The following is a 57,671-nucleotide window of genomic DNA, read 5'->3' on the forward strand; positions in this document are numbered from 1 at the left end:
AACTCCCACCGTTTACTCACACACCAAGAGAAACCCAGTATACCGAACAGGCCAAAGCGATTTCTCTTGTTGAGAATGTCGTGAATGGGCACCGCAAACGACCGCTCGTACTAACGGCCGATCGTGGGCGAGGAAAAAGCAGTGCATTAGGAATGGCTTGTGCGCGACTGCTTCAGCAGAAACCGTTGAAAATTTTACTTACAGCGCCTTCGATTAAAGCGGTCGAACCCGTCTATCAACATGCATTGCGTTTGCTTGAGAGCGCACAACGCATAAAGAAAGACAGATTAGAAATTGGCTTGGGTTACATTCAATTTGTCGCGCCAGATGATTTATTATCTTCATTGCCGGATTGCGATCTACTTTTGATTGATGAAGCCGCTGCTATTCCTGTGCCGTTGCTCAAACAAATTACCGTTCACTATCATCGTTTAGTGTTTTCTAGCACGATACATGGTTATGAAGGTTGTGGAAGAGGATTCTCACTTAAGTTTGTTGAGTGGTTAAACACGCAAAGACCAGGGATGAAAACCTGCCATCTGCAACAACCGATCCGTTGGTCTGCAAACGACAAACTAGAGTCGTGGTTGTATCAGGCGTTTTTGTTGAACGCTGAGTTGACAGATATCGACGCGGTTAAAAACGATGACATCTTATTGTCCAAAGTCGGCAAATCCGAGTTGGTTTCTAATCCTTCCGTTTTGAATGCGTGTTTTGCTCTACTGGTTAATGCCCACTATCAGACATCCCCAAATGATTTAATTCACCTGCTGCAAGACGAAAGTTGCGAGGTTCATATTGCAAAAAAACAAGAGCACATTATTGGTGTCGTGCTCACGGTAGAAGAAGGTAATCTTGATGATGAACTGATTCGTGATGTTCAGCTTGGAAAGCGTCGGCCAAAAGGGCATTTAGCGCCAATTACGATTGTTAACCAACTGGGCTACCCGCAAGTTGGGAAGCTTTCAACTCAGCGTATTATGCGTATTGCGGTTCATCCCAAATTGCAAGGTAATGGTATTGGCCAGTCTATTTTGAAACAATTCGAACAGTCGCTTGCCCCACACATTTCTTATCTCTCCACTAGTTTTGGTGCGACTGAGGAGTTAATCCACTTCTGGCAGAAGTCGGGTTATCAAGCGATTCGTTTGGGTACAATGCGTGATGCGGCGAGTGGGTGCTATTCGTTGTTAATGGTCAGGTCGTGTGGTCCATCAACCCAACCTTGGATTCAACAAGCGGAGATGTTGTACAAGGAGCTTCTCTCTTCGACCACGAATCAGGTTTATCCAAAATTAGAACCTGCACTATTTCGCGCTCTATTTTGGTATCCCTTTGGTGGCATTCAATTGCATCCTATCAAGCTTAATTTGATTTCTTGCTATACCCAAGGTGGGAACAGTTATGAATCTGTTTCAGTTTGGATTCAGCAATGGTTACTTCTGAATGGGCTTGAGGCGGTATCTGATTTTGTTATTGCTAAAGTATTTTTTGCTCAAGATTGGAGTGAATGCGCGAAACAGTTTGGGTATTCTGGCCGTAAACAAGCTGAGCAGAAATTTCGCCAAGAATTAAAAAATTGCTTTCAAAATTTACAGTGTAAATACGATTAAGTGTAAATTTACACTGTAAAGGTAAACGAAAGAAGGAGAGGGTTTACACTGTAAATCCTCTTTTTTTATATTACGGTAACTCCGTCCCAAGAGATTGACTGCTGGTGAAGTTTACATTGTAAATGACCTTGTTATAAAACAGACGGTGAGTGCTTTCTTACGAAAAGAAAATTGCGCCTCTCGCAAAACGGTAAGAAGAAAAGCAAGATTTCGTCTTTAGTGATGTGAGCCTGATTATGAACAAGCGGCTGTTTGTGGGCAATGAGAATTTGGTTAGACTGAAGCTGTGGATGAAACGCGAATGGTTTGGGTATGTGGAAGCTGTGTCTTGAGTGGTCAGAAGACAAAACAAAAATTTTTGCCCGTCTTCCGGGAGATGTTGATCTTGGAAGTGAGCTAAACCTTAAAGAGTTACCGGAACAACTTCTATCGATGTCAGCAACGAATGTGTTTGTTGATGAGGAAGCAGTTATTAGGTTTATTAATTGTGCGCGAGAACGTAAGTCTGAGGCGTACGATGGAATGTTGATTGCAGCAATGAAGAACGCTCGTGTGGATGTCGAGCTTACCAACAATGACATGTTAGCTTGTATGATAGTGACTGGTGCGTATGGCGGACGAGGATTACGTGGCGCGGAAATAGTGCAAGCGTTAACAAACGCGAGAGTCAAGAAAGGCATCAACAAGCTAGCCTTAAAGAAAGTGATGGTGGTCAGCAACCAACTTAAGCCAGGGGAGACATTTTCTCAGCCTGTCGCTATCGGTAAACAAGCGATTAAAGGTAAGGACGCGTGTTTCACTCCACTTGTCAAAGATATCGCCAAACGGATTCTAAAACCCAAACAAGGCCAAGCCGCTAGCGAAAAAATGGATTTGCGAAACTTAGGCGAAACCATCGCTGTGGATATTGGTGATGAGGTTATGCGTCGTACGCCAGCTACTAAGGGTACACCCGGTTATACGGTTCAAGGTCGTATCATTCCACCACAAGCTGGAAAAGACAGCCCAATGAAGGCCGGTAAGGGGACTCAAATTTGTAAAGATGATCCCAACTTACTCGTTGCGACCGTTTCGGGAACCCCGCTCATTAAGGATAAAACGATAGAAGTGGACAATGCACTTTGCCTGAATAGTGTGGGCGTAAATACCGGACACGTGAATTTTAAAGGCAATGTGATCATCGGCGGTAATATTGAATCAGGTATGATAGTACAAGCGACGGGCTCGATTACTGTCGGTGGGTTTATTGAATCGGCGAGTGTCCAAGCGCAGGGTGATATTCAAGTAGGAAAAGGCATTATCGGACACACGGTGAGTGACGGACAGCCAAAGAGTTGCAAGATTCAAAGCAAAGGTTCAATTCGTGCGAATTACGCTCAGTATTGTGACTTGCATGCATTTAAAGATATTGATTTAGCCGTACACAGCATGAACAATACCATTCATTGCGGGCGTAATCTCACCGTTTTGGATGCCCGTGGCGCCCACGGTACATTGAGTGGTGGCGAGGCAAAGGTCGGTGCAAAAGTGTTGTGTTCTCAACTTGGTGTAGAAGGCGATACGGCAACGAAAGTAGAAGCGTTTGCTAGTTATTTTGGGTTCAAAGAACGTATTGCTCATTTGAAAGAGACATACAAGCAGGCGCAAGAGGGAACGATGGATGTGATTCGAAAAGAGCTCGAATTTAAAAAACGTCCTAAATTGGAGCGGTCTGAGAACGAACTACATCAAATTGAACAGGCGAAAGTGGCGAACAATGCGCGCCTTGATGAAGTACGACAAAAGCTGGAACACACTGAGACCGAATTTGAGTTGGCGCTTGAAGACTGTATCGTGGAGGCAAAAGATAAGGTCTTTACCCGCGTAACGGTGAAGTTTGGTGACGAGCACGTGATAACTAAACGTGCGTACGGTGGTTGCACCTTTAGCTTCAATCAATACGAAATTAGAGTTTCAGCGACGTTTGATGAAGAAGATATAGCGGTTTGATCCATTCATTTAGCACTCTTCGGTAAAAGAGCGTATTAACATCGGCACTGCAAATAACCTTCATCGCTTTCTTGATATGGTCTAGTGGCCAGTTCCACCATTGTATTTCTAGTCGCTTAATGATAGTCGCTTCATCGACGCGTTGTCGTACTACGTGGTTATTTCCGACCACGATTGACTAAGGTGGCACATTTTTGGTGATAACCGCACGCGCCCCAATGACGCACCCATGCCCAATATTTACGCCTGGCATGATCATCGCATCTGTACCAAACCAGACATCATTGCCGATAATTGTATAACCTGTTCGTTCGAAGCCACTTTGAACATCGTCTCCAAACTCATCTGGTGAGAAGGTGAATGTTGAAATTCAATCAACGCGATGACCTGATTGCCTGCTATCAAAACCGTTGCTTCGAAAGCGAATGAGTAAAACTTACCAATGATAAGTTTATCGATCTCTCCGAATATATCACTTTGCCATACTTCTTGCGTGACGTTATCAGCGAGTAAATTACGGTTGGCATGATCTCTGAATGACTTTCCGTGTTAAAAGTCAGACCAATTGCTATATTCGCCGACGATAATATTGGGATTAGAAATATTATCTTTGATCACTTACCTTACTAACCAAGAATAAAAAACTCATTTACTTTTTCTCGACACTTTTCGACACTTTTCGATGGTTCGATTTTAGTGCTTCTATGTCCTTTATTATATAAACCCAAATCAAGCACTCGAGCTTATCGACATGGTGTGGTTAGTGAAGCAATCTTATAGTTGATAGAAGGGTATGAGTTAGAGTGTCATGAATTACGTTGGTACGCTCTGTGTTCGCTTACAGCGGACTTTAACCATGACGAAGGCGTATACATCCAATGTTCCTTATTCCGTGGTGACTGATAAAGAACGGAGTGAAGGGATAAATTTACACTGTAAACTATACACAAATAATGCTCACTGAACTAAACACCTTGCAATCTAACGTTTAGTCTTCATTTCGTTTGTCGTTGTGGTGGGTTAAACGGAAAACGCCAATAACCTATTGAGAAGCCATAGATATTCTTATTTACTATCGCTGCTATAATCAAACCGTTATGAATACCACGTTTTAGCGGCTTGCGAGGCTAGCAGAATAAATGGTTTGATTGGCACTGGTTCACAATTGAAAACCGTCAACAGAGGCCAAGATCTATTTAAGTACGTTCAGGAGAACAAAAAAATATGGATGTAAAAAACGATTCTAAAGAAAGTTCATTGTATGCCTTGTCGCTTCTTTTTTGTCAGTCGGCGTAAATGCAGGAACCATGGTGGAGGGAAGCGCTCTTGCTGCCGAACAACATTGAGTTCGTGCGAATGATGCGTAAGACGCAACTTAAGATCCCGCTAAGGCAAAAGGCCTGCCAGAAATGCACGTAATACGTGACTTGTTTGAAGGGCTTGTGATTTAAGATCGTGATGGCAACCTCGTTCCAGGAGTTGCGAACCGTGGGAAACAAAAGACAACCAAACGTGTGTTTTTCACCTAAGTAAAGATGCAAAATGGTCTAACGGTGATGCCTGTTACATCCGACGATTTTGTTTATGCCTTGAGGCGAGCGCTTGATCCAAAATTAGCCTCACACAATGTTTGGTACTTAAAACTGACCAAAATTAAAAATACTGCTGATGTGGCGGAAGGGAAAAAGCCTTTGGAAGCGCTTGGTATCACCGCGGTCGACAAGCATACTGTCTGCTTTGAGTTAGAGGGTAAGGTGCCATATTTTATCGTGATGTCATTACTAACGGCGTGACACAAGTTGGTCACTTACCGGCGTACACTTTTGCTCATCAATATACGGCTGGATTTGACGCGACCACGCCTGAGTACAGTCGATGGACACAATCAGAACGAGATGAAAAGGCGCGTCAATTATTGAGTAATACAGGCTACGGTGACGATAATCCGCTCGACTTTACGTTATTGTACAACACCAGTGAAGCAAACAAATTGATTGCCATTGCTTCAATGCTGAAGAAAATTTTAGGTGCGAGTGTCAACTTAGAGAATCAAGAATGGAATTCGTATCTAGTGGCGCGCAAGCCGGGCGATTTTGATGTGATGCGAGCGTGGTGATTACAATGAAGCATCAACGTTCTTGAGTTTGTTGAGTTCTGGATCGTCGGGCAACTTTGCACGTTATTGTAGTGATAAATACGACGAGATAATGAATGCTGCTCTCGCGGCGGCCGATGAAAAAAGCCCCAATCGGATAACCGTTGGGGCTTTTGTAATTATTAGCGGATATTTTGTTTTCTTCGAGTATAAATTCGAGAGGTCGATTTTTGTGTATCTGGCTTGGGGGCAGTCAGTTTTAGTACGGCTTTTTGTAGCATTAAATTATTTGGATAAGTAATCAGGTTGCCGTTGTCGTGCTTTATTAACACGTGGAACATACTGATTTCTTGGATCTCGCCACAAATATCTTCGTCTTTATCCACGACTTTGATTCGATCTCCAACACGGTAAGGAAACACAAAGAAGATAAGGAAACTGGCCGTTATATTGCTAAGAATCGACCATTGTGCGATGAATGCTACCCCTAAGACCGCAAAGATCGAAGATAGAAATAGGGATACATCACCGTATCCGATGCCGGCCACTATCGCAAAAAGTGATGCGAACAGGAACAAAAAGGTCACATTGAAGCAGCGTTGGATAAAGCTAAGTCGGGCTTTATTTACGCCTTTCGACTTGGCCAAATTAAGGATTGCGCGATTCGCGATCTTTTTCAGTACCTGGTAAGCAATTAAAATAATGATGGCCATCAATACCTTATAACCGACAGATCCTGCGGTAAAGTACTGGCCAATTTGTTCTAGGTGGATCCAATGATTCATTTAATTAGATGAAAGAAAATTATAAAGTCACGTTTTATAGCCTATTTTTGCTTCCAAGTAACCACAAATTTATGGCGTCAGCCAATAGCCGTCACGTAGTAGCTTGCAGTACAAGGTTTGATATTCAACCCACTGAATGTTAACGTAATGTTGTGTTTGTTGTGTTTGTTGTGTTTGTTGAGTTTATTATGCGAAGGTTTCTGAAGGCGCTAGTGTTATTCATATTGGTTGCGTGGCCCATTGTCGTATCCGCTTATAACGATAGTCAGCGACTGGCACAGCATGTTGGTTTGGACGCAAATAACATTTCCACAATCATGTTTGATCACAAAGGTTTTATGTGGATTGGTACGCAACATGGGCTATACGTTTATGATGGCTATCAACTTCAGGATTTTAAGCCAAACTTTAATGATCCGGGTTCAATAAATGCGATTGATATTCGTAACTTATACCAAAGTAAAGACAACAAGATCTGGGTCTCTACCAATAGTGGTGGCTTAAGTTGCTTTAATCTAGCGACGAATACCTTTACAAATTTTAGGCACGACTCTAACGACAGTAATTCGATCAGTAATGATAGCGTTTATGACGTTATTGACGGTCCGGATGGTCATCTTTGGGTCGCGACACAGATAGGTTTAAACAGACTAAACAGAAGTACGGGAAAAATCACTCGTTTTTATAAGCAGCAAAGTAATGTTCACTCACTTCCTAGTGACTATGTCTATAAATTATTTGCAGATAGCAAAGAACGACTTTGGGTCGGCACGTTAGGCGGAGGGTTGGCTTATTGGCAAGAGGAGAGTCAGAGCTTTGTCTCGTTTGATCTCGGTGATGGGGTTGATGACGTTTTTTCTATCGAAGAGGATGATTCCGAAAATTTGTGGATAGGCACAAGGGAAGGATTATTCAAAGTTGACTTAAATAATATGCAGTCAAATGAGATAGAACTCACCTCGTTAATGAAAAATAAGTTAGCGATTATCTCATTGCATTATGCGGGAAATCACAAGCTTCTTCTTGGAACGTATAAAAATGGGTTGCTGGCTTATGACGTAAGAAATCATAGGTTATCGAGCAAACATGTCAGGCAATCGATTGAGTCTGATGCCGTCACAAGTATTATTGAAAACGAGCAAGGTGAGTTGTTTTTCTCAACATGGGGCAATGGCCTGCACCTTTTAAATGGTCAATTGGCAGAGGTTTTCTTTAACAAAGAGATAGATGACCATTGGTTCTCAATGCGAGATGTCAGTGCAGTACTGGCGGATCCGCAAGAGAATATCGTTTGGTTAGGGTCAATAACGCAAGGTTTGCACAAGATTGAAAAACATTCAGGTGAATGGATTAAAACTCACGCCGATTTGCCTAACGTTGATGTAAACAGCATTTTTAGTATCGAAAAAGCGGCAAATAATGATCTGTTTGTTGGTACTTCAAGTGGTCTTTGGCATTTATCTGCCCAAGGTGAAACACTCCACTTCTTTCAACATGACGCGAGTGAACAAAAATCGATAGGCAAAGGGTTTATCAGAGCGGTTAAGCAAAGTTCTGATGGTAACGTTTGGGTTGGTATTGGTGGTAGTGGCTTATATAAATATCACATTGATACTAAATCGTTCTCTTCTTATAAGCATGACGCAGAAAATCATCACTCTCTTAGTGGTAACTATATCACCGCATTAATGGTTGAGGACGATTATCTTTGGGTTGGTACAAGATCAAATGGCTTAAATCGCTGCCGTGTTATCGGTTGGTACTGTGAAAGGTTTCTTGTCGATAATAATTATCTAAGTCATTACTATATTTCAGATATTGAAAAGGATGTTAATGGTAATATTTGGATTGGCACCGATGGCGGTGGATTGCACAAGGTCGTCTACAGAAGTAAGAATGATATTTCCGGGCTTGAAAATATACCCGGCGTGACCTCACCAGGAGAATCGATTAAATCAATATTAAGTCAGGATGATGGATCTATTTGGATTGCTACAAATAAAGGGGTCTCAATCTACAGACCGCAACAGCATAGTTTAAAGTTAACCAATAATATATTATCCAATATAGGCTCATTTATTATAGGTTCGAAAGCAAAGGATCGGACACATAACTTGTTAGGGGCTCAGAATGGCTTGGCGATTTTAAAAAGAGACAATAACTATTTACCTTCCACCTCTTTTCCATTACGTATTACTCGGATCAATCACGATACCTTTTCGAGATCTATTGCTCACTTATCGATCCAAGATGGACAGCAAATATCCATTCCATGGGGAGGTATGCTAACGGTTGACTTCGCATTGTTGGATTTTAGTGCCACCAAGCATGAATATGAATATAGGTTAACGCCTTCTAGCCATTGGCAAGCCTTAGAAAACAGAAATCAAATTAATTTTTTTAATGTAGAGCCCGGATCGTATCAACTTGAGGTTAGAGGAAAAGGCAGCAATGGCCGTTGGAGTGAGCCTGCAAACTTAAGTATTGATATTGTTCCTCCATGGTGGCGAAATATAAACTATATAGGCCCTCTAGCTTTATTGATTATATTCATCGCGATAAGTTATCACCGGTATCATATGGCCAAATGGTTAGCTCACTCTACACGTCTCAATCTTATAAAAGTGCAGAAAGAGTTGGCGATTGATGAGCTTAAGAGTAGGGAAGCAACACTAAAGGATGCCTATCGAGGAATAAGAGACCTGACAGCAAAAATTCAAAATGCCAAGGAAGAAGAGAGAAAGTCCATTTCAAGAGAGCTGCATGATCAATTTGGTCAATCTTTGACCGCGACTCAAATCAATTTACAACTATATAAAAAGGAACACCCGGAAAACAGCATCAGAATTGATGATTCGATAAAAATTGTTCAAGCGATGATAAAGCAGGTACGTAGTATCTCTTTCGATTTAAGACCGAGCATTTTAGATGATGTCGGCTTGATCGCGGCACTAAATAATTTACTCCACAAGATGTCATTATCTTTGGAACACCCAATAAAATTTGATGCACAAGTTAACTTTCCGATGATTCACTCTCAGCTTGCAACGACGCTGTTTAGAATCATACAAGAGTCAGTGAATAACGCGATACGTCATTCAAAAGCAACAGAGATTGTGGTTCGTCTCAGCTTTAGCGAAAGCCTTATTACAGCTGAAGTTAAAGATAATGGAATGGGTTTTAACGTGAATGAAATTAAAGAGAAGGTGATAAAAGGCAAACACTTAGGGCTATTGGGAATCGAAGAAAGGGTATTAACGCATAACGGAAAGTTAACGCTAAACTCTCAACTCGATAGTGGGACTTCTGTTTTAGTTGAGTTTGAATATGAAGAATAACAGCACAGTGGTACTTGTAGACGATCATGAGTTAGTCAGAGCAGGTATAAGAACGTTATTAGGTGCAATAGAGAGTATTGAGGTGGTGGGTGAGTGTGGGGAAGGATTGGATGCTCTTCCTATATTAAAACAGTTGACTCCTGATCTTGTCGTTCTGGATATTTCTTTAAAAGGTCTGAATGGCATAGAGTTAGTCAGTCTGATAAGAAAGCAAAATACGAATATAAAAATTCTCATGCTATCAATGCATAATAATGTTGAATATGTAGCAAAGTGTTTAAGAAATGGTGCCCAAGGTTATTTATTGAAAGACTCTGCAGTCGATGAGCTAGAGCCTGCTGTGATGAATGTTTTAAGTGGTGATTCATACATTAGTCGAGAAGTCGATGAGAGTATGCTAGACAAGCTGTTGTTGGATGAAAATACACCCACGTCACTTTTGGAATTATTAACCAGTCGACAACGACAAATCCTTCAGTTGATTGCAGAAGGATATTCTACCAAGCAGATAGCCGATAGCATTCACGTGAGTATTAAAACGGTTGAAACGCATAGAACGCATATCATGAAACGTTTGAATATCTTCGATATAGCGGGCCTCGTTAGATTTGCCATGGAAAAAAGATTAATCCAATAACAAACCACCTAAGCTTAAGCCAGTCGATAGACCGGAGAATAGACCCTCACCCTCATAGTGCTCACTACAATGCTTTATTCAAATGTGTTGCGTGTGTTATCCGATTTCTTAACTCTGTGGTAGAGCAAACCTATGATTATAGTCCAGCAAATAGGTTGTGGGTGGTTATTAATTAAAAATGTGATCATTGTATTTATTTAGTCAAGATCTTCAATAAATTAAAACCAAAAATCAGGGATTCCCTGATATCGCGATGAATAGCTATTCGTTATGTTGATTTGTGGTAGTGCATCTACCTAATAAATAAAACATTAACAAGGATAGCTAATGAAATTTAAACCACAGATGGTAGCGCTGTTGTCAGTGCTCATGCTGCTTGCTCCAATATCACAAGCCGCCAAACTTATCCCCCAAAACCTCAAGCAACTTATTTCTGAATCAGAGAGCATTTTATCAGGACAAATACAAACCGTATCTGATGGCATTTCTGATCAAGGCATCCCTTATACCGAGGTGACTATTAAGGTCAGCTCCGCCGCGAAGGGGGCGCATGCTAAGGGATCAAACTACACATTTCGTCAGTTTGGCCTAACAAAGCCTCGCACACTTCCGAATGGCACACAAATGTTAGCGGTATCCCCAGAGGGCTTCCCTCGCTGGAATCAGGACGAAGCCGTTATCGTATTTATGTATAAAGCCGCGAAGCTCACAGGATTGCGCACTACGGCAGGTATGGCACATGGCAAGTTCAATGTTCGCGGCAACAAGGTCGTTAATGAGTTTAATAACTACGGAATCTTTGAAAATCTCGAGTTTGCCGATGGCGTTCTTTCTCCATCAGAACAAGCGATGTTGCAAAACCCAGGCGCTTATAACGCAGCAGACTTTATGGGGCTAGTTGGCAAAGCCGTGTCAGAGCAATGGATCAGCAATGGGAAGATGAAATAATGAATATTAATAAATTAGCGATCGCAATCACCACCTTGCTCACAGCAAACCATGTGATGGCCGCAGGCCCGTTACTGACAACCGATGATGGCGCTCCCACCCCTTACGTATGGGATACGTCAAAAGGCTCAATTCCTGTCTATGTCGATGGAGGAGAAGCGTTTACCTATGACTATGATGGCAGTGTGTTTTTATCTATTGAACGCGCGAATGAAATTACCCAGTTTGCTTTCGACGAGTGGAATAATGTAGAGACATCCACCTTTAAAGCTGACATTGTTGGGACGATCGAAAGCCAAACTGGGCTTGCTGATGTAACCGGAGCCAACGCCGCTCAGATCTATACTCAGCAAAATGGTTATGGTTTTTGGGTGCTCTACGATACTGACGGCAGTATCTTAGAGAACTTCTTTGGCGTACCGAAAACCGCTGTTTTGGGGATCGCCTTCCCGGAAATTGCCGATGAGAACAATGTCATTATCGAAGCGACAGCGGTAATGAATGGTTGGAACGTGTATGTCACTGATACCGAAGGCAACCAAGTAGCAGGTGTGTTTACTCACGAATTTGGCCACGCCATCAACCTCTCTCACTCGCAAACCAATGGCCATTTGGGCTACATGAGTCATCCGCTAAACCCACACTTCCCTGGCGTTGAAGGGTGTGAGGTGGCTCCTATTCATGCTCATGACGCACCCGATGGGTATGGTCCTGTGAACAATGCCGATCCGGATATTATCGAAACTATGTTTCCATTCATTAGCCACAATGGTGCGGGTGGCGTTAGCCAGAGCACCATCAATGTGTTGGATGACAAAGTCTCGATTTCTAACCTCTATCCAACCGCAGGTTATAAAGCCAACTACGGCTCAATTGAAGGGACGCTTCGTCTAAAAGATGGCTCTACTGAGTATAGTGGCGTCAACATTATTGCTCGCAATGTTGATGATCCATTATTTGATGCGGTGTCGGCTCAATCGGGCTATTTGACGCAAGGCAAAGTTGGCCCAGATGGTTACTTTAAAATTAACGGACTTACCCCAGGTCAGCGTTATGTGCTGTATACCGAAGAAATCACCCAAGGTGGTTACCCAACACAGCAAACACCAATCATTTCTGTTGCGGAATATTGGAACGAGGGCGAAGGAAGTAACCCAGTGTCAGATAACCCATGTGACGCGACTCCGATTGTAGCGCAAGCGGGAGAAACGAAGCAGGCAGATTTAACCTTCAATGGCTATACCGACGGTATCCATTTTAGGCCGATTGTGAACGCGCACCTTACTGATCTTGCGAAAAATGGTAAGTCCTCGATGGGCACCATCATGGGGGTTGGTTTTACGTGGGTTGAAAACAAAGGATTTGAACTATTACCGGACTATATCTCCGTCAATTCTGGTCAAATGAACCGCAATGGGACAAAGCTACTGGTTAACTCCGATCATGACAGAAATGGCATCAGTGAGCCGGCTATCTGGACTGATGCACACGGTCCAACACCTCTCGGTGACTTAACGGGTAACGCTTGTGGCGGCGGTGGCATGTTTGGAGCTCAATCGGCTTCTGCGTGGGGCATAGACGATGCAGGTAATACTGTTGTTGGCTTGGCGTATAAAGACGCGAATGGTAATGGGAGCTGTACGGAATACTCAAAAGGCGAGCTAGTCCCATTTGTCTGGACGCCTAACAAGGGCATGCGAGAGCTAGATACGCGCAATGTTGACTGGAATCGCTATAGCTGGGCTCGTGCACATGGTATTTCGGGTAACGGTGATGTAGCTGTAGGTTCGCTTGATGGCTGGGAAGCCATCGCTTGGGTTAATGAAGGGGAAATGATCAATCTTTATGACGAAATAGGCGCAATTTCGGCTAACGCAGTATCCCAAGATGGCAAACAGGTTGCATTGGCAACCGAGCAAGGTACCGTTCAACTGTGGGATCACACCAAGAAAGGTCACGCTGCCTTTACGGATATTGGTGGCCTGAAATGGTGTGAAGATGTGCCGTTTGGATTTTGGGGCAGCAATGCTTGTGAAGAGATGGGCGTCGATTGGGTTCACGATTGGGTTGGTGAATACGCACCGTTAACCCCATTTGATATGAGTGACAAAGGCGATGTGATTATTGGTCGTTCTGGCGATTTCTGGGCGGGCTTCACGGGCGCGATTTATATCAAAGGATTAGGTTGGATGACACTTGATGACTTCTACAGCAAGCAAGGTGTACTAGAAGCACAAAATGCTGCGATGGATAACCCTCTCTCGCTTAACGGCTCGGGATCAAAAATGGTTGGCGGTGTCGCTGGTGCCATGATTTCTTACCATGTTGATATGTCGCAAGTTTATGTGTGTGAAAATGGCTCGTCAGTGAAAACAGGTTTCCCGAATGGATTGATTCAGAAAGTGAAATCCGGGGCGGAGTTTGGACGCTGTGAGCATCTGAACTAGCGGCTGCATTTTCATCTTCATTAAGGTGGTGGGTGTTAGCCCACCACACCTTTGCTCACGTCAATTTCAGAGGCGAGGGCATACGAAAAACGCATTGATTTTCTGGGAGTGGATGTTTCCAGAAGCACTTACCTAAGTGAGCCATCAAGATGGTTGAAGTGACAGACGGTAAGTAACCATATTTAGGGACAATTATGAAACTGATCAATAAAACGCTGATTGCAGCAAGTATTTGCTTATCCTTTAATGCTTACGCGGCGGATGACCGTTATATCATTCAGGTCGACAGTGCAAATAAAGGTGTGGTTAAAAACTTAGCCAAAAAGCTAGGTGCGAACATCAACGTTGAAGGGGAGGCATTTTTCTCCGCCACGTTTGCGGGTAAAGACCTTGCCACGGTAAAAGGGCTACTGAACAACCCACACATCAAGCTGATTGAAGAAGATGCGAAACGTGAATTGTTTAGCTATAGCGATGATATTGGTGATGCGCGTGAAACACAAATCACCCCTTATGCTATTTATCAATCGCAGGCTCAAGCACTGACGCTGCAAGCTAATACAGGAATGAAAGTGTGTGTGATCGACTCCGGTTTGGATCGCTCCAATGCCGATTTTGAATGGCAGTACATTACGGGTGATGATGATGCTGGGACAGGCAGTTGGGATCAGCATGGCGGGCCTCATGGTACTCACGTAGCGGGAACCGTTGGTGCTGCCGATAACGGATTTGGTGTGATAGGTATGGCTCCTGGTGTACCGATGCATATCATCAAAGTGTTTAATGCCGAAGGTTGGGGATACTCTTCTGATCTCGCGTATGCGGCAGAAAAATGTCAAGCCGCAGGGGCAAATATCATCAATATGAGCTTGGGTGGTGGGCGTCCGAATAGTACAGAGGAGAACGCCTTCAAAGACTTTACCGCAGCAGGTGGCTTAGTTCTTGCCGCGGCGGGTAACTCTGGTAATGATGTTCGCAGTTATCCAGCGGGCTATGAATCGGTGATGATGGTGGGGGCGAATGATGCCAATGATGACATCGCGGTGTTCTCTCAATTTCCGCCTTGTACAACGGTTTACACCGGGAAACGAGGTAAAGACAAAGAGCAAATCATTGATAGCACGTGTGTTGAGGTGACCGCTGGTGGTGTGAATACCTTTTCAGCTTACCCTGCGGATATGGCCGTTACTTCCGTGCTGAATGCTGATGAGCAAACCGTCTCGTCCACTGGTCTAGATAATTCAAGCCAAGGTTACGTATCTGGTGATGTTCACTTTATGGGCATTGCGGACGCTATTGATAGCAATGCAGCCGGTAAAATCTGTCTTATTGATCGCGGTGTTATCTCCTTTAACGACAAAGTGATGAACTGTGAGGCTTCGGGCGGTATTGGTGCGGTTGTGGTCAATAACGTAGAGGGGATGCTTTATGGCACATTGGGTGAAGAGACAACCTCAACCATTCCTGCGGTAGGCACCGATTTGAAAGACAGAGATGTGTTGCATGCCGCGACTAACTTGAGTGTTGACATCAGTAACTCTGATTATGGTTTCATGAGCGGCACATCGATGGCAACGCCTGCGGTTTCTGGCCTTGCAGCGCTGCTATGGTCAAATCATGCTGAGTGTACCGGTAATGATATTCGTGATGCGCTTAAGCAAACTGCATTTGATGCGGGTGCCTCTGGTCGAGACGATTACTTTGGTTACGGCATCGTAAAAATTGCGGATGCACACCAGTACTTATTAACAAATGGGTGTAATGCAGCGCCAGTGGTTGATATTCAATTATCAACAGAGACCTACACGTCTAAGCGAGGTGAAAAGGTGGATTTGACATGGTCAGGCGCAACCACGAGCAAAGTGAATGTTTATCGTAACGGTGCTGTTATCTCAACAACCGGAAATGATGGTACGTTTACCGATACGTTGGGCGATGCCTATGGCATGTACACCTATCAAGTTTGTGAGCAATCGAGCAGTAACTGTTCAGATTTATCAAGCGTGTCATTTGATTAAAGAGTATCGTTAAACAGTAAAAAAACGAGCGCCCGTTTGTGGCGCTCGTTTTGTCTATGCCTTTTATGTGGCTGCTCACCACTTGCAACCGTCGCTTTCGTCTCAAACCTGTACATCAGTAAGACTATCCGATAAAAATATTTGCTGTTATCGAGTAAGCTATGGAATACAGGGCCAAAATGGATTGGCATAAACCTGAGCTCAGAATCAAAAGTGACTATGGTTAAGCTAAGTGGATGTTGTCAGGAGAATTTCATGGAAGAAGATGAAAAGGCAATTCTGGGGTTAGTGGCGATTGTCGGTGTGGTGTTGCTGTGGGTCTTTCTGGAAGAGTTCCGCTATTTTGGCTTACCTTTTACCCCGTAAAACACAGCGCTTTACGGGGCGTTAAATGAAACTTAGCTTGCTTGGTTAACCTTCTTTACTCGTTTACTGCTCGTACTTTGCCTTGCTTTAAGTCATACAAGACTTTTGCTTTCGGACCATCAGCAATGATGCTACCTTTTTCCATCACAATGACGCGATCGACAATGTCTAGCATCGAAGTCTTGTGCGTGATCAGTATCAGCGTTTCACTTGGCTTAAGGTACGCCAACTGGTGCTTAATATGCATTTCTGAGCGATTATCCATTGCGCTGGTTGGCTCATCCATTAATAAGATTGGGGGGCGACCGAGGAATGCTCGCGCAATATTGACGGCTTGACGCTGGCCACCAGATAACATCGCACCGCCTTCGCCTACTTGGCGCTCGAGTCCGGCTGGGTCCGATTGTGTAAACGTTGTCACACCTGCGCGGTTGGCGGCATCAAGCACATCACGGTCGTCAGTTAACGGTCGGCCTAAAGTAATGTTATCTCGAATCGAGCCAAAGAACAGGTTAGAATCTTGCGATACACAGCCGATATTGCGGCGAATGTCCACATGATGGAGCTGTTCTATGTCGGTGTCATCAATACGAACATGCCCTTCTGTTGGCTTATATAGGCCCATAATCAAGCGCTCAAGGGTGGTTTTACCTGAGCCGATACGGCCAATGATCGCCACTTTCTCTCCCGGGTTGATGGTCAGACTCAAATTACGAATAGAAGCAATGGGTGCTCCTGGGTAGTGAAAGGTGACGCGGTCAATGTCAATCTTACCTTGCACGATAGGACGATGAATGTAGCGTTTACCTTCTTCTTGTTCGTCAGGCATTTCCATCACTTGGTTAATGATAGTCATGGATGACTTTGCTTGGTTGTAGCGAGTAGAAAGTAATGAAAGTTGCACGAGAGGCCCAATCGCGCGACCGCTTAACATGGTTGCAGCAATAAGGCCGCCCATGGTTAGGTTGCCCTCGGCTATTAAGTAAACACCGAGAATGATCATTCCAACATTACTACTTTGTTGCACGAAACCTGCTGCGTTTTGAATACTATCGGTGATTCGACGGCTTTTGATGTTCCAGTTCGCCATGTGCGCGACGGCCTCTTCCCAACGGTATTGGAATTGACTTTGTGCACTGAGCATTTTCACGGTTTCTAATCCTGCTAAGCTCTCAATCAAGTTGGCGTATTTCTGTGAAGCAAGACGAGAACCTTCTTCAATTGAACGACGCAGTGGCCCTTGAATCAAGAGTGAGTGAATCACCAGTATCACGACACCAATCATTGGCACATACACCAAATCGCCCGCCATCAACCAAATGATGACTAAGAACAGAATGGCAAATGGAAGATCGATAAGCGCACTCACGGTTGCGGAGGTGAAGAACTCCCGGATGGATTCAAACTCTTGTAGATGACGAGCAAACGCACCGACAGAAGGGGGTTTGGACTCCATCCGAATGCCCATCACTTTGCTAAATAGCTTAGAGGAAATCAGAATATCGGACTTTTTACCCGCTACATCGATGAAATAGTTTCGTAGTGACTTGAGTAAGAAGTCAAACAAGAAGACCAAGAAGATGCCGCTTGCCAGCACCCACAAGGTCTCAAACGCGAGGTTTGGTACCACTTTGTCATACACCAAGCGAGTGAACATTGGTGCCGCAATAGCGAAGATGTTGATGAGCAGGGAAGCGATGAGCACATCGCGATAAATGCGTTTTGATTGCCACAAGGTTGACCAGAACCAGTGACCTTCATTCGTTTTGAGCACTTCAGGAGAGCGCTCGTCATAACGAAATTGCTTTTTAACTAAAAAATAGCGACCAGTGTACAGCTCAAGTAGGTCTTCTAATGGAATGGATATCGGAACCATTCCGCTCTCAAGGGTGGTGACTTCGGCTTCTTGCTTCTCTAGATCGATACTGTTGAGAACACAAGAGTCACCCCCTTTAAGAAGTAAGATAGCCGGTAGGATTAAGCTGGAGATATTCGCCAGCTCGGCACGGTTCTCCTTGGCAACCAATCCGGCCCTTTCCGCCGCTCTTGGTAGCAGGAAGGGGGTTAGTTTGCCCTCAGAGAGCGGAAGCCCATTAATAAGCGCTTCTGGAGAGTTGGCTAATCCGAAATAACGGCTAACGTAAATGAGCGAGTTCAGTAAAGGGTCTTTCATCCTTGGTAAACCTTTTAATCCTTATCAACGATGAAACCTTGGAATACCTCAACAAAGTGTTCGGTGAGGAAGTCCAACTGAATTTGTGTCTCAACACGCGATGCAATGGTCGTGATGCCCAAGTTGTGAGCAGTACGAGAGATCGAGGTTAAGGTGAATTTCTGTTTTTCGTCGTGCAGATTGTGGGTGAATAGGTAGTCCAGTTTGACGTAATTCGGACGGAACTCCTGAATGTACTCAAGCGACTGGAAGTTACGGCCATAGTTGTCGACACCAAACTCTGCCCCCGATTGACGAAGGGCATTACATAGTAGCGCCGTGTGGTGAGGATGCTCAATGTAACACTCTTCTGGGATTTCAAAGTGGAGCATTGGTGCCACTTTCGCATGTTTATAGAGCGTGCTAGTAACCCAGCGGATAAAGGATGGTTGAGATAAACTACTTTGTGCGATATTGAGCGCAACGGGTTCGGTCAGTTCACCACTTTCCAGCATGTTAATCATCGATTCAATCACGTATTGATCGAAGATATCGGTCGCTTCAAGTTGCTCTAGAGCAAACAGGTATTGGTTGGCACGATAGGACTCACCATCTTTCTCAATACTAGAGAACACTTCTTTATGGAATACTTTGCCCCAGGTGTTCTTTGCTGACTGAAAGCGGAACTTAATCCAACCGCTGTGGATTGCCTCTTCCACCAGTGCTTTCCATTGCTGTTTTCCCATCAAGCTCGATGGGCTATCGCTGCCAATAAAACCGTACGCTTTGTCTGGCTGTGCTTTTGCTTTGGAGAGCGCATTATCCACAAGAGAGAGCACTTCTGAACGTGACTTCAGGTCTTTACTGTGTGCCACCCCCAGAGCGACTTTAGGTTTTGCCAAGCCCGTTGGATCAGTATTGAGACCATTGACACAGTTGATGATGGTGTCGGCGATAATTCTTAGTTCGCTCTCGTCCATGTGTGGGAAAAGCAAACCAAATTCGTCGCTAGATAGACGAGCGATGGTGACTCCAGGTACATCGATGGTGTTTTTCAGACGTTGAGATAGCTCTTTCACGTGGGCATCAGCGCGTTGGTAGTCTTTCGTCTCGTAGATGTCACCAATATATTCTGCATGGAGTAGCGCGATACCCCCCTGAGTTTGTTCTGCTAACCATTGATCAACTTGGGTGATGTAGAAAGAACGATTACCAAGACTAGAGATAGGATCTAGGTACGCTTGTGCTCGCAATCGCTGCGCTTCTTTGGCCTGTTCTTTAAACGACAACTCAATTTGTGCAGACATCATGTTGATGCCATCGACGACTGCGATCAAATCTTTGGTTTTTGGACGAGTGAGTGGGTCGCCAAACTGGTTGTTGGCAATCTCATGCATTTTTTTCACGATCGCCGCTAACGGTTTGAGCGAACGACGCAGGATGTAGGAGATAGAGATTAAACCCGCTACGAAGATGATACCAAAGGCGGTCAGCAAGCGAATAAAGCCTTTCCATAGCTGTTCGTATGCAGCGCCTGGATGGCTAATGATCTCAACTTCTGCAAGTTGCATCCAACCGCTGGTGACCACTCGCTTATCGTGGATAGGCTTAAAGAGGTTAAGGTTGATAAACCATTGCGGCACCGTGCTTGGTTTGACTGGGTAAGAGCGCACAACTTGGTAGTCAGAATCAAGTGCAGTCAGGCGAACCACAGAATAGGTACTGCCGTCGAACAGTGCATTAATGACCGACTCAACCGCTACCTTGTCTTTGTCTTTTAGATAAGGAGCTAGTGCTAAACCCACGGTATTAATGGTGTTGTTGACCTCTGAACGTTGCTGTTGCTCCAAGCTGTCCCGAGTAGTATTGAATTCGATTACGAATACTGATGCCATCAAGAGTATAAAGACCGTAACCATTCCCACTACAAGCTTTTTATATAGGGTCATGTTTTTCACTCGTCATAGTTAATTATAGGTTTATTTAACTGCAACTTACGTTCGCGCGAGCGTAAGTCATTCCAAAGGCTCAAACGTGATGATTCTCCTGCTAGTTCTCCCGTACTAGCTGCAGATTTCATTAACCACAGGTCTTTACCGTTAAAACTGTATATCGGTAGCAAATTGCTACGCTTGGAGGCTCGAACTATCTTTGGATTGAGGTTATCAAGGATGAGCGGCTCTGAGTTGGCTGTTGGGTAGTAGGCTAACACCATATGAAACTGATTAAGTTCAATGGCCTTAACGTAGACTAAACGCATCTTTGAATCAGGGATGCCTAGCTCTAACAACGAGAAGTACTTTGCAATGGTAAAATCTTCACAGTCGCCCGCATTGCTGCCCAAAAATTCAAGGGGGGTTGCCCAATAGTCATTTTTCCCCCACAGTTTAATATCGTCAACGAAATACAGTTGATTGAAAAAGTCGTTGACGGCATTTAGCTTCTCCCGTGGTTCAAGTGCTTGGTAGACATCGAGGTTGCTGCGCCATGTTTTGACGCGCATCCCCGCTCGTTCTCCATAAATAGAGGTGACCGTATCCACCCAACTCTGCTCTTTGCTGTTTAGCGCTCCAATTTGAAACGAGAAACAACTTAGACAGGCTATCAATGTTACTTTACGCTTCAAATTAGGGGGCATACTCGACTCGTAACACAACTGTTCTCTTCCATTAGATTCGTCTATGAGAAATAATCGCTTTTTTGTTAAGCCGCTACCTATAATGCAGTGAGAGAGCATTGATACTACTCACTCTTTTAGTGCATTGGTTTTTGCGTTTAAAATTGGTTTAAGCAGGTACTCTAAAACGGTTCGCTTGCCAGTGATAATGTCGACCGAAGCGGTCATTCCTGGAATGATAGGCAAATCTTCGTTTTGACCGAAATTCGTCTTATCTGTTCGTACCCGGACAATATAAAAGCTGTTACCTTCTTCATCTTGTGTCGTATCGGCACTGATGTGTTCCAACTCGCCTGCTAAGCTGCCATATTTAGTAAAGTCATAGGCGGTTAATTTTACTATCGCATGTAAGTCAGGGCGTAGAAAGGCGATGTCTTTCGGCGCGATTTTGGCTTCAATTAATAACGTATCTTCTGTTGGCACGATCTCAACGATATCCATGCCAGGTTGGATCACGCCACCAACAGTATTGACGTTTAAGGTATTAATTTTACCCGTTACTGGCGAGACTACAACGGTTCGATTTACTCTGTCTGCTAAGCCCACGGCAGATTCTACTAGCGCAGACAACTGGTCTTGGGTGTGATTGAGTTTCTCTTGTTGCTCTGAGCGGAACTTGAGCGCCACATCAATGCGATTAAGCATCGACTCTTTGATCGACGATCTGATCATGGGTACTTTGAGTTCACTAGATGTCATTTCGCGACGCGTATCGTTCACTTGACGCTGTAACTTCAGCAATTCGATGCGTGGCACGACGCCTTCATCCGCAAGTGGCTTCGTGATATCGAGTTCTTTTTTTGCAAACTGGTAACTTTGACGCAGGTTGTTTACTCGAGCTTGAATTTCAACCAAGTCTTGTTGTTTCTGTTTTACTTGCTGATCAATGACGGACAACTGGTTTCTTAGGTTGTCTAAGTCTTGTCGGTATTCGGCTTTTTGACGGTGAGTCAGTTTCGGTTGGGTTTCTTCCAACATCGGTGGAAAAATGAGCTTGCCGTAGTCAATAATGACGCTGTCTTCCCAGTCTGCTACTTCAAAGTCACGGTTAACCCTCACACTAGTGATGGAAGCTGAAAGTTGTAACACGGAAGCGGTCAAGTTGGCGACTTGCTGCTCGCGCTCGCGAAAGTCAGAGCGGAATCGTGTATCATCAATGAGTAGTAGCTGTTGGCCTTTTTCAACGAGTTGGCCCTCTTTGACCAAAATTTCTTTAACCAAGCCTCCTTCTAGGTTTTGCACGACTTGGATTTGTGAAGAAGGGATCACTTTGCCTTTGCCGACAGTGACTTGATCGATTTGCGCCCAAGATGCCCAGCCAATTGCCGCAACAAAAAATAGCACCATAACCCAAAGCATCACGCGAGCGCTGTTTGGGGTGTTGAGGAGTAAAGCGGCGGTTTTGTCATCGACAAAATCCAGCTCCTCTTCACTGAGTTTGTTGTAATTGTCTCGGCTCATCACGTTCCTTGGATTACAAATACGAATTATCTTCTTGATCTTATTATTATTAACTGTGTATGTCAGCATGTATTTGTTAATAAAAGTGTGTGGAAAACTTGCGGATTGCGCGGCTAGAACATTTTGAACTCTGACTTATCCAATTGATGCTTTTTTAGTTTGTCGTATAAGGTTTTTCGAGATATTTGTAGCTCGAGCTGCACCTCTTTAAGCCTCCCTCCATGTCGCTGCAGGGCATCAAACAATAGGCAATACTCAAAGTGCTCCGTGCGTTGAGCCATGCTTTGAATTTCAATACTCTTTTCACTGTTCCATTCTTCGATGCGAAAGGTATCTGGCTTGAGTGCGCGTAACTCGGCAAACTGGCGTAATTGTTTAATATTCTCAGGCCAGTTAAGCTCAGTGAGCTGGGCGATCTCTTCGGCTGTTATGTGCGGTGGCTGTAATTGATATCGGCTAGCGGCATGGCGGACGAAGTGCTTATATAGCGGGCCAATGTCTTCTTTTCTTTGGTCTAAACTCGGTAAATATATCAAAGTGGCCAGTGTCTCCATATCTGCACTGACGTTGGTGGCTGCACCAAACACGCGTTGCAATCTAGGGTCGTTAAATAGGCATTGCCACTGTTCCATTGAAATATTTTCCGCATTGTGTAGGTATAAACTGCAATGGTCTTTTCCTTCGGTGAGCAGATGAAGGGCGCTATCGAAGGCATCAGATGATAAGTCGCATAAGTCGTCTCCTAATGCGGCGATCAATTCGCTATCAGCTAAAGCGTGTATGTCATGTGAAAACTGGGCGGCTAGCCTTCGACCTGTACCATTTTGTCCAACAAAGATAAGCGGTTGATGAGGAGCTGTGCTGATCAAGGTGCGACGGATGTTGACCATGGCTTGACTGTGGCCAATCATCTTGGGGCCAACATGGGTCTGCATGTCGAGCTCCTTTTTCAACCATACGTTTTCACGCAATAGGGTAAGCTTGTCGCTTGCGTTGTTGAGAGACTTTAATAGTTGCTCGGTAGAAAAAGGTTTTTCTAAAAAGTCGTACGCACCACTTTTCATCGCTTTTACCGCTGTTTTCACATCACCATGACCGGTCAATACGATGAATTGAAACTGGTGGTTTTTACCGAGCAACGCATCCATAAACTCCAAACCGTCCATTACAGGCATATGGATATCGGTAATGATGATGCTGGGAGAGTGCGGATCTATTACACGTAGCGCTTCAACTGCATTGGGGAAGGTGTTGACATCAATTCCCTCAATAAGCAGAGCTTGAGTGACCGCATCGCGGATATGCGGATCGTCATCCACAAAGAAAACCGGGTCACGCATGCGCACCTTCCTTTTGTTTATTCTGCTGTTGCTTATTAAAAGCGTTTACGATTGGCACCGAGATGACAAAAGTCATACCGGCAATGCGTTGTGCGTTGCTATCAAAATGATGATGGACACTCAGTGAGCCTTGATAACTTTCTAGAATACGTTTTGATATCGTCAAACCGAGTCCAAGCCCCTCAGGCTTGGTGGTAAAGAATGGATCGAATACTTTTTCCAACGCCTGTTCTGACATGCCAGGCCCATTATCAGAAACTAAGATGTCACAATGTAATTGATGATGTTGAATGGCAATGGAGATCTGTGGATCGATACCATGTCCTTCCATTGCTTGAGCTGCATTATGAAAAAGGTTAATCAGCACTTGTTCTAACTCGACATGGTGAATCGCTAACTGTAAGTCGTGTGCAATGCTAGGCACTTTGAGTGTCACGCCTTGCTTGATCAGTTTATTGCTCAGAATGCTGGTGGCGTTGTGCACGGCATCATGCAGTATCGAAATTTCGTTCTGCGGACCATTATCGGCTTTGCGAGTGAAAATTTTGAGCCGTGCGATGACTTCAGCAATGGTGTCATTGAGGGTAAGCATCTTGTCTAAATTGCTCTCAACCATTTGGTAGCGCTCCATGGTCATCAAGCGTTGTGAATTTTCCGTATAGGTTTTTAGTGCGGCGAGCGGTTGGTTGATTTCATGATTGATGCTAGCGGAGAGCTCACCTAATAGCGCTAGTTTCGCTGCTTGAGTCAGTTCTTGTTGGGTCTGTTTGAGTTCTTGTTGGCTTTGTTCATATTGACGTACGGTTTGTTGTAGTTTGCGATTGGCGTCGCTAAGCACTAAGGTTCGTTGTGTCACTTTTTCTTCTAAGCTGATGTTCATTTGAGCTAAATGTGCTTTGTTGATCATCATTTGTCCCCATGCTAGAGCAATTAATGCCAGCAGTGCGAACAAAATGAGAAAGATCACATCTGCTTGCAAAACGGCGTTTAAAACTTGCTGCTGGCTAACGAGTGCGATAACACGAAAACGCTTATCAAACAGTGGCGTCACGTAAGCGAAGTAGTCAGGTGACCTCAACAGCTGATTGTCGGTGAATTCAGTGTCACCACTTTGCGCCGTTAAGTCACCACGATACAGCGGTAATGTGTCGCCGTATTGACGAGTTTGATTTAGCTCCGTGCGAGCTGACTCCGATAGTGGGAAGAGGGCTCTATAACGCCAATTGGGTAAATTTGTCATAAAGACGACATCGTGCACGCCCGTAACCAGCACGCCTCCCTCATGCTGAATAAGACGTTGCTCGAGCTGTTCTAAATTGACCTTTATGGTAATAACACCTGCTACTTGATTATTGATCCAAAGTGGCGAGGAGGAGAAGTAGCCTCGCTTATTAGAGCGTAAACCAAGCGCCACATACTGCGCTTTTTCACCTTTGAGTGCATTTTGGAAGTAAGGACGAAAACTAAAATTGGCGCCGATAAAGCTGTCAGCTTGTTGATAGTTACTTGAAGCAATGACTAACCCGGTACGGTCGTGAACGTAAATCGTATCGGCCAAGCTTTGTTTCAACCAATCAGACAGCAATAGGTTGAGGCCTCGAGATGGCTGGCCTAATTCAACCGCTGTTAATAAGCGAGGATCGTGGCTAAGAAGACTGGGGATCTGCTCAAATTTTGCTAACTCGTAACTAATTTCTTGCGCGGTTTGAGAGGCTTGTTTTTCGAGTTTATTTTGCCATTGTTCATATTGGTATTGAGTTGCGTATTGATGAGTCAGAACAAGGCCGATCGTTCCAATGGTAAGCAATAACGGTAAAAAAAAATAGCGTAGGTTTTTTGAGTGGGATAAATTCACGTTCGGCTCACTTGTTTTTAACGTTATGTTATCAAAAGGTATTTAGCGATGCTGTGAGCCGCAGCGAGAATGAGAGATAACATTTGTTGAATTCGCTTGATGAGTGATGCGATGGAGCGTGAGATTGACGATTGCGTGGCTTAAGAACGGAGTCGGGTCGGTTTGCTGTCCTTGAATTTCATCATCATCAAGCGCACAATCAACAAAAACGAGTCAAGGAGTGAAGATGGAACTTGCTGATATTCGTCGTGAGTACACAAAAGGTGGCCTGCGTCGGAAAGATTTAAAAGCAGATCCGATTGATCAATTTAACCTGTGGTTATCGCAAGCGGTAGAAGCTGGATTGACCGATCCAACCGCAATGACGGTCGCAACCGTGGATGCGAACGGCATGCCGTATCAACGCATTGTTCTGCTGAAAAACGTCGATAAAGATGGCTTTGTGTTCTATACCAATTTAGGCAGCCGTAAAGCGCAGCAGCTTGAGCACAATAGCCGTATCAGCTTGCATTTCCCTTGGCACCCACTTGAGCGTCAGGTTCACATTACGGGTGTTGCAGAAAAGCTGACTGCGATGGAGAATATGAAGTACTTCACTTCTCGCCCGAAAGATAGCCAATTAGCAGCGATTGCCAGTAAGCAAAGTAGCCGCATTTCTGCTCGTGGGGTACTGGAAGGTAAGTTTTTAGAGTTAAAACAGAAATTTGCTAAAGGTGAAATCCCAGTCCCCACCTTCTGGGGTGGTTTTCGCGTTAAACCGCAAAGCATCGAGTTTTGGCAAGGCGGTGAGCATCGTTTACATGATCGCTTTTTATTCGAGCACCATGAAGGCCGATGGGACATCGAGCGTCTTGCGCCATAAGTTTTGTGATTTAACTAGATAGATAAACACCGCTCATTTTGGCGGTGTTTTTGTTTGTGGATTGAGTGACGGTATTGGAGTCTATCTATCACCATTGATCACGATCGACAGTTGATATTGCGCACATTCAATGATCGGGCTGGCCATTTCAAAGTCGGTTTTACCAATACAGGCTTCAGGCGAAACGTGCCCTATCAATTCTGCATATTCTTGATTCACATAGCGGAATACTGAATCTTTATCCTTGCATCCCCAACACCCCGGTAGTTGCCGAAGAAGCGGCTGTTATATGGTATTGATTGGAATATTCACCAGAGGACTCACTTTGACCTTATCGCCAGTGTTATTGCTGGTCTTTGTGCTCACGTCATTGACTATTCATGGTTCGACACACCTCCATGCCTTGATCATGCTTTCGATCGTCAAACCAGGCTAAGCCGAGTGGAGAGAAATATGCTCAAAAAAACTCAGCGTGATGACTAACATCAGATTACAGTGAGGTATGCCATATGGTATCAGGTTATGCTTTTGTTTTTATTTGAATAAGATAAAAAAGCCCACCTGATACGGGCTGGCAACACATGATAATCTTGTCGACGTGTAGAAGCGGTTCTAAATTACCAGGCGAGGGTCTGTCAAGTAAGTTCGGGGTATCAATTAGATACCGTGAGCTTAGGCTTGTATGCAGCCTAGAGCTTCAGTTCTAATGTATTGAATCTGGGGCATATTAGTAAGGGGGAAATGCCTCTATGCCCCTGTTTTAGTGATTTTTGTGTGCTTTAGAGCGTAATTTTTATCTTGGCTCTTACATTGGTGTGCATTTTAACGGTAAAGATCTTTGATAAGTGTTTATCGCACCTTCGGTCATTTTTGCTATCTGGCGGTTTTTGTTAAGAAAATTGATTGCACATTGACCGTAGGTTATATTCACATGATCATTGTTCCGGAACGATGATCATGCAGGGCGCTATGATCACATTGATTTGATCTTGGATGATTGGTCTAGGGAAGATTTGCAAGCTAGCAGAGAAGGTATATGATGCCAATGTGTAAGCCGACCGTGTAAAGACGACTGTTCGAAATGAGTGATTCAGATAACCCGAAAGCCCCGAGATATAAAGAGATCATGTTGCCAAAACCAGCAGAATTGATCACACTTCCGTCTTATATGGATTGCCATGATCATGCTTACACGCAGATCGTGATCGGTTTGAAAGGTCAAGCGGAATTTGAAGTGCGTGGACAAGGCAATTTGGTTGGCCCTGGTCAAGGTTGTATCGTAACGGCGTGCTCTGATCATGCTTTCGGAGGGGTGATTCATCAGTCAGATATTTTGGTGCTTAACATGCCAAAACCGACTAACGATGATCCAGAAATGCTTCAGAAAATCAATAATCTAGAGCGGTCTCATCTTTATTTCCAACTGGATGGCCAAATTCAAAAGCTGATTCAGATGTTGGTGCAAGAGATGCGCAATCATCCTAATGATTTGTTACTCAGTCGTGCGTGCAACGACACTGTGATTGCTCTGATGCAGCGTCATATCTCGGCATTTGAAACCTCGAAAAAAGAATCCCGTTTTGATTTGGATGCCATCGATCGTTACATCGAGCTGCATCTGAGCCATAAAATTAGTGTCGCTCAATTAGCCGGCAGCGTGTTCTTGGGTGAGAGTCAATTCCACAACCTTTTCAAAGAGCAAATGGGTATTACGCCGCATCAGTATGTTCTAGGCAAACGTATTGACATGGCGCGTGACTTGATTGAGCAAGGCCACTTAACGCTAGGGCAGATCGCCGAGTTTACGGGCTTTTCTAGCCAAAGTACGTTTACTCATACCTTCACTCGTTTACAAGGCTTATCACCGTCTCAGTATAAGAAACAAATTGGGTAATATTGCTCAATCTATAGCTTATTTAATGACAGCTGCGCATCTGCCGCGGTTTGTTGTACCTGAATTTTGTTCGGAAAAGTCGAATTTTTTGAGTCATTTTCAGCAAACTTGTTGTGTTTTTATCCATTTCTTGCCAAAGCGCAATCTAAATCGTTCTTATTCAAACAAAGTCTGGTGAAAATTAACCCGAGTTTGTTGTAAATAACGCGTAAAAATGAACTTTTACAACACAATATATTATCTATTTATGTGTGACTATGTAGATGTTTTGTTATAAAAGCGAGTATTTAGCAAAAAACTCGGAGTTTTTGACAAGTATTCTTTATGCCCTCAAAATACACTGCCAGCCATTGATGAGCCTCGAAGCGGTTTTCGAGGAGAGAGATTGAGGAAAACGCATGTTTACAGCAACGAACGTGTTAGCACCGGAATTTATCGAGCAGTCGCTTGATAACTTGTGGTCACTGATCTCGCCATTGTATATGGTGGACGAGTCTCAATGGCTAGAGCAACTATTGCCACTAGCAACGCCGACAGCGGAAGAAAAATCGGCAATCACGACCCAAACAACCCAACTTATTGAAGCCATTCGGGCCGATAAGAAATCAATCCAAATGATTGATGCATTGCTGCTGGAGTACAGTTTAGATACCCAAGAAGGTATCTTGCTGATGTGTCTTGCAGAAGCGTTGATGCGTATTCCAGATTCAGCAACGGCTGATGCACTGATTAAAGACAAGTTAAGCGTGGCTGATTGGAAATCTCACCTTAAGAGTTCTGATTCGGTGTTCGTTAACGCATCAACTTGGGGCCTAATGCTCACGGGTAAAGTGATTGGCCTTGGTGAGCAAGAAACCCAGAGCCCAGGTCAGGCTGTAAACCGTCTGGTGAACAAATTCTCAGAACCGGTGATTCGTAAAGCCATGTATCAGGCAATGAAGATCATGGGTCATCAGTTTGTACGTGGTCGTACGATTGAAGAAGCGCAAAAGAATGGCCGTCCAATGCGCGACAAAGGTTTCACTTATTCATTTGATATGTTGGGTGAAGCAGCGCTAACTACGGCAGATGCAAGCAAGTACTTCAAAGATTATCTAATGGCGATCGAAGCTGTTGGTCGTGAAACGTATGGCAGTGACACGAGTCCTGCGCCTTCTGTCTCTATCAAGCTGTCTGCACTTCATCCACGTTACGAAGTGGCGAATGAAGAGCGCGTGATGACTGAGCTTTACGACACGCTAACGCAACTGCTCAAGCGTGCGATTGAAGTGGACGTTGCTATCACGATTGACGCAGAAGAAGCTGATCGCCTAGAGCTGTCATTAAAACTGTTTGAAAAGCTATACCGCAGTGACCTAGTGAAAGGTTGGGGCAAGTTTGGGTTGGTGGTACAAGCCTACTCAAAACGCGCACTACCGGTCCTGGTGTGGTTGAACGGTCTAGCGAAAGAGCAGGGCGATCTTATCCCACTACGTCTAGTAAAAGGCGCGTACTGGGACAGCGAAATTAAATGGTCGCAGCAAGCGGGTTACACCAACTACCCAGTTTACACTCGTAAAGAAGCCACTGATGTCTCTTATCTCGCGTGTGCACGTTTCCTACTAAGTGAAGGCGTGCGTGGCAATATCTTCCCGCAGTTTGCGAGTCACAATGCACACACCGTGACTGCGATTGCCGTGATGGCCGCGCACAAAGATTACGAATTCCAACGTCTGCATGGTATGGGTGATTCGCTTTATAATCATGTGATGGACACTTACGGTCAGCCTGTGCGTATTTACGCGCCAGTTGGTAGCCATGCGGACCTGCTGCCTTACTTGGTTCGTCGCTTGCTAGAAAACGGCGCGAACAGCTCGTTTGTGCATCGTTTGGTGGATGCGCGTTGCCCGATTTCAGAGCTGACGCAGCATCCAGTGGATATGCTAACCCGCTTCGACACGCTGAATAACGGTCAAATTCCATTGCCAACGGATATCTTCCCAGAGCGTAAAAACTCATACGGTGTGAACGTTGATATCGACAGCGAAGCGAACCCATTTGAAGCGCAAGTTGAAAGCTTCCTAACTCAGCAATGGATGGCGGGTCCGATCATCAATGGCGAGAAGCATGCCGAAAGCATGATCAAGGAAAGTTCAGCAGAGATCATTACCGCACCTTACGATCGTCGTATCGAAGTGGGTCAGGTGGCTTTCGCAAACCTTGATCATGTTTCCGCTGCGATCGAAGCCGCTGATGCTGCATTTCCTGATTGGAAAGGTACGGTGATTGAACAAAAAGCCGCATGTTTAGACAAGCTTGCGGATCTGATGGAAGAAAACCTCGCGGAGCTGGTGGCGATTTGTCATCAAGAAGCAGGTAAGACGATTCACGATAGCATTGATGAAGTGCGTGAAGCGGTCGATTTCTGTCGTTACTACGCCAAACAAGCGCAAAACCTTCAACCATTCGAGTTGGAAGGCTTTGATGGCGTGAAGCGCATTTCTAGCCGCGAAGGTTTAGGCGTATTCGTTTGTATCAGTCCATGGAACTTCCCTCTGGCGATTTTCCTTGGTCAAGTGACAGCGGCACTTGTCGCAGGTAACACGGTTGTGGCCAAGCCAGCTGAGCAAACCAGCTTAATTGCCGCTCGTGCGATTGAATTGATGCTAGAAGCAGGTTTCCCTGCGGGTGTGATTCAGCTATTGCCGGGTCGTGGTGGTGAAATTGGTCATGCACTTACATCTCACGATGCTATCGCAGGTGTGGCATTTACTGGTTCGACAGCAACGGCGCAGCGCATCAACGTGACGCTTGCCGAACGCAGCGCGAAGCCAGTGCCGTTTATCGCTGAAACTGGCGGTCAAAACGCTATGATTGTTGATAGTACTGCACTGCCAGAGCAGGTTGTGCGTGACGTGATTCGTTCTGCTTTCGCTTCTGCAGGTCAACGTTGTTCTGCTCTGCGAGTGCTGTTTGTTCAAGAAGACGTAGCGGATCACATCATCAACCTGATCCAAGGTGCGATGAATGAACTGCATGTTGGTATCCCTTATCTACATAAAACCGATGTGGGTCCGGTTATCGACAGCAATGCAAAAAACAAACTCCTTGCTCACCTTGAACACATGACGAACACGCAAACCAAAGTTGCGCAGCTTCAATTGGATGAAGCTTGTCAGCACGGTGATTTTGTATCGCCAAGCGCGTTCGAAATCTCGGGCATTGATGTTCTGAAAGAAGAGCAATTCGGTCCTATCTTGCACATTGTTCGCTTTAAAGCATCTGAGTTGCCAAACGTGGTTGAGCAAATCAACCAAACGGGTTTTGGTCTCACAATGGGCATCCACAGCCGTAACGAAACCACTTACCGTTGGATTGAAAAACACGCTCGTGTAGGCAACTGCTACATCAACCGTGATCAGGTTGGTGCTGTCGTGGGCGTTCAGCCATTTGGTGGTCAAGGCTTGTCTGGTACGGGTCCGAAGGCGGGTGGTCCTCACTACCTATACCGCTTCACTCTACAACATCTTGTTCAAGCAGAGCAGGCATAAGGAGTCGCATTATGGTTCATCAGATTACGTATTTTAAAGATGCATTCTCTGCGTGGGAGCAGTGGAATCTGACCGATTTTGATTATAAGTGTGAGCATTTGCTGGCATTTAAATCTGCTGTTGAAGCGCAGCATGCTGTGGTTGGCAAAGTGGTGTCTTTCCATTTGCAACAAGCGTCTACACTTTTAGCAGAAACACATCAGTTAGTAGGACCTACGGGAGAAACTAACGAGCTGTATGCTGCGGGTCGCGGTGTGGCTTTGGTGGTTTGTGAAAACAACCTAGAAAACACCGAGAATGCGCTATACAGCACTTTTGCAATGATCACCAGCGCCCTAATTGCAGGGAACAGTGTGGTGATTTGTAGCGACAATGCAGAGCTTAATCAATTGGTTAAGCAAGCTTTGGCGTCAACTAACTTCCCATCAAATGTAGTCCAAGTGGTTGCGTACGATGCGTCTGGCCTATTGCTAGACAGTGACGTGCGCAGTGTGGGCTATGTTGGGTATTCACAGGTTGAGCATGCGCTTAACTTGCAATTGGCTAAGCGTGACGGTGCTATCGTCGGCTTAGTTTCTGAAACGGATTTAGAGTCACCGACAGTGGCTCACGATCCTCATTTGTCGTTACGCTTTATTACTGAGCGTACTCGAACGATAAATATTACGGCGGTGGGCGGCAACGCAACTCTACTCGAGTTGGGGAGCGACTCTCACTAACCTGACTTGTGGTGCCAACCTAACAACAAAGAGCCGTAGAGCTCATTTGGGTTGGTCTCTCTTGTTTTGGTGTATTGCTGAGACGGCAAAATATCAAAGAAGGCAAGGAAGGAAATAATTATAACGAGGACTATCTAATGATAGAAAATGGTTTTGCTATCACGACCACATTCGTGGCGTATTTGTTAATTATGGTTGCCATTGGCGTCTATGCGTATAAAAGAACTTCCAATTCATCGGACTACTTTCTAGGTGGTCGTAGCCTTGGCCCTTGGCCTGCGGCACTTTCTGCAGGCGCATCAGACATGAGTGGTTGGTTGCTACTCGGTCTTCCGGGGTATGCGTATGCGGCAGGTATTGAAGCGTTTTGGCTAGCTGGTGGTCTATTGGTGGGGACATGGGCAAACTGGTTAATCAACGCGAAACGTCTACGTACGTTCAGTATTCAAACCGATTCACTGACACTGCCAGAATTTTTATCGCGTCGTTTTAACGATAAGTCGAAACTGATCCAGACAATCTCTGCGTTCTTTATTCTTCTGTTTTTCCTTTTCTACACCAGTTCTGGCTTGGTCGCAGGGGGGAAATTGTTTGAAACCGTATTTGGCTTGGATTACAGCATCGCGGTTGTTATTGGTACCGTATGTGTGGTTTCGTACACAATGTTTGGTGGTTTTTTAGCAGTATCTTGGACCGACTTGGTGCAAGGCTTGCTAATGGCCGCGGCATTAATGATCGTGCCAGTTGCCGTTATGGATGGTGGGTTAGGTCAACTTGCTACTGACATGCGCGATATTAACCCAGAGTTGCTGACACTTTGGAATGATGTCAATGGTGAACCTCTATCTGCAATCGCGATCATCTCACTCGTTGCTTGGGGCTTGGGTTACTTTGGTCAGCCACATATTTTGGCTCGCTTTAAAGCATCACGTTCAAACAAAGATCTGACGACTGCGCGCCGTATCGCAGTGGGTTGGACTGCACTTTCTATGACGGGTGCACTGTTGATCGGCCTAGTGGGTTTGGTATGGGTGACAAACCACCCTGGTACGCAGCTCGATGACGGTGAAAAAATCTTTATGCTGTTGGTGAACACCGTATTCCACCCGGTGATTGCAGGTATCCTACTTGCGGCCATTCTAGCGGCAGTAATGAGTACGGCGGATTCTCAGCTGCTTGTATCGTCATCTGCACTTGCAGAAGATTTCTACAAGCAGGTGATCAAACCTAACGCTTCTTCTGAAGAAGTGGTGATGATTGGCCGTGTAGGTGTTATCGTGATTTCTCTTATTGCTCTGTTCCTAGCGATGACGCCAGACAGTTCAGTTTTAGGTCTGGTATCTTATGCGTGGGCTGGCTTTGGTGCTGCATTTGGCCCTGCCGTAGTACTAAGCCTTTACTGGAATGGTATGAACCGTAACGGTGCCTTGGCGGGCATCCTAGTGGGTGGCATTACTATCGTCGTATGGAAACAACTGACGGGCGGTTGGTTTGATGTGTATGAGATTGTTCCAGGAATCATCTTCTCTACCATCGCTATCGTGCTTGTGAGCAAGATGACTGGTGGTGCGACGCAAGAAGTTATCGAACAATATAAAGAGTACGAGAAGAAACTGGTTGAACTAGATTAATTCTTCTTGAGTCAAAACTAAGCCCGCGATCTTCGCGGGCTTTTTTGTCGCCTCAATCATAGTTTATGTTCAGTATATGGGGATCCAAAGAAGGTGCGCCGCAAATGTATTCTGGCTACACATGGCGGTTTGGTGTGTTTTAGCTGCATGAGCTACGTTTTGATGTTAGTTTGAGCGGATCTCTTTAGCATAACTAAAAGTCATTTAAACAGATACACTTAGATAGATTCCGTTGGGTGACGCTGATTATTAACTTGGTTTACTAGGAATAAACTGCGAGAATCGAAGTGTCAAAAAATACCAAATGGTTAAATATGAAACTTTTAGTTCGTAACTTGGCTCGTGAAACCACGGAGCAAGAGATCCGCAAGCTGTTTTCAAACTACGGCAAAGTTGAACTTTGCACGCTAGTGTTGGATCAAGATACTGGTCTGTCGAAAGGCTTTGGCTTTGTGATCATGCCTGATGAAGCAGAAGCGGCTTCTGCTCTTAAAGCGTTGAACCTGTCTCAGGTTGCAAAAAACGCGATCCGCGTGAAAGTCGCTCAAGACTAACACCGAATAGAAGCCAGCATCCACGCTGGCTTTTTATCTTCAACCTTTGACGTATTTTCTAAATGGAGACGTTCAAAGACATCGGCACATAGCGAATGCCTTGCTTTTCGTAGATAGTGTCAGTTGGCTCAAAACCGTGTTGTTGGTAGAACTGGACGGCATTTGGGGCAGAACGAAGGCGTACCGAAGTTCCTGGCAGGCGTTTGGTATGCTCTAATATCGCGTTAAGCAGCAACTTACCCAAGCCTTTATTTTGCTCCTCAGTGGCGACAAACAAGTGCGTGAGATAGTTGCCATCTTTGAGCGCGGCAAAACCAACAATCTTAGTACCGCTTATGACTTTTAGCGTAACAAAGTTCGTGTGAGTGATCGCTTGAGTCACATCCTGCTCAATTTTCGCGAGGAATCGTTGTTTCCCTTCCGGCGTGAAATGCTCAAGAATATGTTGTTGCGTTGTTTTAGAGACTAACTCCGCAACCGCGATGATATCTTCAATTTGGGTTTGAGTTATCTCGGGCATTAATCTTCTCTTCAAGTGTCTTTATTAATTCTTCTAACTGCTGCTGATCGAAATTGTCCGAATTGGGGACTTGATGTGCGTCGTTCGCAGTGTAGAGCATCAAATCTCTCCCATTGCGCCTTTTTGTGTTGTCTTGCATACGTCGTGTGCGACTTTTAAATTTAGCACTATGCGCTCTTCAAATCATTGCGACGTGAACAAACCAAATTATGTCCGTTACCCTAGCATCTTGGGGTTACCAGATACATGAATGACAACAACGTACTGGTCGTAATTCACACTGTAAATTATCCAAACTATGAATGAAATGAGCGAAAAGAATGAATTTGGACAGAACAGCGCCATGCTCGAAGACCGCGTAGAATATCGCTTAGCTTAACTGATAGACAATATGTCGAATTTATTGGCTGTATGGCGTAATATTGTCCAAAAAGGGGTGAATAAGAGGTCAGACCAATGTCTCAGTTTTTTATTTTTTATTGGTATTTTTTGAACGTAGTACTCAAAAAAAAGATTGGCCTTTTTCTTTAGGGAATTATTTTGAACAGAATGTGTCAATTGTCAGTAGTACAGCAAAAGAAGGGAGAAAGGAAATGCCGGATATTTATTGCTCAGCATGCAGAAAATCGACGCAGCATAAAGTGATTATGAAGCGTAGTGAGCCCGAGCAAGTAGAAACATTGACTGACAAAGTCGTAAGTTTTACACAACTGATGGCGAAGTTTGTAACCGGTGAACATTATTATGAAATGGAGCCGCAATACTACTGCCGAAGCTGTAACCATCGCGCTATCGGTGAAGTTATTCAGCATCCAGCGCAACAGACATCGGCAATAATGTGAACGAGGTTAAGCGGCCTGTTCTTCTTCTGCACTGACCGGTAGGCCATCGACCATCACTGGCCAACCGTATGATGCGTACTCTGAAGCCAAAAATTTTGCGACCTCATGTGAAACGGTCGTGTACGTCCATTCACCAACACCAAATGGCTTGTACGCAAGTTGTAGGGTTAACATTACTTTCTCCTAATTCTTTTTTCCTATTATTGCCTTACCATTTGATGTAGTACTTTTCTTTAAAGCTCAGTTTTTTCTCTGCAAAGGTCATTGTCTCATTTTTTATTAACATAATTAAGTTTGACTATAAATCTTAGTGATAAGCTGATGATTTTATAAACTAAGCATTCATGGTCTGTACACTTTGTATTTCGGAGCTTTTTGTTCAAAGCAATCGTTAAATTCTTGTGGAATTCACACCTTCTTGATTTTGTGATTTGCAAAACCAAGCGTAACTATTAATGTAACGACTCTTGAATTGTTGCAAGGATGTAGTGAATGAGTTACCAGCTGGACAGGATTGATTTGCAAATTTTGAGATTGCTGCATTCAAAGGGGCGGCTCCCGATTGTTGAATTGGCGAAACAGGTTAATTTAACGACCTCTCCCTGCTCCGAGCGTGTAAAAAGATTGGAGAAAGAGGGTTACATCAATGGCTATCATGCAGAAATCAATGCCGAAAAGCTTGGTTTAGATGTACAAGTTTTCATTCATATACGGCTTGATCAAACCAGCTTTTCCATTTTTGAGAAGTTTGCTAAAGCCGTAGAGTTAATGCCGGAAATTGAAGAGTGCTATTCATTATCAGGAGACTTTGACACGATGATCAAAGTGAGGGTGAAGAGCATGAAAGCGTATCAGGAATTTATGTCGAGTAAGATGGGAACATTGCCTGGTGTGATTCAAACTCGTAGTGAAGTGGTGATTGAAGAGCATAAAACTGGGTTTGGTGTGAATCCCGAGCTGATCAGTTAAGGCATCGCACTTTTAGATAGAACAAAGGAGCCATGCGGCTCCTTTGTTATTTTGCTCGGGCACAATCTATGCGCTCACATATGTGGTCAGTACGCCAATCAAACCGCCAAAAACGCCCCCCCAGACGACAAGCCAGCCTAGGTGTTCTTTAATCATTTTCTGCACGATTTCTTTCACCAGTGCAGGAGTGAGCTCACTCAAGCGCTGTTCGATGATGCTTTCGATGTTATGTTTGATTTCATCCATCATCGCAGGAGACTCTAGCTGCTCTTTTAACGCATCTTTAATGGTATCGCTCTGGCTGAGCTCAACAATGGACTGCTGCATTTTTTCGATGAAAGGTTGCTTCATTGGCTGTAGGGCTTCTGCGCCACCAAACATCGCTAGCATGCCACCGAACTGTGAGCCTTCTATCACTTCTACTAGTGAGTCAAACGCTGGGGTTAAATCGACTTTATCGATCACTGGCTGAAGGTCAATGTTTACACCACCCGCCATCTCATTGTTTAGGAAGCGGTCGATATTGGCTTCGGTAAAGAACTGTTCCATCATCAAGTTTTTAATGGCTAATTTGAATTCTTCAAATCGTGCGGGAATAACACCAGAGCCGTATAGGCCTGGTACTTTCTCAAATAGCATGTGCACCGCAAGCCAGTTCGTGATTGCACCTGAAAATGCAAATAGACCTGCATACCATAGGTAATCATTTTGAATGTGATGACCTGCGCCCATCAAAGCGATAGCGAGGACATTAGTGAGTAAACTTTTGTTCATATTGAGCAATTATGAATAGAAGAAGTAATGAGTAGGCATGATTTTATACCCAAGTTACCTAGAGATGCTAGGTTAGATGGAATGGTTTAGGGTAAGTGAGGGGGAGAAAGAGCACAAGGGAATTGGTCGAAACCAAAAATTAACCCGACAATTATTGTCGGGCTACTGCTTTTTCTTAGAAGCTCTAAGATTATTATTTTGGTGTTTTAGAAGCGGAAGATCTTACAGCAAAGTTGGCATTTCCAGCGCTCTGAGTAGCCGAATAGTTTGTCAGCCCAACTTGGTTTCACTTTTACGATCTGCATTGAACCACATTTACACATAAGCCAATTACCTTATTATTAATGTAATAACTAAGCCATATATTGAGTATAGCTGTTTCTTAAAAAGTGAAGTAACAAATGAAGCCAGCTCAATGCTCTACGTTGTGTCCACTGCTTTAGAATACACAACGGGACGCTATGTTAATAAGTAGAATGTGGTGTATGTCACCTTTTTTGTTTTGGTGGCTAGAAAATACGTGATCGTTGTCGCGTTTTGCTTTTCGGGCGATAATAGGTTCGGTGCCGTGATTATAGCGAAATGATATAAAAAACGGCGCTAAGAAGCGCCGCTTTTAGGGGGGGAAGATAGGTTTTATGAGTCTTGTCGATTTTCGATCTCTTCGCCAATAAACCCACCGGTTTGATGCGCCCAAAGTTGAGCGTAAATACCATTATTGGCAATTAATTCTTGGTGCGAGCCTTGCTCAACGATACTGCCTTTATCAAGTACGATTAGGCGATCCATAGCAGCAATGGTCGACAGTCGGTGTGCAATAGCGATAACCGTTTTGCCTTGCATAAGTTCGATTAAACTTTCCTGAATAGCGGCTTCGACTTCAGAATCCAGCGCAGAGGTTGCTTCATCAAGGACCAAAAGTGGCGCATCTTTTAACAGTACTCGCGAGATAGCAATCCGCTGTCGCTGACCTCCAGAGAGCTTCACGCCTCGTTCACCGACCTGAGCATCGTAACCGACATTGCCAAATGGGTCAGTCAGAGTCTCGATAAATTCGTGTGCGTGTGCTTGCTTGGTCGCGTTGAGCAGCGCTTCTTCTGTTGCATCAGGGTTGCCATACAAGATGTTGTCGCGAATAGATCGGTGCAGCAGCGATGTATCTTGTGTCACCATCCCAATTTTCGAGCGTAGTGAATCTTGAGTTACTTTTGATATCTCTTGTCCATCAATCTTAATACAGCCCTCTTCGACGTCATGGAAACGCAATAGTAAGTTCACTAATGTTGATTTGCCTGCGCCAGAACGACCCACTAAGCCGACCTTTTCGCCCGGTTTGATGTTAAGGTTGAGGTTGCTGATCACACTTTTCTTCTCACCGTAATGGAAACTCACGTTGTCAAAGTGAATCCCTCCCTCAGAGACGTTGAGATCGTTGGCATCTGGTTGGTCTTTGATCTCTATTGGTTTAGAGAGGGTTTTCATGCCATCTACGACCGTTCCCATGTTTTCGAACAGTGCGCCGACTTCCCACATGATCCACATTGACATTCCGTTGATTCGTAGTGCTAAGCTGATAGCAATGGCGATAGCTCCGACACTGATTGCACTGTCTAACCATAGATAAATGGATAAGGCTGCAACGGAGAACACCAAAATGTAGTTCGATATTTCAACGGCCACATCAAAGCCGGTCACTAAGCGCATTTGGCGGTAAACCGTATTTAAGAAGCCTTTCATGCCTTGTTCTGCATACTCAGTTTCTCGTGTGCTGTGTGAGAACAGTTTTACCGTTTGGATGTTGGTGTAACTGTCTACAATGCGCCCCGTCATGGTTGAGCGCGCGTCAGCTTGTTCTGTGGCGACATTTTTGAGCTTTGGTACAAAGTAGATTTGAATCGCCACGTAGGCAGCAAGCCAAACCAGCATTGGGATCATCAAACGCCAGTCTGAGGCGGCGAGTATTACAATCATACTGGTGAAATAAACTGAAACGTAGACGAATACGTCCATTGTTTTCATCACCGTTTCTCGAACGGCAAGGGAAGTTTGCATCACCTTAGTCGCAACACGCCCTGCAAAATCGTCTTGATAAAAGTTCAGACTTTGGTTGAGCAAGTATCGGTGCGCGAGCCAACGAATTGACATCGGATAGTTGCCAAGCAAGGTTTGGTGGATTAGCAGTGAGTAGAACACCACTAACAAAGGCATGACGACTAGCAATAAGGCGCAGTAAAAGATCAGAGTATCCTTATTGTCTTGTAAAAACGTCTCTGGGTTGCTAGTGGAAAGCCAGTCAACCAGTTGTCCCATTGCGCCAAATAAGGAGACTTCGACAATGGCCACAATCGTCGACATCAAAGACATGATGATCAGCGGCTTTTCATAGCCTCGAGTATAGTGACGCAAAAAAGCAAAGATCCCTGAAGGAGGCTGATCAGGGTTGGATCTGGGGAACGGCTCGGTAAAGCCTTCAAATCGTTTAAACATAACTCATCCTAAAGTTAAAACTGTGCCATCTCAGACATTGAACTCATAAATCATCTTTACCCTGGACGAGGCAGCGTTCCGAGAATGGAGGTAAGATATATTGTTGTGTCTACCAGCCAGAAAGGTAGACGATTTTAGGTTGTGAGGGGTGAAAAAGTAGTCTAACTGATTGGCTTTGAAATGTAACCATTAGGTTATAGACAGTGATGGGAACGGTGTCTTGTTTTTGATATTCCTTGATTAGAAAACAACGAACTCGCTTTCACCCAATAAGAAGTCGCGTAAAAATCGTTATTGGCAGTAAATATCACTTTTCATTGATTGAATCATTAATAAAAACAGCAAAACCATGCCTAACATTAAATTTACAATCTGATCATTCTAGTGAGAAGGAATGTATTGGATGCTATTACACGAATCAGTGCCTCAGAATGCACATGGAAGAAAAGAAAGCATACAAAGTGCTCTGCGTCATACTGCAAACTGTGTCGTCATGGTGCCGCCGAAAGAGTTTCGCTTCAATGACGAAACGGCACAAGATAATGAATTTCAACACCAAGTATCACTTAGCCAAGAACAAGTGTCGCGTAAAACCATGTCTGAATTTTCTGCTATGGTGGCAGCATTGCGCCAAGAAGGTGTGCAAGTTGTTGAATTTGATTACCCAACATCAGATGTTGCCACGCCGGATGCTGTATTCCCTAATAACTGGTTTAGTACTACGCCTGAAGGAAGCTTTTATACTTTTCCTATGGCGTGTGAAAATCGTCGGCAAGAAGTGCGCCCAGATGCTTTAGTGGCTGCGCTAGCACATGCTGGACGTGTAGTGCATCAACAAGATTCGTTGACAGGCTATGTAGAAGATGAAGCCTATCTAGAGAGCACCGGCGTGATGGTTTTCGACCATTTTAATAAAACGGTTTATGCGGCACTTTCGCAACGCTGCGATCGTCTCGTATTAGAAGAGTACACCAAGCGCATTGGCTACGAGCGAGTGATCTCTTTCCAAACTCGACTGCCTTCTGGCGCGCCGATTTATCACACCAACGTGATGATGGCGGTCGGTGAGCAGTTTTGTGTCATTTGTGATGAAGTGATCCCCGAGTTCGAGCGCCGCTTCGTGATTAAATCACTCGCAAAAGATAAGCAAGTCATCTCGATTTCTCTGGAACAGATGAATCAGTTTTGTGGCAATATTCTTCAGTTGGAGAGTGTTAACGGCGATAAAGTGATTGCAATGTCTCAATCTGCCTACAATGCGTTTTCGCCAGCGCAGCGAAACCAACTTGCGACACACGGGAAATTGCTGCCGTTTGATGTTTCTACCATAGAATCGATTGGCGGAGGTTCTGTGCGCTGCATGCTTGGTGAAGTGTTCTTACCTCGTCGTAAAGCTGTGTTGTAATACCTGAACGCTGCTTCCCAAACACACGATTAAGAGGTGCGAGACGTGATATTTAAATGAGTACAGAATGCCACTCTCGAGGAGTGGCGTTCTTAATTTTAATGAATACGTTAGATTTTCATCGTTAATCGCTGCTTCGTCTTTATATCAAGTCATTCTCGCGGAACTAAGCATCTCGAGGCTGGTGCAGGCCATCGATATCTCCAATGGGCCTTTTGCTCGACCAGACCTCAATGTGCTGTTATCGGGTGTCGCGTTCATCCGCAACCCGGAGAACAACTACCCAATTAGAGGTTCTTACCTGTAAACGCACCGCTAGCATAATAGGCTCTGCGGGAGGCATTGAAAACGGAAAGGGCTTACTCTTCTAAAACAAGGTGGTTCACCAAAAAGATTGTGATAAAGTCCGCGCCTGCGTTTTATCACGCTCTCATCGTTTTCACTGCCTCCAGATAAAGGGCCAAGCAAATGTCATTTTCTACTCTTTCATTGAGCTCAGGGCTTATTCATGCGTTGCCAAAAGAGATCAACAAGCCTAGCGATATTCAAGCATTGGTGATTCCTGAAATGTTGGTAGACCAAGATGTGTTGGCATTAGCCAATACGGGCAGCGGAAAGACATTAGCTTACGGCCTCCCGTTACTTGAAAAGCTAAGTGCAGATACTGGCCAACAAGCGGTAGTTTTGGTGCCAACACGAGAGCTAGCGATTCAGGTAAGTGACGCGATTAATCAAGTTGGTCAAAGCTTAGATCTAAGTGTGGTTTGCTTATGTGGTGGCGTAGATAAAGAGCCACAGCAGCAGGCGCTCGCGAACAACCCTGCTATTCTTGTCGCAACAACAGGCCGTTTAGTTGACCTTATCAAGCATGGCTTGGACTTAAACCGTGTTGGTTACCTTATCCTGGATGAAGCCGATCGCCTGCTCAACATGGGCTTTTGGCCTGATGTGCAAAGTATTGCCGCCCAAATCTCAAGCAAGCGTCAAACGGCGATGTTCTCAGCGACATTTTCTGATGAACTGAAGCAAAAAGCGAAGCAGCTGATGCACTCTCCAAAGCAGGTGTCTGCGCATAAAGAAAACAGCATCAACAAAGATATCGTTGAAACGCTGTATTTGGTGAACAAAGGCAGTAAAACCCAAGCGCTGATTGAGTTAATCAAGCAAAATGCATGGTCGCAGGTGTTGGTGTTTATTGGTGCTAAAGAGAACGCGGATGGATTGGTGAAAAAGCTGAACAAAGCGGGCATCTCAACCAATGCACTACATGGGAATAAGAGCCAAGCCGAGCGTGAAGCCGCGCTCACTGAGTTTAAAAGTGGTGAAACGAACGTACTGATCGCAACGGACTTACTCGCGCGCGGCATTCATATTGAACAGCTTCCTGTCGTGATTAACTTTGAGCTGCCAATGCACGCTGAGACATACGTACATAGAGTAGGCCGCACCGCGAGAGCAGGAAAGCAAGGTGTGGCGATGTCGCTCGTCTGCCATGGTGAAATGGAGGCCCTAACCGCCATTCGCAATCTGACGCAGCGTGAACTGCCAGTGCAAGATTTAGAGGGATTTCCTGTCACTGATCAGCCATCTACCGGCGAAAGCAAACGTGCGCCGAGAGACAAGAAAGCAAATCGACGCACGAATAGCAAAAAAAGCATTAAGCAGTTTCAAAGTAAACCGAAGCGCCACGCGCCACGAGTCAAATAAAATTTGTGGTTGGAACCATCAGGCTGGGCCTTTGATCTAATAGGGGTATCGAAATATGGGTACTCCAATATGCTTCAGAGCCTGCTCCTCAACATTACGAACTCGAAGTCGCTCACCTCTACTGTAAAGACAATGGTCGCCAACTTGTTGACCCTGTTCGGTTACCGAAGACCGTCACGAACAAAGAATACGTTCAAGAAATGGCACTTTATCTACAACAGACCCGAAAGAGTGTGCGTTCTGCCCACAGAGAGATGAGTGTACTCAGAGTAAGAACATGAAAAAGGTGATTACTCGGCATATCTATACAAATGTCGTAGATAGAGCAAACCAAATGTGCCTTTCAGCGTATGGACGGAAGACCTACAGATGGAGATAAGGTATCACAGGCACCGTTATGCTCGCTTCTGTGGGCTGAAGAACGTGCAAATGCTATGTTGGCTTGCAGCCGCCGCTCATACGAAAGAACCCCACTTTTTAAAGTGGGGTTCGTCAGCAATCTGACGCCACGCTAACAACGCGGCGTTTTTTTTGGACATGAGTTGATTATTTAACATTCACAATTGGCTTAAAGTGATTACAATACGTCGGTCTTTATTTTCCGGCGATTCCACTCTTGAAACTCAGTAAACGACTCAATCAAATAGTACAACTTGTAGAGCCTAACTATACTCATATCTGGGATTGCTGCTGCGATCATGGGTTGCTCGGTACCGCTTTACTCAATAGTGACATCGCACCGAATATCCATTTTGTCGATATTGTCGAGCCGTTGGTATCGGCAGTGGAGAGCAAGCTGCAGCGCTTTTACTCCGACACATCAGCAGCTTGGCATGTGCACTGTTTGGATGTGGCGACATTGCCTTTGCATCAATATCCGGGTAAACATTTGGTGATCATCGCTGGTGTTGGCGGGGATTTGATCGCCGAGTTTGTACAAGCCATACATCAGCAATACCCAACACTCGATATCGATTTTATTCTGTGCCCTGTTCATCACCAATTTAAGCTGCGCCATGTTTTGAATCAACGCAACTTTGGCTTAAAAGACGAGGTGTTGGTAAAAGAAAATCACCGATTTTATGAAATTATCTATGTTTCATCTCAGCAGAGTTCGCAAGCAAAAGTGAGCTTAGTCGGTGATAAAATTTGGTTGGCCGCCAATGAAGAACAAACGCGGTTGAGCAGAGAGTATTTGGACAAAACCCTAAACCATTACAACCGGATCCTGCAGGGCAACAAAAAAGACGTTGCTCAGATTGTAGAGAGTTATCAGTCGGTCATGCTCTGATATTTGAATAGAGTGTCGTTGTTGCGATTACTGCACGATTGAACATGGGCGACGTGAGGGAAGGTTGAGCTGACTACAACGCCAATCTCATGCTACTAGCTCTGTTCTTAGCGGACGAATCTTCTCGTTCTTTCTCTCTTTTTTCTTCATTTTACGCAGTCTTTGTTCTGCTCGTTTTCCCTTGTTCGCTCGTCACTTTTATCAGCCTATTTGTTTTTTCTTTTTATATTCAGTGCAATTACAAAAAATGCACCATAATTGGAGTTATTGACATGTTTGTATATAGCAAGGGAGGGTAATAGCACCCCCTGAAATGAGTTTCGTGATAACGCAGTGGTGAGTGGCATGAGTACGGCAGGCTGGTGGAATCAACTGGCCCAAAGGTAGAAATACCTCAACGTCTCCGAAGGCCTTAAGGCGTTGGACTTTTCGTAAGGAGAAAGCATGAGAGGCGTTGCTTTGCATTTTTCACTGGATGAGTTCCAGGATCGGCTAACGAAAGTTCGGTTATCGATGGAAGAGCAGGAACTGGATCTTTTGATCATCCACGACCCGTCGAATATGGCGTGGTTAACCGGGTATGACGGTTGGTCTTTCTATGTGCCTCAATGCGTGGTGGTGGCAACGACGGGAGAGCCTGTTTGGTTTGGGCGTTGTCAAGATGCTAACGGGGCATATCGAACAGCGTATATGTCAGCGGAGAATATAACCTACTATCCCGATCACTATGTGATGAACCCACCGCTCCATCCGATGGATTGCTTAGTTGAGGGCGTACTCGAGCCAAGGCTTTGGGATCGCGGCCGTATCGGTGTGGAAAAAGATAATTACTACTTCAGTGCCACGGCTTACGAATCGCTGACCACTCACCTACCTAATGCTCGATTATTAGATGCAACAGGCTTAGTGAACTGGTGCCGCGCTGTAAAATCGGATCAAGAGTTAGCGTATATGTATCGCGCGGCGCGTATTGTCGAGAACATGCACCGGGTCGCGTTTGAGATGATTGAACCTGGCCTGCCAAAGCACCACCTCGTGGCTGAAATTAACCGACAAGCGGTACTTGGCCATGAAGAACATTTTGGCGATTACACCGCCATTGTGCCGTTATTGCCCTCCGGTTCTGACGCCTCTGCGCCGCATCTGACCTGGGATGACCGGCCGTTTCAAAAAGGGGAAGGCACCTTCTTTGAAATCGCTGGGGCTCACCGCCGCTACCATTGCCCGCTTTCTCGTACTATTTTTTTGGGTGAACCCGATGACAAATTTAAGCGCGCCGACGAAGCGCTGACACGTGGTATTGAAGCGGGGTTGGAAGTTGCGAAACTAGGAAACACCTGCGCAGATATCGCCAATGCACTCAATCAGGTTCTGGACAAGGCGGGGTTCTCACGCGAGGGAGCGCGCTGCGGATACCCTATCGGCTTGAGCTACCCGCCAGACTGGGGCGAGCGAACCATGAGTTTACGAGACACCGATGGGACACCCCTTGAAGAAGGCATGACATTCCACTTTATGCCGGGGTTATGGTTTGAGGACTGGGGATTAGAAACCACAGAGAGTATTGTGATCACAAAAGAGGGCGCAAAAACCTTGTGTGATTTCCCTCGCCACTTATTCATTAAACATTAGAGTCACTTCATTCAACTTGAGCCGCAGAAAAGTAGGGAAGAAGAGGGTTGTAGTGATGGGCGAAGACGGTGATGAACAACACTTATACTCCCATGATAAGGAGGGGTAACCATGCGTCTTGATCGTTATGACGTTAAAATTCTACAAATTCTTCATGATAATGGGCGCATTACCAAATCCCACCTTGCCGAAGCGATTAACCTGTCAGTCAGCCCCTGCTGGGAGCGTGTCAAAAAGCTCGAAGAGGCTGGTATCATTGAAGGTTACGGAGCAAAAGTAAATACGGATGTGTTGTTTAAACACACCTCAGTGATGGTTGAAGTGACGCTAAAAGAACATAGCGCCCAAGCCTTCAGACGCTTTGAACAACTGGTACAACATACCCCAGAGGTGACAGATTGTTACGCCACTGGCGGCGGCATCGATTATATCCTCAAAGTTCAATCGGAAGACATTGATCAATACCAACGGTTGATCGATAACTGGTTAGATTCAGAAGTCGGCATTGAACGCTACTTTACCTACATCGTGACGAAAACCATTAAAAGCCATTCTGTCTCTTTAGACATCAATCCAAACTCGCTCACTTTAAATGGTTAGCCTCGCGTAACGGTGTGCAGAAAAAAATGCATGTATTTTCCTCTTAAACAGAAAGTTTTGTCCTCCTCTTTGGCGTCATCAGAAATATTCGGAATATTTCCTCCTCTACAGTGTATCTATATGTCGGATTTCTATGACTTTGAGTACTCATTCATATGGGTATCGATACCATAATGATCGATACATCTGAGTATTTAAAGGAGTCGTAAGTTCTCACGGCTGCGTGAAGGCGCAAGGGGAAAATCATGAATGACAAAACGCAACAACTATTGGATATCGATCGTCAACGCGTATTTCACGCCTCAACGCATCTAAAGCAATATGCCTGTGGGGAATTGCCGGGGAGAATCATCACAGGTGCAAGCGGCATTCGTATCACCGACTCAGAAGGAACGGAGTTAATAGACGGTTTTGCTGGATTGTATTGTGTCAATATCGGTTATGGCCGACTAGAAATGGCAGAGGCCATTTATGAGCAGGCAAAGCAATTGGCGTATTACCATACCTATGTGGGGCACACCAACGAAGCACTGGTTAAACTCTCTGATCGCATCATTAAAATGGCACCAGAGGGCATGAGCAGAGTCTATTATGGCATGTCAGGAAGTGATGCCAATGAAACTCAGCTTAAACTGGTGTGGTATTACAACAATGTGCGTGGACGACCAGAGAAGAAAAAAATCATCTCACGCGATCGTGGTTATCACGGCTCTAGCATTGCTTCTGGTTCGATGACCGGACTCCCCCTTTTTCATGCGCACTTTGACCTGCCACTAGACCGGATCAAACATACGCTTGCCCCTTACTATTATCGCCGAGAAGATGAGAGCTTATCTGAGTTAGATTTTTCGCAGTATTGTGCTGATCAACTTGAAACACGGATTCTTGCAGAAGGGCCAGACACCGTTGCCGCGATGATTGCAGAACCTGTGCTGGGAACGGGAGGAATAGTGCCACCTCCGCGAGGCTATTGGCCGGCAATCCGTAAAGTATTAGATAAATATGATGTGCTTTTAATTGCCGATGAAGTGGTGTGCGGCTTTGGTCGTCTTGGCGCGAGTTTTGGCTCGATACATTATGATATGAAACCGGATTTGATGACAGTCGCGAAAGGGCTTACATCGGCCTACCAACCGTTATCTGGAGTGATAGTTGGTGAGCGAGTGTGGCATGTACTCGAAAACGGAACTGAACAATGGGGAGCAATCGGTCATGGTTACACCTATTCCGGTCATCCAATGGGAGCGGCAGCGGCAAACTGCAATTTAGACATCATTGAGCGAGAGGGCTTAGTGAGTAACGCCGCAGAAGTCGGGGCCTATTTACAGCAACGAATGGCCGACACATTCAGTGACCATCCGCTGGTGGGGGACTCTCGTGGTGTGGGCATGTTGCATGCCTTAGAGTTCTCTGCAAATAAGCGCAATCGTGAACATTTCGATCCAAACTTGAAAGTGGGTTCCCAAATCGCCGCCGCTTGTCTAGAGCAAGGTTTAATTGCCCGTGCCATGCCACATGGCGATATTCTTGGCTTTGCACCGCCGTTGATTACTACTCGTGCAGACATCGATATGATGATTGATAAAGCCCATCAAGCAATCAGCAAAGTGATGGATCGTTTGGTTACCTCGAATCAGTGGCAGCCGAAATAAAGTGGTCGTACAAGCAACGCATTCTCACTGAATCACGCATCTCGAGGTTAGTTATAAATTGGAAGGGGTGACAAGTGCTAAAACTGATCCTATATTTGGAAGCAGAGGGCTAGGGTACACACACGTTGTTTACCATTGGGGCCAGAAGGACACCGATGGTTACTGCTTCTACTAGCGATGTCAGACTTTTTCTCTAAAGTGATTTAGGTGACGGAAAAAGTTTGATTTAGTGAAAGAAGATCGCGTGTTAGGCGTGCTCGAGTGAGTTACTTAGCCCTTGTAGAGCTAAAGAAGTTAGGATTCATTGAAAAAGTAAAAAAGTAGTTGTATGAAATTTATGCTTCTGCTAGTATACCGCGCAGTTGTTCAAAGAGTTATTAAATGCAGCATCAAGTACAAGTAAAGCTTCCACTACGAAATAACCATTTTTGTAGTTAGATGTTTCCCTTTTATTTTAGCGTATCATGATATAATTCAACTCATTAACATATTGTTAATAATGAACTTTTACTCAAAATAAACTAATAGGGGCATAACATGTCTAATTCAAATACTGGTATCGTAAAATGGTTCAACGAAGAGAAAGGCTTCGGTTTCATCACTCAAGATAACGGCGGCGCTGACGTATTCGTTCACTTCCGTTCTATCGCTTCTGAAGGTTTCAAAACTCTGAAAGAAGGCCAAAAAGTGTCTTTCGAAGTTGAACAAGGTCAAAAAGGCCCACAAGCTAGCAACGTTATCGCTCTTTAATTAGGCGAAGCTGTGTAAGCTTAAAAGAATATAGAAGGTCGCTTATTATTAGCGGCCTTTTTTGTATCTGTCGTATAGCAATCCTCCCCTTCGAGCCCAGTATTTTGGCATCGTCGATGTTGAATATAAGAGGAGGGATAGTGAGCCGAATCTACCTATTGTTTCAGTTCGATAAGTTACGCAGCTTTGGGTCGTCTGAAAGGTATTCGACAAATTCGATTTCAAAGCCTGAAGGGTCAACAAAATAGACGTTCTTACGGTATGGTTCTTCAGCGCCGGGGTTGGCAATTTGATAACCTGCTTCAACCAGTCTTTTCGTCACGCCATCAATGTCGTTGGTCACATACGCGAAATGCGCTAGCCCGACTTGATAACCGCTTAGATCGCGATTCTTCCCTTCGCCATGATCGCTCATCGCAATGTATTGGTACTCATCACCAAAGTGGATCCAGTTTCTTGGTTTTCCGCTCCATTCGCCTTTGCCTTCGTCACGCACATACCAATGTGGAAATGCCGCTTGGTAAAACTTTAACATTTCAGGGATGTCCTTAACCACTAAGTTCACATGTTCGAGTTGGATCATGGTTTGCTCCTTTGTCATTTTTTAACCAACGAAGAATAGGTTAAAACCTCAAGTTAAGTGGAGGTAAAGGGCTTTTTCATTTTTTTATGTTGAATGGATTATGTACTTGCGATTTGGTTCAAACTATTGCTTGTTATGGCCTTTTGCGAATTGTTTTTACAGATGCTTGCGGTAAGTAGATTCCGTATCATGCTCCTTCGTCGCTGTACGGAATGACGCAGTGGGATTGAGCATAGGACTCGCGATGTCATTCTGAAAGAGCCAAAGCGAGTATTCAGAATCTGCTTGAAGCGTGCAGTGATGCTGGTGGTTTGAATGGGACAAATCATGTGGGCTGGATCAGTTTTTCCGGTTTCTTTCCCATATGACGTTATATGGAGCTTGGGTGCGGTATCTATTTGAATATAATATGATTTCATCAAGAAACAAAAAAAGCCAGCAGTTAATATCTGCTGGCAAAGTTTTTGGGCTTCTAGGTTTTTGCATTTATTTCTTGTTACTCATCGCTGTCACGGTGCCCCGATTGGTTTTCCAGGGAAGAAAACACAGCACCGTGCGCTTTGTGCTTAAGAAACTGGAGATTAACCTTGCTTACGGATCAGGTAGTCAAATGCGCCTAAGCTTGCTTTTGCACCTTCCCCCATCGCAATGATGATCTGTTTGTAAGGAACGGTTGTAGCGTCACCCGCTGCGAAGACACCTTCTAGGCTAGTATCGCCACGGCTACCGACTTCAATTTCGCCACGCTCAGATAGCGCTACTTCTGAATCTTTTAGCCATTCGGTGTTTGGCACTAGACCGATTTGGACAAAGATACCTGACAGTTCGATCTCTTGGATTTCATCTGTGTTGCGGTCTTTGTACTTCAAGCTGGTTACGCGAGTGCCGTCACCCACGACTTCTGTGGTTTGTGCCATCGTAATGATGTCTACGTTTGGTAGTGAATTCGCTTTGTCGATAAGCACTTGGTCTGCACGAAGTACGTCTGCGAATTCAAGAACCGTTACGTGTTCTACGATACCAGCAAGGTCGATAGCGGCTTCGATGCCTGAGTTACCACCACCGATAACCGCGGTTTTCTTGCCTTTGAACAATGGACCGTCACAGTGTGGGCAGTACGCGACGCCTTTGTTGCGGTACTCTTGCTCACCCGGAACGTTCATTTCACGCCAGCGTGCACCAGGGCTAAGGATGACACTCTTACTCTTCAGCGTTGCGCCGCTTTCAAGTTGAATATGAATCAAACCATCTTCTGTGTGTGCAGCGCCCATCAGCTTCTCTGCTTGTTGTTCAGTCACGACGTCTACGTCGTATTCTTTTAGGTGTTCTGCTAGGTCAGTTGCCAGTTTTGGACCTTCAGTGCGTTTTACCGAAATGAAGTTCTCAATTGCCATGGTGTCCATAACCTGACCACCAAAGCGTTTAGCGACAACGCCAGTACGAATACCTTTACGAGCGGCGTATAGAGCAGCTGCGCTACCACCAGGACCACCGCCGACAACAAGTACGTCGTATGGGTCTTTTTCGCTCAGTGCTTTCGCGGCTTTCTCGCTCGCGCCGTCATCCACTTTGTTTAGGATTTCAGTCAGAGACATACGACCTTGACCGAATAGCTCACCGTTCACGAATACGCTTGGTACTGCCATGATGTCACGCTTCTTCACTTCATCTTGGAACAAACCACCGTCGATCATGGTTGCTTTTACTTTCGGATTGATCGCCGCCATCATGTTGAACGCTTGAACCACGTCCGGACAGTTTTGACACGACAGTGAAATGAAGATTTCTACGTCTAGCTCTTTGTCTAGTGCTGCGATTTGCTCGATGACTTCCTGCTCTAGTTTGATTGGGTGACCGCCAGAGTGAAGCAGTGCCAATACGAGAGAGGTAAATTCGTGACCCATTGGCAATCCTGCAAAGCGTAGTGCTGTACCTTTTGCTGGGTTAGTTACCGCCATCACTGGTTTACGTGCGCTTGTGTTGTCGTCACGTTCAACGGTGATTAGGTCGCTCATCTCTGCGATTTGGTTCGCTAGAGATAGAATATCCTTCGATGCTTTGCTTTCATCTAGACTAACCACTAAACGAACTTCTTCTTTTACATTAGCCAGATATTGTTTGAGTTGTTGTTGGATCGCTTGGTCTAACATAGCTGTTACTACCTTAAAAATATTAAAAAGTGGTTACTGTAGATAAAACCTGAGGGGGAGAGAGCAAATCAGGCAGAAGGTCGTCAAGGTATCTAACCTGAAGTGCTCTCTTATTCAGTTCTAATCAGAAAAAGGAAATCGGAACTGATTAGAACTTAAATTTCAGTGGCTTAGATTTTGCCAACTAGGTCTAGTGATGGAGCTAATGTCTCTTCACCTTCTTTCCATTTAGCTGGGCAAACTTCGCCTGGGTGCGCTGCTACGTATTGAGCTGCTTTCACTTTTCGTAGTAGGTCTTCTGCGTCACGGCCGATACCTTCAGCAGTGATTTCCATTGCTTGGATAGTACCTTCTGGGTCGATTAGGAACGTTGCACGGTCTGCAAGACCTTGACCTTCACGCATCACACCGAAGTTGTTTGTGATGTTGCCTGTTTGGTCGCCAAGCATGTAGTACTGAATCTTACCGATAGTGTCTGAGCTGTCATGCCATGCTTTGTGAGTGAAGTGTGTATCAGTTGATACTGAGTAAACTTCTACTCCACGTTTTTGTAGTTCTTCGTAGTGGTCTGCTAGGTCGCCCAGTTCTGTTGGACATACAAACGTAAAGTCTGCTGGGTAGAAGAAGAATACTGCCCATTTACCTAGAACGTCTTGTTCTGTTACTTCAACGAATTCGCCGTTTTTGTACGCTGTAGCTGCAAATGGTTTAATTTGAGTATTAATCATAATTTACTTTCCTTTGAATGTTTTAAGCTGAGTTGTTGTTGCTTTCGGAAAGTATATTCTCATCGGAGTGTGTTTAAGGAAAATCGCTTGTAACTATCCTATTGATAGCCATTTCCTATTTAACTTGATAGGTCGTTTCGATGTAAGGAGAGGCGATGTTAAGTACCGATTGTTTGGATTTGAACAACTCATCCGCAGCGGCTTCTAAGCGCAACCGCCCGATGAAATCTGCTAACGTCTCTTCCTGCACGGCTTTAAAGGTACGGTGAAAATGATATTGAGACAGGTTCGCCAGCGCGGCCACTTCTGGCAGGTTTAATGGCTCATTGAAATTCTGTTCCAAGTAACGAATCACAGGAATCAGCCGTTGGTGATAATCGATGCGCATTGCAGTATTTCCTTGGTCTATTCATCCCGTTTTCTAAGCTCAAAGCCTACCGCATAGCCATGCAGAGTCAAAATAAGAAGTGAGACGTTGAGAGCGACTATGATTATCAGGTAATAAAAAGGCCGCTAATGGCCCTCAAACTGAGGAGATAGCGGCCTTTGAATTGGACAAAATTAACCGGGCAGGAGCTGTAAGAGCTAAGTCATGTCGGTCTCCAGTTAGCCGTGCCGTGAGTTTATTTTGATGGTGCACTCGGCTTTTTGACATGACGTAGCCAGAATCTTCTAGACAGCACTAGTAATAGAGCATAGAGCCAATTGATTGCACCGCCACTTTCTTCTGACTCACAGGCAAATGTTCCTTCGGTGGAGCCAATAACAAAATTGCCGTCGGAATCACACTGCTCATCATTTACCGACGAGTCATCTTCGTTACCTCCGGCTTCGGTGTCAGAATCACCTTCTGTGTCCGTGGCGTCTTCACTTTCTTCTTCTTGCAACAAAATGAAGTTAGGCTTGGATACGACTTCTTTTGGTGGTTGTGGTGCTGACAAATAGCCAGACAGCCAATCCAGATAAGTGTTTACATTGGTGTACCATGTTGGGAGGGTAACAGAGCTACAAACTGAGTTGATGATAGGTCCGGCACTAATAATGCCGACTAAGAAATTTTGATCATCTGCTTGATAGAGTAATGGCCCGCCAGTATCGCCCACGCATGCGCCATTTCCGTATGCATTGTCGCCAATGTTTTCGAGTTCCGTAGGAAGCGTACACAACTTGGATGCATCAAAAGGAGAAGCAATGTATTTTGGTAGATCCTCTGCCGACTCTAAGCGTTCAAAACACACTTCGATAGGAAGGTAAGAAATTCTTGTTTGTTTTAATACTGTATCTTTTTCTCCAGTTCCCCAGCCCGCAACCATGACATTAGGCACTGGTGCTGCCGGATCCCACTCTTCATCCAGAGCCATTAGCTTTTGATAAACTTCGCTATCAACGAGTTCTATGTTAGGCGTGATAGGGATTGGGCGTTCAACGTAAAGCAGGGCAATATCATTTTGATAGGCGGTCGTTACTAGTTGCTCTTCTGAGGTATTCCCATCTCCCGACTCATCCATAGATTCATCTGCTGAGTCATCTGCCGAGTCATCCGTTGGGTAATCTTTTGATGTTGTCATTAGGGGGTGATAGTCTGGGTGGATCACGACATGAGTAACATTAAAAATATCCGCAATCTCAACAGCATTAAGGTCTCTCTGTCCAACCGTAACCGATATTTCTTTTGGTTTTGCTACATCATACAGTGTGAAATCCTCTGGGTTGTCGGTAGACCCCTCCAGACTCGATTGCGAAGCAACCAAACAGTGGGCTGCCGTCAGAATCCAGCGCTCTGTTAAGATGATTCCGCCACAGGCGTGATCCTCGGCAAAGACACTTGAGCGGACAGACGCCATGAAATCGAAGTTTTCTTCAACTTCTTCCCCTAGAAAAATTGCTTTTGTGGGCAGCGAAACAATGCATAGCACCAATAAAATCCATTTCATCTGAGCACTTCCTTAGTATTTGTATTGTCAATAGTTAAACATATTGCATATGGTTTGATTATTGACTAATGAGGGGGTGTTTGCGAGCTGTAATTATTATGTAGCCATTTTGTCAAGTAAAGAATGTGAGCATTCTCAAATAAAGTACACATGCTGCAGAGGGAAGCCAGAGCCATTTCACGAGAGAATGAGTTTGATAAGGAACTATTGAGCTGGATTTCTTCGTTTTATCTGGGGGAAGCGATCAAAAAAGCCGCTAAGATCCTCAAACTGAGGATTCTAACGGCCTTTCGATTATTATTAGCGCAAAAAGCTTAGCTGTTCAGGTTGTTGCTCTGAAGCTTCTCTTTTGCCTCTTCAACTTTTGAGAAATCCAATCCCAACTCTTCGACTGCTTCTTTAATTAGCGTAGGGTTTTGCATGACTTGCGCCATCAACATCTGCAATTTATCTTGAGGCAAACCTAGTTGACTGATTGTTGCCATTGCTGCAAAAGGGTTCTGCGTTAGAGTCTGAAAAATCTCATGGATCTTCTCATCACTGATGTTGTTCTCTTTCAGCATTGCAAGAATCGGGTTCATCACATTTCCTTTTAATCATTCAATGAAATAGAGGCCGAGTTTATCACTTGGTTTTGCTGGGGTGAACTAGGAACATTAGCGAGGATACATATCCAAGGCGATTTGCTCTGAATCCTGCTTCTTGAAGTCACTTGGGTATACGACTGCTCTTCAACATAATCGCTATCAATTCCCCTAATGGGTGAAATGTCACAATTTTCAATATCCTGTCAGTTCCATATATCCCGTTCCAGAATGAGTGCCTTTAATGCGTACCGGACCTTCCCAATAAGGCACAGAAAGCGGCATCTTTGCATTGGGGTTCAGTGCTGAAACCGTCACTTCAATTTGTTGAGTTGGAATGGATATTTGCCATTCCGTTGGATAACGGTGTCCTTGAATTTCCGTTTGCTTGGTCGACTTTAAGCGGATGTCTTTTTGCTTAATGGCAATGCCAGAACCGTCTTTCTGCATCAATCTTGCGTTGGAATAGCTTGCTTCACCCGTTATTGAATCACGCAGTTGGAACGTCACCAAACTGGTTTTGTCACTCAACCTCAACGCAAACCAATCCCAACCTTGTTGCGAATCGAGTAAGAATTGTGAGCTCCATTCTCGGTCAATCCAACCTTTGCCGGACACTTGGTGCGTTTTTCCATCAATGGTGACTTCGCCTGAAACATCAATAAATGGTTGGCTATAATAATACGATGCGACCTGACCATTTGCACTTTTGGTGCTGTAGCCTTGAACGCCCTGTTTTTGATAAGGTGCAGAGCTGGTAAGATTTAATGAGTAGCTAAACAGACTTGAATCGACCTTTAAATTGGCAGGGAATAGGTCGTCAGTTTGTGAGTGCCATTGCCAGTTATCAAGGAAAGCTCTGAACGGTGCGCCTTCTATGCCTGCCAGTTGTTTGTGGCCGCGAGACCATTTTTCATCGGCGTAATGTTTGTCTTTGGTTGTAACAGCACTGTGCGCCATGTAGATCTGCTGACTTTGCCATGCACTGGCGTTATCGGTGTTGCTGCTTTCAGCTTGAGGTGAGGTTGCAAAACGAAACTGTGTCCACTGTAGGCCGAGTGGATTGCCATCTTCATCGATTAGATTCGCGGTTAAATACCACCACTCATGGCGAAAATCGTTGTGTGCCTGATGATCGGCAGGGAACGTGAGTTCGGTGCCTTTCACTACTGGAGTAAATTGGCCATCCTCGGTTTGAGCGTCACTTCCGTTCATTAATGCTCCCATGTTTTGCGGTGGTGACTCTTCACAGCCGATCAGTGATAAAGAGCCAAGGAGGAAAGCCGCCGCTTTTACTGATTGATTCATCACAATACCTCGCTCTGTAAACTGGACACGACCGGTTTGCTCACCAAGCGCCAAAGTGGGATCAAGGTGGCAATCACAGCAACCAAAATAGTGATGGCGGCGATACTGAGTGCGTCACTCCAACTCCATAGGTAATTCAAGCTCCAGCCAAAAGCTCGCAAGGTGACAATATCAGTGAGCACATAGCCAACCATCGCACCTAAAGGTAAGGCTATAACGAGCGTAAACGCCACCAAAGCCACGATTTGGCCGATGGCCATTGCCATCAACTTTCGACGGTTGACGCCTAAAGCATACAACCTTGCCACTGCGGCCTTTCGAGCATCAAGCAACATAAAACAGGCACTGAACAGGCCGATCATTGCTACCAGTAAAGTGACCCCATTTAATGCGCGAGTAATGGCAAAAGTTTGCGAGAAGATCGCTAAGGCGATGGATTTGATTTGCGCTTGATCGTAGAGCTGACTTGGGTGCAGATTGAGTTGATCACGTATTTGGTCGTATGCGGTTTGTTGATCGCCAGTGACCTTGATACCAAGGCTGGTGGGCAAATCCGTAAAGCCACTTTTACGCCATAAACTCGGTGCAATGAGTACTTCACCATTGGGTGAACCGTAGTCATGGAAAATAGCCCCAATAGTGAGGTTAGTATTTTTCACTGATGTGAGATTGAGTTCCTCCCCTAGTGACAATCCGAGTTTTACGGCCGTCGGTTCACTTATTGCGACTAACTTCCCTTGATAAAAGAGCGGCCAGAAATTAGGAACGTGCGATTGAAACACCATGGTCTGCTCTAAGGTGGCGGTGTCTTTGGTGCCGAGTAATATCGGCAAGCCTTGCAAGT

General features: G+C 44.9%; 39 protein-coding genes and 7 pseudogenes (2 of these 46 cut by a window edge). 25 read left to right on the forward strand and 21 right to left on the reverse strand.

What is annotated here, in order from left to right; genetic code table 11:
• A pseudogene (locus AK965_RS04325) lies at nucleotides 1-1,603 on the forward strand (tRNA(Met) cytidine acetyltransferase TmcA) (it extends 427 nt beyond the left edge of the window).
• A 322-nt stretch (nucleotides 1,604-1,925) separates the two neighbouring features.
• Entirely contained in the window at nucleotides 1,926-3,602 is a 1,677-nt protein-coding gene (locus AK965_RS04330) for a DUF342 domain-containing protein (RefSeq protein ID WP_099078451.1), read from the forward strand.
• Here the strand turns inward: AK965_RS04330 and AK965_RS04335 are convergent.
• A pseudogene (locus AK965_RS04335) lies at nucleotides 3,559-4,220 on the reverse strand (CatB-related O-acetyltransferase). The gene AK965_RS04330 and the pseudogene AK965_RS04335 overlap by 44 nt on opposite strands.
• A gap of 662 nt (nucleotides 4,221-4,882) precedes the next feature.
• Between AK965_RS04335 and AK965_RS04340 the strand changes: the two are divergent.
• Nucleotides 4,883-5,842: pseudogene (locus AK965_RS04340) on the forward strand (ABC transporter substrate-binding protein); the annotation flags it as partial.
• A gap of 37 nt (nucleotides 5,843-5,879) precedes the next feature.
• On the opposite strand, the gene AK965_RS04345 reads toward AK965_RS04340, so the two are convergent.
• Complete coding sequence (locus AK965_RS04345; RefSeq protein WP_099078452.1) at nucleotides 5,880-6,482, reverse strand: mechanosensitive ion channel family protein; 603 nt, start codon at nucleotides 6,480-6,482, stop codon at nucleotides 5,880-5,882.
• Nucleotides 6,483-6,634: 152 nt separating this feature from the next.
• On the opposite strand from AK965_RS04345, the gene AK965_RS04350 reads away from it, so the two are divergent.
• The 5 genes from AK965_RS04350 to AK965_RS04370 all read left to right on the forward strand — a co-directional run bounded on the left by AK965_RS04350 (nucleotide 6,635) and on the right by AK965_RS04370 (nucleotide 15,870).
• The gene (locus AK965_RS04350) at nucleotides 6,635-9,820 is read left to right on the forward strand and encodes a sensor histidine kinase (RefSeq protein ID WP_143699931.1); all 3,186 of its coding nucleotides are present in this window, start codon (nucleotides 6,635-6,637) and stop codon (nucleotides 9,818-9,820) included.
• On the forward strand, nucleotides 9,810-10,457 hold the full coding sequence (locus AK965_RS04355) for a response regulator transcription factor (protein WP_099078454.1): 648 nt from the start codon (nucleotides 9,810-9,812) through the stop codon (nucleotides 10,455-10,457). Before AK965_RS04350 ends, AK965_RS04355 begins: the two co-directional genes overlap by 11 nt.
• A 327-nt stretch (nucleotides 10,458-10,784) precedes the next feature.
• Complete coding sequence (locus AK965_RS04360; RefSeq protein WP_099078455.1) at nucleotides 10,785-11,405, forward strand: hypothetical protein; 621 nt, start codon at nucleotides 10,785-10,787, stop codon at nucleotides 11,403-11,405.
• A complete protein-coding gene (locus AK965_RS04365; protein WP_099078456.1) occupies nucleotides 11,405-13,852 on the forward strand; it encodes a hypothetical protein in 2,448 nt (815 codons plus the stop codon). Before AK965_RS04360 ends, AK965_RS04365 begins: the two co-directional genes overlap by 1 nt.
• 194 nt (nucleotides 13,853-14,046) lie before the next feature.
• Nucleotides 14,047-15,870, forward strand: a complete 1,824-nt coding sequence (locus AK965_RS04370) for a S8 family serine peptidase (RefSeq protein ID WP_099078457.1) — start codon at nucleotides 14,047-14,049, stop codon at nucleotides 15,868-15,870.
• A gap of 421 nt (nucleotides 15,871-16,291) precedes the next feature.
• Here AK965_RS04370 and AK965_RS04375 read toward each other — a convergent pair whose 3' ends face one another.
• The 6 genes from AK965_RS04375 to AK965_RS04400 all read right to left on the reverse strand — a co-directional run bounded on the left by AK965_RS04375 (nucleotide 16,292) and on the right by AK965_RS04400 (nucleotide 25,763).
• A complete protein-coding gene (locus AK965_RS04375) occupies nucleotides 16,292-18,409 on the reverse strand; it encodes a type I secretion system permease/ATPase (RefSeq protein WP_099078458.1) in 2,118 nt (705 codons plus the stop codon).
• A gap of 14 nt (nucleotides 18,410-18,423) precedes the next feature.
• The gene (locus tag AK965_RS04380) at nucleotides 18,424-20,337 is read right to left on the reverse strand and encodes a LapD/MoxY N-terminal periplasmic domain-containing protein (RefSeq protein ID WP_099078459.1); all 1,914 of its coding nucleotides are present in this window, start codon (nucleotides 20,335-20,337) and stop codon (nucleotides 18,424-18,426) included.
• Between the two features lie 5 nt (nucleotides 20,338-20,342).
• Nucleotides 20,343-21,026 carry a transglutaminase-like cysteine peptidase gene (locus AK965_RS04385; RefSeq protein WP_099078513.1) on the reverse strand — a complete coding sequence of 228 codons (684 nt, stop codon included), beginning with the start codon at nucleotides 21,024-21,026 and terminating at the stop codon, nucleotides 20,343-20,345.
• Between the two features lie 108 nt (nucleotides 21,027-21,134).
• Nucleotides 21,135-22,526 carry an HlyD family type I secretion periplasmic adaptor subunit gene (locus AK965_RS04390; protein ID WP_099078460.1) on the reverse strand — a complete coding sequence of 464 codons (1,392 nt, stop codon included), beginning with the start codon at nucleotides 22,524-22,526 and terminating at the stop codon, nucleotides 21,135-21,137.
• A 113-nt stretch (nucleotides 22,527-22,639) separates the two neighbouring features.
• Nucleotides 22,640-23,866, reverse strand: coding sequence for a sigma-54 dependent transcriptional regulator (locus tag AK965_RS04395; RefSeq protein WP_099078461.1), 1,227 nt, complete (start codon nucleotides 23,864-23,866; stop codon nucleotides 22,640-22,642).
• Complete coding sequence (locus AK965_RS04400) at nucleotides 23,859-25,763, reverse strand: ATP-binding protein (RefSeq protein WP_099078462.1); 1,905 nt, start codon at nucleotides 25,761-25,763, stop codon at nucleotides 23,859-23,861. The genes AK965_RS04395 and AK965_RS04400 overlap by 8 nt, the downstream gene beginning before the upstream one ends.
• 184 nt (nucleotides 25,764-25,947) lie before the next feature.
• Here AK965_RS04400 and pdxH point away from each other — a divergent pair, with 184 nt between their 5' ends.
• Nucleotides 25,948-26,583: a pyridoxamine 5'-phosphate oxidase gene (gene pdxH / locus AK965_RS04405; protein WP_099078463.1), complete on the forward strand. Its 636-nt coding sequence runs from the start codon at nucleotides 25,948-25,950 to the stop codon at nucleotides 26,581-26,583.
• Nucleotides 26,584-26,703: 120 nt separating this feature from the next.
• On the opposite strand, the pseudogene AK965_RS04410 reads toward pdxH, so the two are convergent.
• A pseudogene (locus AK965_RS04410) lies at nucleotides 26,704-26,895 on the reverse strand (PAS domain-containing protein); the annotation flags it as partial.
• A 769-nt stretch (nucleotides 26,896-27,664) separates the two neighbouring features.
• On the opposite strand from AK965_RS04410, the gene AK965_RS04415 reads away from it, so the two are divergent.
• The 5 genes from AK965_RS04415 (at nucleotide 27,665) to AK965_RS04435 (ending at nucleotide 34,911) form a co-directional block, all read left to right on the forward strand.
• Nucleotides 27,665-28,477, forward strand: coding sequence for an AraC family transcriptional regulator (locus tag AK965_RS04415; RefSeq protein ID WP_099078464.1), 813 nt, complete (start codon nucleotides 27,665-27,667; stop codon nucleotides 28,475-28,477).
• A gap of 398 nt (nucleotides 28,478-28,875) precedes the next feature.
• Nucleotides 28,876-32,007 (forward strand): bifunctional proline dehydrogenase/L-glutamate gamma-semialdehyde dehydrogenase PutA, encoded by a 3,132-nt coding sequence (gene putA / locus AK965_RS04420; RefSeq protein WP_099078465.1) that lies wholly within the window; start codon nucleotides 28,876-28,878, stop codon nucleotides 32,005-32,007.
• 11 nt (nucleotides 32,008-32,018) lie between these two features.
• Nucleotides 32,019-32,726 carry a 1-pyrroline-5-carboxylate dehydrogenase gene (locus AK965_RS04425; RefSeq protein WP_099078466.1) on the forward strand — a complete coding sequence of 236 codons (708 nt, stop codon included), beginning with the start codon at nucleotides 32,019-32,021 and terminating at the stop codon, nucleotides 32,724-32,726.
• Nucleotides 32,727-32,863: 137 nt separating this feature from the next.
• Nucleotides 32,864-34,357 (forward strand): sodium/proline symporter PutP, encoded by a 1,494-nt coding sequence (gene putP / locus AK965_RS04430; protein ID WP_099078467.1) that lies wholly within the window; start codon nucleotides 32,864-32,866, stop codon nucleotides 34,355-34,357.
• Between the two features lie 314 nt (nucleotides 34,358-34,671).
• Nucleotides 34,672-34,911, forward strand: coding sequence for an RNA-binding protein (locus tag AK965_RS04435; protein WP_099078514.1), 240 nt, complete (start codon nucleotides 34,672-34,674; stop codon nucleotides 34,909-34,911).
• A 58-nt stretch (nucleotides 34,912-34,969) separates the two neighbouring features.
• Here AK965_RS04435 and AK965_RS04440 read toward each other — a convergent pair whose 3' ends face one another.
• Nucleotides 34,970-35,431, reverse strand: coding sequence for a GNAT family N-acetyltransferase (locus AK965_RS04440; protein ID WP_099078468.1), 462 nt, complete (start codon nucleotides 35,429-35,431; stop codon nucleotides 34,970-34,972).
• 593 nt (nucleotides 35,432-36,024) lie between these two features.
• Here AK965_RS04440 and AK965_RS04445 point away from each other — a divergent pair.
• Complete coding sequence (locus tag AK965_RS04445) at nucleotides 36,025-36,273, forward strand: hypothetical protein (RefSeq protein ID WP_099078469.1); 249 nt, start codon at nucleotides 36,025-36,027, stop codon at nucleotides 36,271-36,273.
• Nucleotides 36,274-36,279: 6 nt separating this feature from the next.
• On the opposite strand, the gene AK965_RS04450 is transcribed toward AK965_RS04445, so the two are convergent.
• Complete coding sequence (locus AK965_RS04450) at nucleotides 36,280-36,447, reverse strand: hypothetical protein (protein WP_099078470.1); 168 nt, start codon at nucleotides 36,445-36,447, stop codon at nucleotides 36,280-36,282.
• A 318-nt stretch (nucleotides 36,448-36,765) separates the two neighbouring features.
• Here AK965_RS04450 and AK965_RS04455 point away from each other — a divergent pair, with 318 nt between their 5' ends.
• Entirely contained in the window at nucleotides 36,766-37,242 is a 477-nt protein-coding gene (locus AK965_RS04455) for an Lrp/AsnC family transcriptional regulator (RefSeq protein ID WP_099078471.1), read from the forward strand.
• A 66-nt stretch (nucleotides 37,243-37,308) separates the two neighbouring features.
• Here the strand turns inward: AK965_RS04455 and AK965_RS04460 are convergent, their stop codons facing one another.
• Together AK965_RS04460 and AK965_RS04465 are read right to left on the reverse strand one after the other, a co-directional pair.
• Nucleotides 37,309-38,016, reverse strand: a complete 708-nt coding sequence (locus AK965_RS04460; protein ID WP_099078472.1) for a DUF445 family protein — start codon at nucleotides 38,014-38,016, stop codon at nucleotides 37,309-37,311.
• Between the two features lie 636 nt (nucleotides 38,017-38,652).
• The gene (locus AK965_RS04465) at nucleotides 38,653-40,503 is read right to left on the reverse strand and encodes an ABC transporter ATP-binding protein (protein ID WP_099078473.1); all 1,851 of its coding nucleotides are present in this window, start codon (nucleotides 40,501-40,503) and stop codon (nucleotides 38,653-38,655) included.
• Between the two features lie 403 nt (nucleotides 40,504-40,906).
• Here AK965_RS04465 and AK965_RS04470 point away from each other — a divergent pair, with 403 nt between their 5' ends.
• The 9 genes and pseudogenes from AK965_RS04470 to AK965_RS04510 all read left to right on the forward strand — a co-directional run bounded on the left by AK965_RS04470 (nucleotide 40,907) and on the right by AK965_RS04510 (nucleotide 49,540).
• Nucleotides 40,907-41,908 (forward strand): arginine deiminase-related protein, encoded by a 1,002-nt coding sequence (locus AK965_RS04470; protein ID WP_099078474.1) that lies wholly within the window; start codon nucleotides 40,907-40,909, stop codon nucleotides 41,906-41,908.
• Between the two features lie 184 nt (nucleotides 41,909-42,092).
• Nucleotides 42,093-42,215 (forward strand): annotated as a pseudogene (locus AK965_RS20635) (thioredoxin peroxidase); the annotation flags it as partial.
• Nucleotides 42,216-42,376: 161 nt separating this feature from the next.
• Nucleotides 42,377-43,615, forward strand: coding sequence for a DEAD/DEAH box helicase (locus tag AK965_RS04480; RefSeq protein ID WP_099078475.1), 1,239 nt, complete (start codon nucleotides 42,377-42,379; stop codon nucleotides 43,613-43,615).
• A gap of 141 nt (nucleotides 43,616-43,756) precedes the next feature.
• Nucleotides 43,757-44,071 (forward strand): annotated as a pseudogene (locus AK965_RS04485) (transposase); the annotation flags it as partial.
• A 160-nt stretch (nucleotides 44,072-44,231) separates the two neighbouring features.
• Nucleotides 44,232-44,906, forward strand: coding sequence for a tRNA (adenine(22)-N(1))-methyltransferase TrmK (locus AK965_RS04490; protein ID WP_099078476.1), 675 nt, complete (start codon nucleotides 44,232-44,234; stop codon nucleotides 44,904-44,906).
• 444 nt (nucleotides 44,907-45,350) lie between these two features.
• Nucleotides 45,351-46,538 carry a M24 family metallopeptidase gene (locus AK965_RS04495; protein ID WP_099078477.1) on the forward strand — a complete coding sequence of 396 codons (1,188 nt, stop codon included), beginning with the start codon at nucleotides 45,351-45,353 and terminating at the stop codon, nucleotides 46,536-46,538.
• A 111-nt stretch (nucleotides 46,539-46,649) separates the two neighbouring features.
• Nucleotides 46,650-47,138 (forward strand): Lrp/AsnC family transcriptional regulator, encoded by a 489-nt coding sequence (locus AK965_RS04500; RefSeq protein WP_099078478.1) that lies wholly within the window; start codon nucleotides 46,650-46,652, stop codon nucleotides 47,136-47,138.
• A 245-nt stretch (nucleotides 47,139-47,383) separates the two neighbouring features.
• Complete coding sequence (locus AK965_RS04505) at nucleotides 47,384-48,790, forward strand: aspartate aminotransferase family protein (RefSeq protein WP_099078479.1); 1,407 nt, start codon at nucleotides 47,384-47,386, stop codon at nucleotides 48,788-48,790.
• Nucleotides 48,791-49,327: 537 nt separating this feature from the next.
• Complete coding sequence (locus AK965_RS04510) at nucleotides 49,328-49,540, forward strand: cold-shock protein (protein WP_099078480.1); 213 nt, start codon at nucleotides 49,328-49,330, stop codon at nucleotides 49,538-49,540.
• A 163-nt stretch (nucleotides 49,541-49,703) separates the two neighbouring features.
• On the opposite strand, the gene AK965_RS04515 is transcribed toward AK965_RS04510, so the two are convergent.
• From AK965_RS04515 to AK965_RS04550, 8 genes and pseudogenes are all read right to left on the reverse strand, one after another.
• Nucleotides 49,704-50,123 carry a VOC family protein gene (locus tag AK965_RS04515; protein WP_099078481.1) on the reverse strand — a complete coding sequence of 140 codons (420 nt, stop codon included), beginning with the start codon at nucleotides 50,121-50,123 and terminating at the stop codon, nucleotides 49,704-49,706.
• Between the two features lie 581 nt (nucleotides 50,124-50,704).
• Entirely contained in the window at nucleotides 50,705-52,273 is a 1,569-nt protein-coding gene (ahpF, locus tag AK965_RS04520; RefSeq protein WP_099078482.1) for an alkyl hydroperoxide reductase subunit F, read from the reverse strand.
• 170 nt (nucleotides 52,274-52,443) lie between these two features.
• A complete protein-coding gene (ahpC, locus tag AK965_RS04525) occupies nucleotides 52,444-53,001 on the reverse strand; it encodes an alkyl hydroperoxide reductase subunit C (RefSeq protein WP_005374632.1) in 558 nt (185 codons plus the stop codon).
• A 151-nt stretch (nucleotides 53,002-53,152) separates the two neighbouring features.
• Nucleotides 53,153-53,389, reverse strand: a pseudogene (locus AK965_RS04530) (AraC family transcriptional regulator); the annotation flags it as partial.
• 235 nt (nucleotides 53,390-53,624) lie between these two features.
• Nucleotides 53,625-54,935, reverse strand: coding sequence for a trypsin-like serine protease (locus AK965_RS04535; protein WP_099078483.1), 1,311 nt, complete (start codon nucleotides 54,933-54,935; stop codon nucleotides 53,625-53,627).
• 314 nt (nucleotides 54,936-55,249) lie between these two features.
• Nucleotides 55,250-55,516 (reverse strand): DUF2999 family protein, encoded by a 267-nt coding sequence (locus AK965_RS04540; protein ID WP_099078484.1) that lies wholly within the window; start codon nucleotides 55,514-55,516, stop codon nucleotides 55,250-55,252.
• A gap of 198 nt (nucleotides 55,517-55,714) precedes the next feature.
• Nucleotides 55,715-56,827 carry a lipocalin-like domain-containing protein gene (locus tag AK965_RS04545; RefSeq protein WP_099078485.1) on the reverse strand — a complete coding sequence of 371 codons (1,113 nt, stop codon included), beginning with the start codon at nucleotides 56,825-56,827 and terminating at the stop codon, nucleotides 55,715-55,717.
• A protein-coding gene (locus AK965_RS04550) for an FtsX-like permease family protein (RefSeq protein ID WP_099078486.1) crosses the window boundary here: on the reverse strand, nucleotides 56,827-57,671 show its 3' portion. Its footprint extends 1,666 nt past the window's final position; only the last 845 of its 2,511 coding nucleotides appear in the window; the start codon falls outside the window, past its right edge; the stop codon is at nucleotides 56,827-56,829. Before AK965_RS04550 ends, AK965_RS04545 begins: the two co-directional genes overlap by 1 nt.

The organism is Vibrio sp. PID17_43, from assembly GCF_002608565.1.
Classification (GTDB): domain Bacteria; phylum Pseudomonadota; class Gammaproteobacteria; order Enterobacterales; family Vibrionaceae; genus Vibrio.

Bases quoted from the DNA above. Each gene is read 5' to 3' on its own strand.
- AK965_RS04330 (WP_099078451.1), top strand. From the start codon at position 1,926: ATGTGGAAGCTGTGTCTTGAGTGGTCAGAAGACAAAACAAAAATTTTT.
- AK965_RS04345 (WP_099078452.1), bottom strand. From the start codon at position 6,482: ATGAATCATTGGATCCACCTAGAACAAATTGGCCAGTACTTTACCGCA.
- AK965_RS04355 (WP_099078454.1), top strand. From the start codon at position 9,810: ATGAAGAATAACAGCACAGTGGTACTTGTAGACGATCATGAGTTAGTC.
- AK965_RS04360 (WP_099078455.1), top strand. From the start codon at position 10,785: ATGAAATTTAAACCACAGATGGTAGCGCTGTTGTCAGTGCTCATGCTG.
- AK965_RS04365 (WP_099078456.1), top strand. From the start codon at position 11,405: ATGAATATTAATAAATTAGCGATCGCAATCACCACCTTGCTCACAGCA.
- AK965_RS04370 (WP_099078457.1), top strand. From the start codon at position 14,047: ATGAAACTGATCAATAAAACGCTGATTGCAGCAAGTATTTGCTTATCC.
- AK965_RS04375 (WP_099078458.1), bottom strand. From the start codon at position 18,409: ATGAAAGACCCTTTACTGAACTCGCTCATTTACGTTAGCCGTTATTTC.
- AK965_RS04380 (WP_099078459.1), bottom strand. From the start codon at position 20,337: ATGACCCTATATAAAAAGCTTGTAGTGGGAATGGTTACGGTCTTTATA.
- AK965_RS04385 (WP_099078513.1), bottom strand. From the start codon at position 21,026: ATGCCCCCTAATTTGAAGCGTAAAGTAACATTGATAGCCTGTCTAAGT.
- AK965_RS04390 (WP_099078460.1), bottom strand. From the start codon at position 22,526: ATGAGCCGAGACAATTACAACAAACTCAGTGAAGAGGAGCTGGATTTT.
- AK965_RS04395 (WP_099078461.1), bottom strand. From the start codon at position 23,866: ATGCGTGACCCGGTTTTCTTTGTGGATGACGATCCGCATATCCGCGAT.
- pdxH (WP_099078463.1), top strand. From the start codon at position 25,948: ATGGAACTTGCTGATATTCGTCGTGAGTACACAAAAGGTGGCCTGCGT.
- AK965_RS04415 (WP_099078464.1), top strand. From the start codon at position 27,665: ATGAGTGATTCAGATAACCCGAAAGCCCCGAGATATAAAGAGATCATG.
- putA (WP_099078465.1), top strand. From the start codon at position 28,876: ATGTTTACAGCAACGAACGTGTTAGCACCGGAATTTATCGAGCAGTCG.
- AK965_RS04425 (WP_099078466.1), top strand. From the start codon at position 32,019: ATGGTTCATCAGATTACGTATTTTAAAGATGCATTCTCTGCGTGGGAG.
- putP (WP_099078467.1), top strand. From the start codon at position 32,864: ATGATAGAAAATGGTTTTGCTATCACGACCACATTCGTGGCGTATTTG.
- AK965_RS04435 (WP_099078514.1), top strand. From the start codon at position 34,672: ATGAAACTTTTAGTTCGTAACTTGGCTCGTGAAACCACGGAGCAAGAG.
- AK965_RS04440 (WP_099078468.1), bottom strand. From the start codon at position 35,431: ATGCCCGAGATAACTCAAACCCAAATTGAAGATATCATCGCGGTTGCG.
- AK965_RS04445 (WP_099078469.1), top strand. From the start codon at position 36,025: ATGCCGGATATTTATTGCTCAGCATGCAGAAAATCGACGCAGCATAAA.
- AK965_RS04450 (WP_099078470.1), bottom strand. From the start codon at position 36,447: ATGTTAACCCTACAACTTGCGTACAAGCCATTTGGTGTTGGTGAATGG.
- AK965_RS04455 (WP_099078471.1), top strand. From the start codon at position 36,766: ATGAGTTACCAGCTGGACAGGATTGATTTGCAAATTTTGAGATTGCTG.
- AK965_RS04460 (WP_099078472.1), bottom strand. From the start codon at position 38,016: ATGAACAAAAGTTTACTCACTAATGTCCTCGCTATCGCTTTGATGGGC.
- AK965_RS04465 (WP_099078473.1), bottom strand. From the start codon at position 40,503: ATGTTTAAACGATTTGAAGGCTTTACCGAGCCGTTCCCCAGATCCAAC.
- AK965_RS04470 (WP_099078474.1), top strand. From the start codon at position 40,907: ATGCTATTACACGAATCAGTGCCTCAGAATGCACATGGAAGAAAAGAA.
- AK965_RS04480 (WP_099078475.1), top strand. From the start codon at position 42,377: ATGTCATTTTCTACTCTTTCATTGAGCTCAGGGCTTATTCATGCGTTG.
- AK965_RS04495 (WP_099078477.1), top strand. From the start codon at position 45,351: ATGAGAGGCGTTGCTTTGCATTTTTCACTGGATGAGTTCCAGGATCGG.
- AK965_RS04500 (WP_099078478.1), top strand. From the start codon at position 46,650: ATGCGTCTTGATCGTTATGACGTTAAAATTCTACAAATTCTTCATGAT.
- AK965_RS04505 (WP_099078479.1), top strand. From the start codon at position 47,384: ATGAATGACAAAACGCAACAACTATTGGATATCGATCGTCAACGCGTA.
- AK965_RS04510 (WP_099078480.1), top strand. From the start codon at position 49,328: ATGTCTAATTCAAATACTGGTATCGTAAAATGGTTCAACGAAGAGAAA.
- AK965_RS04515 (WP_099078481.1), bottom strand. From the start codon at position 50,123: ATGATCCAACTCGAACATGTGAACTTAGTGGTTAAGGACATCCCTGAA.
- ahpF (WP_099078482.1), bottom strand. From the start codon at position 52,273: ATGTTAGACCAAGCGATCCAACAACAACTCAAACAATATCTGGCTAAT.
- ahpC (WP_005374632.1), bottom strand. From the start codon at position 53,001: ATGATTAATACTCAAATTAAACCATTTGCAGCTACAGCGTACAAAAAC.
- AK965_RS04535 (WP_099078483.1), bottom strand. From the start codon at position 54,935: ATGAAATGGATTTTATTGGTGCTATGCATTGTTTCGCTGCCCACAAAA.
- AK965_RS04540 (WP_099078484.1), bottom strand. From the start codon at position 55,516: ATGAACCCGATTCTTGCAATGCTGAAAGAGAACAACATCAGTGATGAG.
- AK965_RS04545 (WP_099078485.1), bottom strand. From the start codon at position 56,827: ATGAATCAATCAGTAAAAGCGGCGGCTTTCCTCCTTGGCTCTTTATCA.